The following is a 52,911-nucleotide window of genomic DNA, read 5'->3' as shown; positions in this document are numbered from 1 at the left end:
TGCACTTCGAGCGGGCATACGTCTGGGAGTTGTCGAGGTCGGACTGGTCGCGGCAGCTGCCGTTGACCGCTCCGGTCGTGTTCAGTCCGGGGTTGAGGGTGCCGTCCGCGCCGATGGCGGGGGTGGCGTAGCACCCGTCGCCGTCGTAGTCGTAGGCCGGCGAGAAGGACTGCTCCAGGCCGCCGGCGTTCTGCGGGAGGCTTGGCGGCGGGGCGGCGAACGCGGCCGCGGCCGAGGTCACCATCAGTGCGGCGGTACCGAGTGCGACACCGATGAGACGGCGCCGGCGCTTGGCGGGTCGGGCGGATTGAGGGGGCGACAGCTGTTCCATGCTTCGCTCTTTTCGACGGTCGCCACCCTTGGGGCGACGTCGCGAGGACGCGCGTCCGCAAGAGTGGGGGGCGGGTGCGAACGAAGTCGAGGATGGCACCTCAAGGGCACATCAGTACATACTTCACGTGACTAAGAATCGACGGAAAGTGAACGGCGCTAGTCGAGCAGGCCGTCCCGGCGGGCCACGGCGGCGGCTTCGGTACGGCTGCGAACGCCCAGTTTGGCCAGGATGTTCGAGACGTGAACGCTGACCGTCTTCTCCGAGATGTACAGCTCCCGGGCCAGCTGACGGTTCGTCCGCCCCTCGGCCAGCAGCGCCAGTACTTCGGTCTCGCGCGCCGTCAGCGCTGTCGGGCCGACTCCTCCGTCTGCTCCACCGAGCTCGTCGAGCAGCGGCTTGGCGCCGAGCTCGCGGGCGGTGTCGCCGGCCAGGGTCGCCTGCTCGTTGGCATCGGCCACTCGGCCGGCCGCCCGCAACGCCGCCGAGAAGTGCAGTCGCGACCAGGCCTGCTGATGGACGTCGCCGTACCCGAAGGCGTCGACCGTGCGTTGCCAGGTGGCGACGTGCTCGGCCGGGGTCGGTGGGTCGATGTCGGCCAGCCAGCGGAGGCGCTCCCATTCCGCCTCCAGCCGGGCCAGCCACGCGATCCCCTCGACACCCAGCACCCGGCCGGGCGGCAGGCCCTTCTCGGCTGTCGCCTGACCGTCCGCCACCAGCTCGGCCCCGCGAGCCACCAGCTCGGCCGCCGCGGTCGGCTCGTGCACGACGCGATGACACAGCACCTGCAGACCCATCGTCGAGAACCGGATCCGGGCCATGAACCACTCGCTCTGGAAGATCTCTGCGCACAGCGTCGACACGTCGGCGATCAGCTTCTCCGCCTCGGTGGGCCGGTTGAGCCGGAGGTAGGCATCGACGGCCGGCTGCAGGCCGAGGATCGGCACCATCACATCGAGCGTCCACCACTTGCGCAGCCGCTCCAGCTCCTCGGCGACCGACGTATCGCCACGGGCGCCGCGCACGGTCAGCCCCACCCCACGCAGCGCGGCCTCCGCAGCGGCCGGAGTCATCGAGTCGGGCTGCGCCGTCGCCGCCGCCTGATCCCACTCGCCCAGTACGAACTGGGTCAGCGCAAGCGTCCGCCGGGCGTCGAACCCGTACGCAGCCCACTGACGCCCCAACTCGCCTGCGCGCTCGGTGGCCAGCAGGAGAGCAGTCCTGGCGCTGGCGAGGTCGCCCATCTCGTAATGGTTGGATCCCAGCAAGAACCGACTGCGGACCTCGGCCGCCGAATCACCAGCCAGCTGGGCCCGTACGGCCGCCTCCTCCAACTGCTTGGCCGCGGCAACTGGATCGCCGGCCCGCCGCCGCAGCTGGGCCAGCGTGATCCCGGCGTCGCTCGCCGCGGACTCCTGGCCCACCTCACGGGCGATCTGCAAGGCCTCGTGCGCCCAGCGCTCGGCCTCCATCGGCCGCCCGAGCGCGTCCGAGACGCGTGCGTACATCGAGGCCACCTGGGCCTTGAACACAGTCGCCGGCTCGTCCGAGGTCAACCGCAGCGCCTGCGAGATCGCCTCGTGCGCCTCTTGATCCTGGTCGATGGACAGGGCGATCTCGGCCAGCGGCATCAGTAGCTCCGCCCGCTGCAGCCGCGGCGCGTCGGCCGGCAGCTCGGCGAGCGCCTTGCGCAGTAGCTTCAAAGCCCGCACCTGCTGCGCCGACAGGGCCGCAGCGGTCGCCGTCTCGACGATCAGCCAGGTCTTGTCGATGCTCGCGTCGGCCGCGGCGTTCGGGTAGAGCTCCAGCGCCATCTCGTAGTGCTTCAACGCCTCCTGCGGCGCCGCCACCGAGATGGCCTCCTGCCCGGCCCGCACGCGCGCCTCGAAAGCAGTGGCCAGGTCGTGGGACCTGGTCGCGTGCCCAGCCAGCTCCGCCGCAGTACCGGCGACGGTCTGGTCCTTCAGAGCTTTCGCGTACGAAGCGTGCTGCCGCACTCGCTCGCCTGGCAGCAGGTCGTCGTACACCGCCTCGGCCAGCAGCGCGTGGCGGAAGTAGTAGCTCGCGTTGCCCGGGTGCTCGATGATGTGCGCGTCGATCAGCTCGCGCAGCGCCGCATCCAGCTCGCGGTCGGGCAGACCCGCCACTGCCGTCAGCAGCGTGTGGGGAACGCGCCGGCCGGCCACGGCGATCACGCGAGCGACCTGCCGGGCGTCGTCGGACAGTGGGTCGATCCGGACGAGCAGCAGATCGGCCAGTTCGGGCGGTACTGCATCTGCGTCGCCCATCGACGCGGCAGCGACCAGCTCCTCGGTGAAGAAGGCGTTGCCGCCCGCGCGCTCGAGGATCCGGAGCTCCTCCAGCTCGGGCAGCGGCTCAGTGAGCAGCGCGGTCAGCAGCGTGCGGGAGTCGGTGGCGTCGAGCGGCAGCAGGCCGACCCGGCGTACGCGCGGGTTGCGGGACCACTCGGCGATCGGCCGGCGCAGTGGGTGCCGCCGGTGCAGGTCGTCGCTGCGGTAGGACACGACTAGCGCGAGCCGCTGCGACGTGAGCCGGGTGATCAGGAACCCGATCAGGTCGCGGCTGGAGTCGTCGGCCCAGTGCGCGTCCTCGATGATCACCACGAGCGGCTCGCTGGTCGACAGCGCGGTGAAGGCACCCAGTACGGCGTCGAACAGCGCAGCACGGTCGAGCTGGCCGTCCTGCGGGGCGGACTGCGCACCGATGAGGCGGTGGGTCGGCAGCAGCCGGCCGATCGCCGGGAAGTTGGTCAGGACGCTCTCGACCACCGCCGGGCGCTCCTCGGCCAGCCGGCCGAAGATCTCGGTGAAGGGCAGGTACGGCAGGCCGGCGTCACCGAAGTCGGTGCAGTGCCCGACCAGGACGCCGAACCCGCGCTCGTGCGCGCCGGTGGCCACCTCGTCGAGCATCCGGGTCTTGCCGACGCCCGCGTCGCCGGACAGCAGGATCGCCCCGGCGCGGCGGGTCTTCGCCTCGTCCACGGCGCTGAGCAGTGCGGCCAGCTCGGTCGAGCGGCCGACGAGAGGTGTCGAGGTCCAGGGCACGTCGTCCATCTTCGCCCCTGGCGCCGACACAAATCGACGGCATCCCGTCCGGTTGGTCTCCGGAGAGAAAAAAACGCCGTCCCCGACCGGGACTATCCGGTCGGGGACGGCGGCCACCGCGGTCACGCGGCGGTAGTGGGTCGGAGGGCGCGGCGGGCGTGCCGGGGCTCAGCCTTGGTGGCCTGCTCCTGGCGCTGCCGGCGGCTGCCCCGGCCGAAGTCGCGCTTGGCGCGCTCCTGCCGGTAGGCCGTCTCTGCCTGGACTGACTCGAGAGTGGTGAACATGATGTCCCTCCCTTCAGACGTTCTTGGTGAACAGGTGGACGATGCTGCGGCGGGTGCCCGGCTTGCGGGCGGTCCGGCGGTAGTCGCGGGTGAGGCGCTCCCTGCGGTAGCTGACCTCTGCCTTGACCGAGTCGTTCGTGAACATCTGGATGCCTCCTGGCTGGTGTTTCTTCGACTCCTTGTCGATGTCCCTAATCTGCTCTTCTGAGGAGGACCGGCACATCGGAACTAGTCCCTATCCAGGGCCTCCAGGCGCCTACTAGGTACTCCGGCAGGCCCTAGGTAGTCCCGGGAAAAGCAGCGCGGCCGAGACCCGGGAGGGGGACTCGGCCGCGCTGGTCAGAGGGGACAGGTGGTGGTCGGGCGCTCACATCGCGTGCCTGGCCCGAACCGGCTGGATGCAGGGCGTAGGCGTCACCGGCTTCCTAGGCGTGCGCTTGAACCACAGCGGACGCTGGTAGTCCCGCTTGAGCCGCTCCTGGCGGTAGGAGATCTCCGCTTGGAGTGCTGGCATGGAGAGATAGAACATGGTGTCCTCCGGGAGCTTTAGTCGATGCCACGACTCTCCTCGCCTGAGGAGGAGACCCACATCAGTACTACTCCCTATGCGCTGCCTACAGACCCCTTAGATAGGCCTCTAGCTCGTCCCTAGTGGGTGCAGTGGCCGGTCCCCGCCGCGTGACCGCAAGGGCCGCCGCCGCGTTCGCCCGACGGGCTGCTTCGGCCGGTTCCTTGCCCTGGGCAATGCCGGCGAGGAATGCCCCGGCATGAGCATCTCCAGCCCCATTGAGGTCCACAGCCTGTACTGCGAACCCGTAGACCTGCGTGACGTCCTGACCCCGTACTGCGAGCACGCACCCACCCGGGCCCGTCCGGACGAGCACATCGGCCCGGCACGTTCTCCGCCGTACTGCGCGAGCCGCGTCGGCCGGGTCGGCCAGGCCGGTCAGCATGGTGGCCTCGGCGGCGTTGGAGCTCCACCAGTCGACCCGGTCGAGCACTGCCTCCAGGGCGTGCCCGGGGATCTCGGAGACGAGTGGTCCCGGGTCGAAGAAGACCTCGACGTCTTCGGGCAGCTTGGTGAGCCAGGGGATGAGCGCGGCCCGGTTGGAGTCGTGCAGCAGGCTGTACCCGGACAGGTACACGAGGTCGTCGTCTCTGGGCGCCGGTAGCTCGTCGCCGGTGAGAGTTGCCTCGGCGCCCCGACTGGTGACGAAGGTGCGTTCGCCGGTCGGGTCGACGAGGGTGACGACGAAGCCGGTGTCCAGATCCTCCCTTGCCGGGTGCAACCACTTGATGCCCGCCGCGGCGAGGGCTTCGCGGGCCTGGGTTCCGAAGGGGCCGGTGCCATGCGCACCGGCGTACAGGGTGGGGAGGCCTTGGCGGACGGCTGCGGCCATCACGTTGAAGCCGCCGCCGGGGGTGGTCGTCGTGCTGGAGGCGATGACGTCGCCGCCGCGAGCCGGGAGGTCGCCGACCGTCAGGACGAGGTCGATGACGACGTTGCCCAGGTGGAGGAGTCTCATCCGGTCCGGACCCTCAGGAGCTGGGCCGCGAGCTGGTCGAGCTCCAGGTTGTTGACTTCGGCAACGGTGGTACGGGCGGCGGCGGGGAAGGCGTCGAGGCCGTGGCAGGCGCCCGCGACGGCGCCGGCGATCGCGGCGATGGTGTCGGTGTCGCCACCGGTCGAGGCGGCCAGGCGGACGGCGAGCCAGGGGTCGTCGGGGTAGGCGGCGAGGACGGCGAACGCGGCCGGTACCGATTCCTGGCTGGCCAGGCTGGTACCGACCAGGTCGTAGAGAAGTGCAGACACGGCGCCCGGCCGAGGAGGGGTGTTGCCAGGCGCCGTGTCGATCAGGGAGGTGGCCCACTTGATGCGGGTGGCAACATCCGCACCGGCCACCCAATGGCCACTCGTCGAAGCTTTGGTCGCGGCCGCGATGGCGAGCGAGGTCGCTTCGGGGATGGTCGCGCCGTCGATGCCCGCACTCACCGCGGCCGCGACGGCGGCGGCGGCGGAGAGCGCGAGCCCGGTGTTGTGGGTTGCCGCGCTCGCGGCGATCACGCGCTCGAGCAGGAGGTCGAGGTCATCGGAGGGAGTCGCGATGCCGACCGGGGTGATCCGCATCGCGGCGCCGTTGGTGGTCCCGTAGCGCCCGGTCTCGTCGATGTCCTTGCCCTGCAGCAATTCCTCGATCGCCTGCTTGGTCGACGGCCCGAGCAGATCGAGCGACCCGCGCGCCCGCATCCCGTCCTCCCACTCCACCAACCTGTGCGCAAGCTCCCGCCCGTCGACCTTCCCGCCACCTGCCACCACCAAATGTCCGAGCAACACGGCCTGCTCGGTGTCATCGGTGATCGCCCCAGCCGGCATCCCGGCGGCCAGCGGCTGGTCGTCAGGCGCTGGGTGGAATCCGTCGATCACCTCGCCGTATCTGGCGACGATGAGGGCCCTAGGCAAGGACTGTGTGGGCATCCCGAGCGCGTCGCCGATAGCCAACCCGTACAACGCGCCCGCGGCGCGCGAGGCGGTCATGTCGCCGATCCGCTGTAGTTGAGGTTCAGCTCGAAATGGGTGGGATCGAGGAGGCTGTCGACCTGCTCGGCGAAGCGGTTGTCGGTGGTGAAGCTGACTCGGCGGGTGTGCAGGAACCAGGTGCCTTCGGGGCGGTCCAGGAGGATGGCTTCCTCGGGGTCGAGCGGGCGGCCGCGGAGGCGTTGCTCGCCGTGGTCCAGGTGCAGGCCGGCCCGGCTGAGGGTGGCGGTGATGGAGTTGTCGTCCAGGCCGCGTTCGGGCAGGTCGCGGAGCACGTCCAGGGCCGGGATGCAGCTGCGCTCGATCGAGATCGCCTCGCCGCCGACGATCACCCGCAGACGCTGGATCACGATCACGTCGGGGGAGTCCAGGCCGAGTCGCTCGGCGAGTTCGTGGTCCTGCTCGTGGGCCAGGCGCAGCATCTGGACCCGCGTCTCGACGCCCTGCTGGGCCAGCGCGTGCGTCCAGCCGAGCCGGTCGTCCAGCGGCCGTCCGTCGAACAACACGAACGACCCCTTGCCCGTCCGGGTGGTGATCAGCCCGTCCTCGCTCAGTACGGCGAGCGCCGAGCGGACCGTGTTCCGGCTGACCGCGAACCTCTTCGCGAGCTCCACCTCACCGGGCAGTTGATCGCCGTGCCCGACCCGGCCCGAGCGGATCTCCCGGGCCAGGATGGACGCGATCCGCTCGTGTTTGAGATTCACCCCACGGATCACTGGTTCTGCTTCCGCACTTCTTCGGCCGTCACGACCTCGAGCATCGGCGCGTAGAGCCGCATGAGGTCCAGCGCCTTCTGATGACTCGCCTCATCCACACCGGCACAGGCATCGGCGACGACCTGGACCTGTACGCCGGCATCGACCGCCGCTAAGGCAGTCGTCAGAACGCAGCAGTCAGTCGTGACGCCGGACAACACCAGCTGCCCACCCGGCCCGACGGCCTCGGCCAGCTCAGGCCCCCACTTGCCGAATGTCGTCTTGTCGAGCGTCGGCGCGCCCTGGAACTCCTCCACCAGTTGATAGGCGTAGGAGTCCGGCGGCTGCAACGCGAACGGCCACTGTTCGTAGTACGGGATCCAGGACCCGGTCGGCTGCGCAGGGGCGACGAAGCGGGTGAAGACGACGGTCGGTATGAGCTTGATGAGCTCCTGCGTCGGCTCGATCACGCGCCGGAAGTCCGGCGTGGCCCAGCCGCTCTCGGGCTCCGCGAAGATCCGTTGCAGGTCGATCAGGACGAGGACGGGCGCCATCAGGCCGTCGCCTCCTGGGCCCGCACTTGCGGCCGGGCGACGAAGTACTGGACCAGGAACCCGAGGACGAGCGCGAACAGGACGCCGAGGTTCGCGAACGCCCACGCGCCTTCCTTGCCCCCGAGACCCAGCGGGCCGAGCAGGTAGCCCTGCCAGGTCAGCCAGCTGGCGAGCGCGTTGGTTACCAGTCCCCAGCCGATCGCGGTGGCGATCACCAATGTTGCTATCGGCAACAACTTCACATCCCCGTACCGGCCGCGCGGGTCGAACAGCTCGGCCTCGGCGTAGTCGCGCCGGCGCGACGCGATGTCGGCCAGCATGATGCCGCACCAGGCCGCCACCGGGACGCCGAGAGTGATCAGGAAGCCCTGGAACTGGGCGAGGAAGTTGTCGCTGGAGAAGAACACCACGTAGACGGTGCCGGCGATCATCACGATGCCGTCGATGAAGGCCGCGACGTAGCGCGGTGCAGGCAGGCCGACCGACAGCAGCGCGAGGCCGGACGAGTAGATGTCCAGGACCGCGCCGCCCACCAGGCCGAGCACCGCCACGATCACGAACGGCACCAGGAACCAGGTCGGCAACGCCTCGGCCAGCGCGCCGATAGGGTCGCCGGCGATCGCAGTATTGAGGTCTTTGGAGGACCCGGCGAGCAGCAGCCCGAAGGCCAGGAGCACAACCGGGGCGATCGAGGAGCCGAAGGTCGTCCAGCCGACCACGCCCCGGCTGGACGAAGTACGGGGGAGGTAGCGGGAGTAGTCGGCGGCCGCGTTCACCCAGCCGAGGCCGAAACCGGTCATCAGGAAGACCAGCGCGCCGAGCACCGCCTGGCTCGAACCGCTCGGCAGCGCGGTGACGGCGCTCCAGTGGACCTGGTCGGCGACGAGCGCGATGTAGACGACGGTCAGTACGCCGGTGATGATCGTGATGACCGTCTGGGCCCGCATGATCAGGTCGAAGCCGAGGACGCCGCACGCGACCGTCAGGGTGCCGACGACGACCAGCGCGATCACCTTGGTGATGTCGCCGCCGCCCCAGCCGAGCCGCTCGAACACGGTCGCCGTCGCGAGCGTCGCGAGGATGGTCAGCACGGTCTCCCAGCCGACCGTCAGCAGCCAGCTCACCAGCGAGGGGAGTTTGTTGCCGCGGACACCGAACGCCGCCCGGCTCAGCACCAGCGTCGGCGCCGATCCGCGCTTGCCGGCCAGCGCGATCAGCCCGCAGAGCAGGAAGGAGAAGACGATCCCGAGCACGCCCGCGATTACCGCCTGCCAGAACGAGATCCCGAAACCGAGAGCGAAGGCGCCGTAGCTGAGCCCGAGGACCGAGACGTTCGCCCCGAACCACGGCCAGAACAGCTGCCGCGGCGTGCCCTTGCGGTCGACGTCGTCGATCACGTTCAGGCCGTTGCTCTCGACCGAGAACGCCCGCCCTTCGACACCAGCTGGAGACTGGCCCGTCATCCGCAATTGATCGGTCATCCGCGCTCCCACCCGAAATGAACCTGTCCAGTCCTGTCCAGTTCACGGTAGGTCGGCGGTGCGGCCCGGTCAAGGCGCGGTTTGACCTAGAGCGCCGTCTAGGCCCTAGCGTCGGGATCCCTAGCGGAGGAGACAGCTGTGCAGAGGTTCGAGAACAAGGTCGCTTTCGTGACCGGGGCTGCCCACGGCATCGGGCGAGCGACCGTACTGCGGCTCGCAGCGGAGGGCGCCTCAGTCGGAGCAGCCGACATCGATGCCGAGGGGACCGCCTCGGTCGTCGACGAGGTCACCGGCGCCGGCGGGTCGGCCCTGGCGGTGGCTTGCGACATCACCGACACGGCCTCGGTCGACGCGGCGGTGGCGGCGACCGTCGAGCGGTTCGGGCGGCTCGACGTACTGGCGAACGTCGCCGGTCACAACCTCGCGCTCGAGGGGACCGAGCCGGCTGAGGCGCAGTGGGGCCGGCAGTACGACTTCACCTTCACCGGAGCGACTCGCTGCATCCAGGCCTCGCTACCGCATCTGATCGAGTCCCGTGGGTCCGTAGTCCTGGTCGGCTCGATCAGTGGACAGGTAGCGCTCGGTACTGCGCCCTACGCCGCCGCGAAGGCCGCGCTGGCCAACCTGGTGCGCAACCTCGCCTCCGATCACAGGCCGCGAGGTGTGCGCTTCAACGTGGTGGCTCCTGCGACGGTGGCGACGGACCGGTTCATCGGCAAAGAGGCGCTGCTGGAGGAACTGAAGGCGATCTACCCGCTCGGCCGGGTCGGCAAGGCCGAGGATGTGGCGGCAGCGATCGCTTTCCTCGCCTCCGACGATGCTTCGTGGATCACCGGCATCACGCTTCCAGTGGAGGGTGGGCTGACGGCAGGACCGGGTCACTTGCTCAATCTGCTGTGATGGACCTATGTCGAACAGTGCACCTGTAGACGGATTCTCACTGGCCTACGACCGTTCGGGAGAGGGGCCGGCGGTTGTACTGCTGCACGGCTGGCCCGGCGACCGGACCGACTACCGGCGACTGGTGCCGTTGCTGGTGGAGCAGGGGCACGAGGTCGTAGTACCGGATCTGCGCGGCTTCGGGGAGTCGGATAAGCACATGGCCGACCCCGCTGCGCAGTACGGGGTCGCTGGGCAGGCGCGGAGCGTGCTGGGGCTGATCGAGGAGTTGGGGCTCGAGCGGCCGGTACTGGCCGGGTACGACGTCGGCAGCCGGATCGCCCAGGGGATCGCGCGTAGCCATCCGGAGTTGGTGGATGGGCTGGTGGTCGCGCCGCCGCTGCCGGGGATCGGGAAGCGGGTGTTCTCGGAGCGGGCGCAGGCGGAGTTCTGGTACCAGGCCTTCCACAAGCTGCCGGTGATCGAGCAACTGGTCGACGGGCAGCCTGACGCAGTACGGGCGTATCTGCAGCACTTCTGGACGCACTGGTCGGGGCCGGGCTTCGTACCCGAGCTGGATCACCTGGTGGAGGCGTACTCGGCGCCGGGTGCGTTCACTGCCTCCCTCAACTGGTACCGGGCGGGTGCGGGGTCGGTGGCGACCTCGGCCGCGGAGACGGCCCCGGCGTCGTACGACCGGATCGGCGTACCGACGGTGGTGCTGTGGCCGGAGTTCGACCCGCTGTTCCCGCGGGCCTGGTCGGACCGGCTCGACGACTTCTTCAGCGACGTCCGGCTGCGGCTGGTCGACGGAGTCGGGCACTACGCGCCGCTGGAATACCCGGAGACCTTCGCGGAAGAGATTGTCGGACTAGGCTGACGCCCATGCCTGACAGTCCTGTCCATCTGCCGACGCCGACGGTGCGACCGGTCGTGGGCGCGCTGGCGAAGCTTGCGCCCGAGCCGGTGCGGTATCTGCTGAACTGGGGCCGCAAGTACTCGCTCTGGGTCTTCAACTTCGGGCTCGCCTGCTGCGCGATCGAGTTCATCGCGGCGTCGATGGGCCGGCACGACTTCATCCGGCTCGGCGTGATCCCGTTCGCGCCCGGCCCGCGGCAGGCCGACCTGATGGTCGTCTCGGGCACGGTGACGGACAAGATGGCGCCCGCGATCAAGCGGCTCTACGACCAGATGCCCGAGCCGAAGTACGTGATCTCGTTCGGCTCCTGCTCCAACTCGGGCGGGCCGTACTGGGACTCGTACTGCGTCACGAAGGGTGTCGACCAGATCATCCCGGTCGACGTCTACGTGCCCGGCTGCCCGCCACGGCCGGAGGCGTTGCTGCAGGGCATCCTCAAACTGCAGGAGAAGATCGCCGGCGAGAACGTCACCAGCCGGTACGAGCCGTCGCCGCAGTCCTTGACTCGCGGACTGGTCACTCCTCCGTCGGCTCCGTCGGCTTCTCGGGCTTCCGGGGTGGAGTCGTGAGTGATGACGTGATCAGCGCGCTGACCGAGGCGGGGATCGCGGCGACCAAGGCGGACAGCTTCGGCCCGGAGACGATCGACGTCCCGGCCGAGTCGTGGATCGCGGCGCACGAGGTGCTGCGCGATGAGGTCGGGCTGACCTTCTTCGACTTCCTGACCGCGAGCGACGAGCTCACCGACGGGTTCCGGGTGGTGACGCACCTGGCCGATTTCTGGGGTGGGGCACACGTCGACCACCTGATCGTGCGGACGCTGATCCCGCGGGCGCAACCTTCGCTGGCGACGCTGTCGGGTCTGTACGCCGGCGCGAACTGGCATGAGCGCGAGACCTTCGAGATGTTCGGCATCACCTTCGACGACCACCCCAACCTGATTCCGCTGCTGCTCCCCGACGGCTTCGAAGGCAACCCGCTGCGCAAGGAGTTCGTCCTCGCCTCCCGGGTCGCCAAGCCCTGGCCGGGCGCCAAGGAGCCAGGCGAATCCGACCACGCCCCAAAGGCCGGCCCCCCCAAAGCCGGCGCCCCGAGCCGCCGCCGCACGCTCCCCCCGGGCGTCCCCGATCCCGAGTCATGGGGCCCGCGCCAGCCGGGTTCCCCCGACCCGGACCCCTTGGCCCCCGCCCTCTCAGCCGCAACCCCAGCCCGCCCCCGCCGAGCCGCAGGCGAGCGACGTACGGCCAAACAACCCGAACCACCCACCCCAGAGCCCCCCGCCACGACCTAGACGGCTGGCCCCAACCCCGCTGACCTTCAGGCGAGTTCGAGCCGCTCCAGCCGCTGCCCGGTGATGGCTGCGATCAGGTCGAAGTCCTTGTCGAGGTGCAGGACGATCAAGCCGGCGAGTTCGGCGGTTGCGGCGATCAGCAGGTCCGGCACCGATGGCGCACGATGTTGCCCGCTGGCAGCGAGCATCGCCTGGATGGCAACCGCCCGCCGTTCAATCGCCGGTGTTGCATTCTCGACGGGCATCGACGACACCGGAGGGTGTTGCAGCGCCAGTCGGTGCTCCTCGACCGTCCGGGCGGAGAAGCCGACCTCAAGCAGGGTGACGGTCGCGATGTGTACCAGCCCGCGATCGATCCGGCTCGCCCACTCATCAACCGCCGGGCTGTTTCCCAGCCGTACCAGCGCCGACTTGTCGACCAGCCAGCGTCGGGTCTCGCCTTTCGGCGTCACGACCAGGCCTGGTCCATGACGTCGGGATCGGCCAGATCCCGGGCTGTCTGCGAGAAGCGCTTAAGGTCGGCCGCGGTCACCGGGTCGTCGCTTCGGCCGGCATCCTGGCTGAGTTGACGGCGGAGGTACTCGCTCCGCGACAGACCGAGATGACTGGCCCGGTGGTCGATCACCGCGAGAACCTCATCGGGTACATCGCGAATCAGTACGTCGCTCATGACCAGTCTCCCTTTCGCCTGATATCCCATGATATCAGGCGGGTTCGGGCGTGGCTGGAAGCTGCGCGACCGCGGTGGTCGGTCAGGCGCGGAACTCGTCGGCGTGTTCTTCGGCCCAGTCGCGGTAGGTCAGGGCGGGGCGGTCCAGGAGGGTTTTGAGGGTGGGGAGCACTGGTTCGGGGTTGGTGATGAGGGAGCTCCAGTAGGTTGTCGAGCTTTTGGCGAGGATCGGGTCGGCGCCTTGGGCGAGCATTGCCTGCTCGGCCTCGGCTGGGGAGATCTCCTCGATGCGGAGTGGCTTGTCGAGGACGTCGGCCAGGATCGCTATCTGCTCGGCCAGCGTGACGACCTCCGGACCGGTCAGTGCGTATTTCTGGCCGATGTGCTTGTCGTTCAGGAGAGCCTGTACTGCGATCTCGGCGATGTCGCGTTCATGGATCACGGACCGCCCGGCCTGCGGGGACGGTGTCCGTACTACGTCGCCGGTGCGGATGTCCTCCGCCCACTCCTGGCTGTTCACCATGAACCCGCCCGCCCGGAGGAAGGTCCAGTCGGTGTCGGCCAGCAGTACCTCGATCTCACCCCAGACTCCACTGGCGGCGGGGTTCTCGTCGCTGACGTTCAGCGCCGAGAGGTAGACGATCCGGGACACCTGCTTGGTCAGCGCGGCCACCACCTCCGCAGCGCCGTCCGCACTGAAGGCCGGCCACAACAGGAACGCCGCGTCCACCTCACTCGCAGCCCGCTCCACCGCGGCCGGGTCGTAGATGTCGCCCTGTGCCACCTCGACCTTCGCCGGCAATCCAGCCGCCGCCGGGTTGCGGACCAGCGCCCGCACTCCCACCCCTGCCTCCAGCAGGCCCTGTACTACGTGACGCCCAACGCGCCCGGTCGCGCCCGTGACGAGGATCGTCGTCATCAACAACTCCTTGGTTCGGTTATTTCTCCCCACCCTGCGACCTCAACAATGGTTCAGGTCAAACCGCACCGTGGGAAGGGCCGCTGGGGGTCGACAGTAGATAGGCTGCCGCCATGCTCGAGTTCGTGGTGCGCGTTGTGGGGGTGCTGGTCGCGTTCCTCGTCGCGCCCTTGCTGGTCGGTCAGGCCGAGCACAAGGTGATGGCGCACATGCAGTCGCGCCTCGGGCCGATGTACGCCGGTGCGTTCCACGGGTGGGCGCAGTTGGTCGCCGACGGGGTGAAGTTCCTCCAGAAGGAGAGCGTCACTCCGGCCGCCGCGGACAAGCGCGTCTTCGAGTGGGCGCCGATCGTCGCGATCCTGCCGTACATGGCCGCGCTCGCCGCCATCCCACTCGCCCCGGGCATCGTCGGCGCCGACCTCGACTCCGGGCTGTTCTACGTGCTCGCGGTGATGAGCGTCGGCGTCCTCGGCTCGCTGATGGCCGGCTGGGCGAGCGGCAACAAGTACAGCCTGCTCGGCGGGCTCCGGGTCGCGGCGCAGTTGATGAGCTACGAGCTGCCCTTCGTACTGTCCGCGGCAAGCGTCGCGGTCGCGGCCGGCACGCTGAGCCTGACTGGGATCGTCGGCGTCTGGAACCCGTGGTGGCTGCTCTGGCAGCTGCCCGGCATGGTGGTGTTCTTCATCGCCGGGCTGGCCGAGCTGCAACGCCCGCCGTTCGACATGCCGGTCGCCGATTCCGAGGTGATCTTCGGGCCGTACACGGAGTACACCGGGCTCCGGTTCGCGCTGTTCCTGCTCGCGGAGTACGCCGGGATCGTCGTACTGGCCGGGCTCACCACGGTCCTGTACCTCGGGGGCTGGAGCGGGCCGGGGCCGGACAGCATCGGCTGGATCTGGACGGTGCTGAAGGTGGCCGCCGTGTCGGTGCTCGTCATCTGGATACGGGTGGCGTTCCCGCGGTTGCGTGCCGACCAACTGCAGAAGCTCGCCTGGCAAGGCCTCGTGCCGGTGGCGCTGATCCAGCTCGCGCTCACCGGCATCGGCGTCGTCATCTTCTACTAGGTCGTCATCTTCTCCTAAGGAGTCGCCAGCGCTTCGGTGGGCGACAGCCTGGACGCGCGGATCGCCGGGTAGAGCCCGGCCAGGCCGCCGATCACCAGCGTCGCCGCGATGCCGCCGGTCAGAGCCCAAACGGGGAGGACCGTCAGCCAGCCCTGGTACGACGCGTAGGCGGCGGTGACTCCGCTGCCCAGGATCGCCCCGCCGGCCCCGCCCAAAGCCGACAGCAGCAGGGACTCGGTCAGGAACTGCGTCCGCACCTGACCCCGAGTCGCTCCGAGAGACCTCCGCAGGCCGATCTCGGCGCGGCGCTCCAGGACCGAGATCACCATGATGTTGGCGACGCCGACGCCACCGACCAGCAGGGCGACCGCGCCGAGGCCGAGCAGCAGCCCGGTGAACGCCTCACCGGCCGCTTGCTTCGCCGCGAGTGCGTCGGAGGGGCGGGAGACGTCGACCTCGTTCGGCGCTTCGGGGTTGGCGGTGGCGCCGAGTACCTCGCGGACCGACTCGACCTGGGTGTCGGGCGAGCGGGTGTAGATCTTGGTCGGATGGCCGTCGAAGCTCAGGGTGGAAGCCGCCGCGGGCCAGCCGACCAGGGCGGCACTGTCCAGTTCCGGCGCGAGGGCGGCGGGCTCGAGGATGCCGAGCACGGTGAACCACTCGTCGCCGATGAGCACCTTGGTGTCCGCGCCGGACCGGCTGATCCCGAGGCGTTCCGCCGCCGCCGAGCCCAGCACGGTCGCGGGGTACGACCCGGTCGCCGCGTCGAGCCACCTGCCGCTACGGACCGTCGCTCCGATCGTGGCGAGCAGGTCGGCGCGTGCGGCGTAGGCGGCGATCCCGTTGGTCTGGATCGCCGGGATCTTGTCGCTGCGGTAGACCGATGCTCCGTCGACCCGCCCGATCGCCGACAGCGCCTCGACCGGCCCGATCCGCCGGACCATCGCCTCGGCGGTGAGCGGCAACTCCGCCTGCTCTCCGGTCAGCCGGGTCCCGGGCGCCACCGTCAGCAGGTTGGTGCCCAGAGCATCGAGCGTCTCGTCCAGCTCGGCCCGCGAAGACGCCGAGATCCCCACCACGGCCACCATCGCCGCAATCCCGATCGCGATCCCCAACGCCGAGAGAAACGCCCGCATCGGCCGGGTCCGCAGCCCGACCCCACCAACCCGAACCACATCCCCCACCCCCATCCGAGCGGGCCGCAGGCTGCGTCGGTCCCCACGCCCGCTCGAAGCTGCTGCCTGCGGCGCAGCCACGTCGTGATCCGTCATCTGTGCACCTCCTGAGTGATCCGGCCGTCGCGCATCTGGATCTGGCGGGGGAGTGACGCTGCGATATCGCGGTCGTGGGTGATGATGACGACCGTCGTGCCGCTCGCGTTCAGGTCGCGCAGAAGTTGCATCACCCCAGCTCCGGAGGCCGAGTCGAGAGCACCGGTCGGCTCGTCGGCCAGCAGCAGCGCCGGCTCGCCGGCCACGGCCCGAGCGACGGCGACCCGCTGGCGTTCACCGCCCGACAACTCGTGCGGCTCGTGATCCAGCCGGTGGCCCAGCCCGACCCGCTCGAGCGCGGCCGCGGCACGTTTGCGCCGCTCGGCCCGGCGCAGCCCGGAGTACAGGAGCCCGTCCGCGACGTTGTCGACCGCCCGTACGCCGGACGCCAGGTGGAACTGCTGGAAGACGAAACCGATCAGCCCGGCCCGCAATGCCGACAACCCGGCGTCGGAAAGTCGCGCCACGTCGTACCGGTCGATCCGGACCTGCCCCGACGTCGGCCGGTCGAGGGTGCCGAGCACGTTCAGCATGGTCGACTTGCCGGAGCCCGACGGGCCGACGATCGCGACCAGTTCACCCGCCGCGATCCGCAGCGACACTCCGGCCAGCGCGGCGACCCCTCCGGCGTACACCTTCGTCACCTCGGTCAGCTCGATCACTTCGGCACCCCCACGATGAGCCCTTCGACGATCCCGGCGCCGCTGACCTCGACCCGGCCGGCGGCGAACAGACCGGTCTTCACCGGCAGGTACCGCGTCGTCGTGCCGCCGGCCACCTCGACTCCGAAGCCGCCTTCCTGCAAAGCCAGCAATGCCGCCACCGGAACGGTCAGCACCCCCTTGCGCTCGGCCGCCGTGAACGTCACGTCGACGGAGGCCAGCGCGTACTTCGCCACCGCCTTCTGGTTGCTCAAGGCAATGATTGCCTCGACCTTCGTCTCCGGATCCTGGTCCGGCGAGGCGGCCGGGACGATGATCGTCGACACCTCGGAAACCTTGCCCGCGACCGTCGTGTCGTCCGGCAGCGTCACCGACACGGGTGCGCCCTTCTTCGCCAGCCGTTGATCCGTCGCCTCCAGTTCGACCGTCACAGCCTTCGTCGTACCGGTGTAGCTGAGCAGCTTCTGCCCAGGTGCGACCGGATCGGAGGCAGCGGCCTGCAGGCTGTCTACACGTACCGCCCCCGGTGCGAATACGACCTGACCCAGCTCGACCACACCGGTCTCGTCCAGCGCGCGATCCTCCTGCCACTCCTCGACAGCCTCGGCAGTGGCCGACGTATACGAGTCGTCGACGGTGAAACCCTTGTACCCCAGGGCTTTGAGGTTCTGCTCCAGTTGTAGGACGTCCGGCCCCTCACTGTCTTCCGCAAGCCGCCGGTACGCCGGCAGCGCGCCGTACAGCAAGGTGGTCGGCTCGTTGTTCACCTGGTAGAGCGTCTGGCCCCGGCTGACCTGCTGCCCGCTATCGGGGATCCAGGTGAGCGTCCCGGCGCTCCTGTTGGTTGCGGTCGTCGAGGTGCCGTAGGCGAGCTCGCCGTCAGCCGTCTCGGTGTCCTTGAGCGTCTGCTTCGTGACCTTGGCGGTGCTGGTCAGGGCGGCCGGCGTTTCGTCCGCAGCCTGGCTGCTGTCACTTCGGGTCAGTAGTGCGGCCGTAAGGCCGCCGCCCGCGGCCAGCACCGCGACCGCTGTCAGCAGAGTTCGTCGCGCCATTACTTGCTCGCCAAGATGCTTTGGCAGGCTGCTTGCGCCTTCGGGAAGTCCGGGTCCTCCCCGGCCGCCTTGTCGATCATGATGCCGCGCTGACCGGGCTTCGGGTCCGGGAACTTCTCCACCCCGTTCTCCCGCATGCACGCGGCGAACTTCCGGCCGTTCTCCTCCTGCTGGGGGTCGGCGCCCGCCTCACCTTGCGGGTTGAACTCCTTGCAGGCCTCCATCGCCTTGTCCATGTCCTCCCGGGTGACTCCGCTGCTCGGGTCGAGCTTGATCATCGGGCCCTTGCCTGGCTCGGGATCGGGTACGTTGATGCCGTTCTCCCGCAGGCACTGGGCGAACTTCACGCCCTTCTCGTCCTGGCTGAGCCCGCCGGCTCCACCGCCCGTGCTGGTGCTCGCGGTCGGCTGGGCGCCGCCGCCTGAGGCGACCTGGTCGTCCTGTCCGTCGTCGCCGGAGCCGCAGCCGGTGAGGGTGATGGCCAGCGCGAGGGTCGCCAGCGCGCCGAGGGTGTGCTTTCGCATCACGGTCTTCTCCTTGAGATCGGGGTGGTGGGGTCAAGGGAAGTCGTGCGGCCGTTTCCCCGCTGTTTCCTGCCGCGGTAACGCGAGGGAAACGCGGCGTCGGGGATCATGGACAGCCACGACCGGAAGGTGGCTGTGATGCGGGTGTTGGTGGCCGAGGACGAACCGTTGCTGGCGGCAGCGATCGCGGAGTGGTTGCGCGAGGAGCCGCACGCCGTCGACGTGGCGGCCGATGGTGCGGCCGCGCTCGAGCGGCTCGCGGTCAACCAGTACGACGTACTGGTACTGGATCGCGATCTCCCTCTCGTCCACGGGGACGAGGTGTGCCGGCAGTTGGTGGCGTCCGAGTCGGCCACCCGGGTGCTGATGCTGACCGCCGCAGCCTCCGTCACCGACCGGGTGGACGGGCTCGGTCTCGGCGCCGACGACTACCTGACTAAGCCGTTCGCCTTCCCCGAGCTGGCGGCGCGGGTGCTGGCCCTCGGCCGGCGCAGCCGCCCGGCCGACCCACCGGTACTACGGCGCGCGGGGCTGACCCTGGATCCGTCCCGGCACGAGGTCTTCCGCGATGGGCGCTATGTGCCGTTGGCGAAGAAGGAGTTCGCCGTCCTGGCCGAGCTGTTGCGGGCCGACGGTGCGACGGTGTCGGCGGAACAACTGCTGGAGAAGGCGTGGGACGAACACGTCGACCCGTTCACCGGCGCGGTCCGCCTGACCATCCTCAAACTCCGCCGCAAGCTGGGCGACCCCACTGTGGTCGAAACGGTCACCGGAGTCGGGTACCGGATCCCATGAAACCAACCCTCCGAGCCCGCCTGACCCTCATCTACGCCGGCCTCTTCCTGCTCGCCGGTATCCTCCTGCTGGCGGTCACCTACGCCCTCTTCAGCAATCAGCTCTCGAGGGACCGCCGCGTGATCATCCAGGGCACCTACCTCTCCCCACCGGCGACCGGTACGCCGACGCCGATACCGGGCGGGGGACAGACGCCTCGCAAAGACCTGTACGTGATGAACAGTGATGGGGACGTGCTGACCGGGGTGGATGCCGAGCGGGTGATGCGGGAGCAGAATGCCCGCGTCAAGGCGGCTGCCACGAAGACGTTGCTGGCCCAGGGAAGTATCGCGCTGGTTCTGGTGGGTGGGCTGGCGACCGGGTTCGGCTGGCTGGTGGCCGGGCGGGTGCTGGCACCCCTGCACCGCGTCACCGACACAGCCAGACGGATCGCGGCGGCGCCTGCGGCCGGGCGCGGGTTGCACGAGCGGATCGCGTTGAAGGGTCCGGACGACGAGGTGAAGAGCCTGGCCGACGCGTTCGACACCATGGTCGAGCGGCTCGACCACTCGTTCGACGGGCAGCGGAGGTTCGTCGCCAACGCCTCGCACGAGCTCCGGACGCCGCTCACCCTCGGCCGCGCCCTGGTCGAGGTCGCCATGCATCGCAAGACTGCGTCGGAGGATCTGTTGCAGCTCGGCGGGACCCTGCTGGAGATCAACGCCCGGCACGAACAGCTCATCGGCGGACTCCTGCTGCTCGCCGACTCCGAGAAGCAGGTCACCGCGACCTACCCGGTGAATCTCGCCGATGTGATCACCCACGTCGCCGCCCAGCTCACACCGGAGGCAGACACCGCCGGCGTCACCTTGACCACCGACTCCGGCGACGCCCCGACGACCGGTGACGCGCTCCTGCTCGAACGTCTCGTCCACAACCTGGTGGAGAACGGCATCCGCCACAATCTCGCTGATCACGGCTGGGTCCGGGTGACGAGTCGCAGGACTGACGACGTCGCAGAGGTCGAGGTGGTCAACAGTGGGCCGAGCGTGCCGCCGTACGAGGTGGAGGCGTTGTTCAAACCCTTCCACCGGCTGGGCGCCGACCGGTTGGTCGGGGCGAAGGGCGCCGGTCTCGGATTGTCGATCGTGCAGTCGGTCGCGCAGGCGCACGGCGGGTCGGTGCGTGCCGTACCGCGCCCTGACGGCGGCCTGGCGATTACCGTGAGGCTGCCTGTCGATCCGGGCTGAGGCCGTTCGTACAGAGGTAAAGGAGGCAGCATGAAACAGTATTTGCTCAGCATCTACCAGCCCGACGGTCCGGCTCCCGGGCCCGAGATCCTCGACCCGGTCATGAAGAACCTCGCCACCTGGACCGACGAGCTCCGGGCGGCCGGGGCGTGGGTGTTCAGTGCCGGATTGCATCCGCCGGAGTCGGCGACGGTACTGCGCGCCGGCGGCGGCGAACTGCTGATGACCGATGGCCCGTTCACCGAGGGCAAGGAGCATCTCGGCGGCTTCACCATCGTGCAGGTCGGCGACCTCGACGAGGCGCTCGGCTGGGCCCGCAAACTCGCCGTCATCCTCGAGCCGCTCTCGGTCGAAGTCAGACCCTTTCAGAACTGACAGGGCCAGGGATGGCTGATCTGGTTTCAGCGGCTGAGGTTGCGGCGGTGTTCCGGGCTGAGCACGGGCGGGCGGTCGCTGTCCTGACCCGGGTCTTCGGTGATCTCGACATCGCCGAGGAGTCGGTCCAGGAGGCCTTCGCGACCGCCGTCGAGAAGTGGCCCGCGAGCGGTCTGCCGCCCAGCCCGGCCGGCTGGATCATCACGACCGCGCGCAACCGCGCGATCGACCGCCTGCGGCGCGAATCCTCCCGCGAGGACAAACACGCCCAGGCCGCGCTGCTGCATGCCCAGGACGAGCCGGCGGAGGAGGGCGTTGTGCGCGACGACCGGCTCCGGCTGATCTTCACCTGCTGCCACCCAGCGCTCGCCCTCAACGTCCGGGTCGCGCTCACCCTGCGCCTGCTCGGCGGCCTCACCACGACCGAGATCGCGCACGCGTTCCTGGTCCCCGAGGCGACGATGGCGCAGCGGATCGTCCGCGCGAAGGCGAAGATCCGGACCGCGGGCATCCCGTATCGGGTGCCCTACGAAGCCGATCTCCCCGAGCGCGTCCGCGGCGTACTGGCCGTCGTCTACCTGATCTTCAACGAGGGGTACGCCGCGTCGTCGGGCGACGAGCTGATCCGCGCCGAGCTGTGCGTGGAGGCCGTTCGCCTCGGCCGGTTGCTGGTCGAACTGATGCCCGACGAGCCCGAGGCAGTCGGCCTGCTCGCGCTGATGCTCCTGCAGGAATCCCGCCGCCCGGCGCGCGTCGCCGCTGACGGTTCGCTGATCTTGCTGGCCGATCAGGATCGCGACCTCTGGGATCGAGTCCTGGTCACCGAAGGCCAAGACCTGGTACGCCGATGCCTGCGCCGCGGCCGGCCCGGTCCGTACCAGTTGCAGGCGGCGATGAACGCGGTCCACAGCGATGCCCGCACTGCGGCGGACACCGACTGGTCGCAGATCGTCCAGCTCTACGACCACCTGCTGACGCTCGACCCGAGCCCCGTCGTCGCCCTCAACCGAGCCGTCGCCGTCGGCGAAGTGGATGGCCCGGCCGCCGCCCTCGCGCTCGTCGATGAACTGGAGCTCGGTGGCTACTACCTCTTCCATGCCATCCGCGCCGAGCTCCTCAAGCGTCTCGAGCGAAGGGAGGACGCGGCATCGGCGTACAGATCGGCGCTGGAGCTGACTGAGAATGCCGCCGAGCGCGCCTTCCTCGAACGCAGCCTCAAGGCCCTCTGAGATTCACCTGCCCGCCACCAGTGAGCCGTTGACCCTGGTGGCGCTCCTTGATGGTATTGGTCCGGACCAATCACCGATCCCTGGAGGAGCCCGTGAACCGCCCCCTCGCTCTCACAGCATTAGCCGCAGTCGCTCTGACCGGTGTTTTCGCCACTACGAGCAGTTCGGCCGTCGGTACTTCGGAAGCCGCGCGGACGCAGAAGGTGCTCGTGATCGGCATCGACGGCGCCCTGCTGAGCAAGATCCAAGCTTTCAACACCCCCGCGTTGAAGGGGCTGATCAGTTCCGGCTCCGCGAGCCGGACCACCTTGTATGCCTCGCCTTTCGCCCCCACGCTGTCGGGACCCGGCTGGGCCACCAACGCGACCGGCGTCTGGCCGGACAAGCACAAGGTGAAGAGCAACAGCTGGGGTACCGGGACCAATCTGACCCAGTACCCGGACTTCCTGACCCGGCTGGAACGCGCCCGTCCCGAGCTGTCGACGTACGCGATCGCCGACTGGACGCCGCTGACCACCAACAGTGCCGGCCAGGCGATCTTCACCGACGAGGTGCAGCGCAAGGTCACGTTCGACGGTGACGCGCTCGGCTACCCGGCCGCCGACGCGAAGATCGCCACCGACGCGGCGGCGTACCTGAAGGACACCGGGCCGGACGCGTCCTTCGTGTACTTCGGCGACGTCGACATCGCCGGCCACAGCTGCGGCGCGCTAGGTGCCTGCTACCGGACCGCGGTCGAGACCACCGATCGCCACGTCGCAAACCTGCTGTCGGCGATCAAGGCTCGTCCGACGTACGCGAACGAGGACTGGACCTACCTCGTCACCGCTGACCACGGTCACACCGACGGAGGCGGCCACGGCGGCAGTTCGGTGCCCGAGCGCTCGTCGTTCATCATCCGCAACGGCCCCGGTACTACGCCCGGAACGCCCGCGATCGCTCCCAGGAACGTGGACATCGCCGCGATCGTGCTGAGCCGTTTCGGCCTCACCGCGGATATCGACGGTCAGGTGGCGCCTTCCGCCGACCCGTTCGACTCGCTGGTGGGTTCGCTGCAGACGCGCGCGGACGAGACCGGCGTACCGGCTGATATGAAGGGCTGGACGCACACGACACCCGCGGGCTGGACGATCGACAACGCGGGCCTGGGCACCGGGGGAGTGCGTGAGTGGCAGGGCTGGTCGTTCACCACGGATGACTTCTGGACCCGCGCCGCGCCCAACCAGCAGCGCGAGAGCAACGTGCGGGCGCGCGGCGTCTTCGCCGTCGCCGACTCCGACGAGTGGTCCGACAAGACCCGCTCCGGCCTCTTCAACAGCAAGCTCGCCTCACCGCCCTACGACGTCACCGGCGCAACCACCGCGACCCTCACCTTCTCCTCCCACTACCTGAAAAGCGGCAACGAAACCGCCACCGTCCAGGCAACCTTCGACGGCGCAGCCCCCAAGCCCGTCCTCACCTACACCGCAGACACCATCGCCAAGCTCGAACGCCTGACCATCCCCGTCCCAGCCGGCGCCCACACAGTCAAGATCACCTGGTCCCTGACAAAGGGCGACAACGACTGGTACTGGTCCATCGACAACCCCCACCTCACCACGAACTAGCCCCGTCCCGACCGACAGGACATAGTGACCTCAGTCCCGGATCTCCACGCTCACGGCCGCTCTGTCGCGCCCGAGTATGGGCACTATGTCCTGTCGTTCGGCACACCACGGGTCGCTCGCCGGGGGTCGCGGCGCGCCTGAAATGAGAAGTCTGACGCCATCTGGCGTCGCCGTCGGCCGAAACCGACTAATGTCAGCGTGCAGGTCCGACTGACGGAGGAGGGGGCGTGGCTGTACCAGGGAAGGGTCTGATCGATGGCCTGAAAGTCACCGCTAAGACGCTGGGCCGCCGTGCCGTCACCGAGCAGTACCCGGACGTCCAGCCCGAGCTAGCGCCGCGTACGCGTGGCGTGATCGCGCTGATGGAGGAGAACTGCACCTCCTGCATGCTCTGTGCGCGGGAGTGCCCGAGCTGGTGTATCTACATCGACTCGCACACCGAGACCGCGCCGTCGGTCGGTGAGCAGGCGCGCGAGCGCAGCCGCAACGTCCTCGACCGGTTCGCGATCGACTTCAGCCTCTGCATGTACTGCGGGATCTGCATCGAGGCCTGCCCGTTCGACGCGCTGTTCTGGTCGCCGGAGTTCGAGTACGCCGAGACCGACCTGCGCAACCTCACGCACGAGAAGGACCGGCTGCGCGACTGGATGTGGACGGTGCCCGCGCCCCAGCCGATCGACCCGGGTCCCTCGGTGATCGAGCCGGTTGCGAGTGACCCGGCCGAGGTCGAGGCGGCGCCGGAGGCCGAGGCGTGACCACTGCGCTCTTCTCCATCGCGGGGGCGATGGCGCTGCTGGCAGCGGTCATGGTCGTCACGTCCCGGCGGATCGTGCATGCCGCACTCTGGCTGGTCGTCACGCTCGGCGCGGTGGCCGGCTGCTTCGGCGCCCTGCACGCCGAGTTCGTCGCCCTGGTCCAGATCCTCGTGTACGTCGGCGCCATCGTCGTCCTCGTCCTCTTCGCGCTGATGCTCACCAAGGCCCCGACCAACCCGCTGCCCGCGCTGACCACCCGCCGCAGCCCGTTCGCCGCCGCCGTCGCGCTGGTCCTCGCGCTGATCCTCGGCACCGGCGTGGTATTTGCCTTCGGCAACGAAAAGGTCAGACCGGTGCCAGCGGGGTCGGCCGAGGCCGTCGGCACCTCGGTCTTCCGTACCTGGGTGCTGCCCTTCGAGGTCCTCTCGGTCCTCCTCCTCGCCGCCCTGATCGGCGCGATCGTGCTGTCCCAGCGCCCCGGCAAGAAGGGTGACGACTGAGATGCCGCTCATCCTCCCGCTGCTGCTCGCCGTCGCGCTGTTCTGCATCGGCGTGTACGGCGTGCTGGCGCGCCGCAACGCCATCACGATGCTGATGTCCTTCGAGCTGATGCTGAACGCGGTCAACCTCAACCTGATCGCCTTCGACGCCTGGCACGTCGACGGCCTCGCCACCGGCCAGACCCTCGCCGTCTTCGTCATCACGCTGGCGGCGGCTGAGATCGGCCTCGGCCTGGCGATCGTGCTCCTCCTCTTCCGCGGCCACGGCCACGTCGACGCCGATGCGGCCCGCGACCTGCTGGAGCAAAACGAGGTGGAGCAGTGATCGCCACCGCCTGGCGCGTGGTCGGCGTCGGCTTCTCCCTGCTCGTCGTGCTGACCGCCGCCCTCCTGTACGGCGTCGACCCGCAGACGACCAACGCCGGTGGCGTGATGATCGGCGAGGACTTCTGGTTCTCCTACGAGTTCCGCACCGACGACCTGACCGTCCTGATGCTCGCCGTCGTCGGCGTCGTCTCGACCTGCGTGCAGGTCTACTCGATCGGCTACGTCCGCGAGCGTGTCTCGTCGTACACGGCCATCGTCACGCTCTTCACCGCGGCGATGGTCACCGTGGTCATCTCGGACAACCTCTTCGTGCTGCTGATCGGCTGGGAGGTGATGGGCGCCTGCTCGTACCTGCTGATCGGGCACTACTGGGAGCGCCGCGACGCCCGGGCCGGCGCGATGAAGGCGTTCCTGGTCACCCGGCTGGCCGATGTCGGCTTCCTGTTCGGCATCTTCGTGCTCGGCGTCGGCTACCACACCTTCCGGATCTCCGAGCTCGGCAGCGGCCCGATCGAGCCGCACACCCTGACCATCGGCACGATCCTGTTGCTGGTCGGTGTCGTCGGCAAGTCGGCGCAGGTCCCGCTGCAGACCTGGCTGCCGGACGCGATGCCCGGCCCGAGCCCGGTCAGCGCGCTGATCCACGCGGCGACGATGGTGGCCGCCGGCGTCTTCCTGATCGCCCGCCTGTACGACCTGTTCGTCGAGGCCGAGACCACGCTTACCGTCCTGGCCGTCGTCGCCTGCGTGACGATGCTGTTCGCCGCCCTCTGCGCGATGGCAGCCGTCGAAGTGAAACGTGTACTCGCCTGGTCGACCGTGAGCCAGCTGGCGATCATGTTCGCCGGCCTCTCGCTCGGCACCCACGACGGTCGGCACGCGGCGCTCTTCCACCTGGTCACTCATGCTGCGTTCAAGGGTCTGCTGTTCCTGGCAGCGGGTGTCCTCCTGCACCAGGTCGGCAGCGCCGCCTTCGTCGTACTCCGCCGCTACACGCGCAAGGGCGCACTCCGCAAGCGGATGCCTGTCACCTTCGTGACGATGACAATTGGGCTCGCCGCGCTGGCCGGAGTACCGGGGTTCGCCGGCTTCTTCTCCAAAGACTCCGTGGTCGAAGCGGCCTGGGACCACGCCCGCGACGGCTCGACGGTCGGCTGGGTCGTGCTCGTCTCGGTCTGCCTGACGGCCGCGCTGACCGCCTTCTACTGTGTCCGCCTGTGGCTGTGGGTCTTCTTCCGTACGCCGGCACTGGCCGGCGCACTGGGAGCGTTCGAGGACGACGACCCGATGTCCGATCTGGAGGAGCCCGACAGCTCCAAGCTGCGCGAGGGATCGTGGCTGATGCTCGCGCCGATGATCCTGCTGGCCCTGGGTGCCGCCGGGCTGGGCTACACCGACGGCGTGCACATCAGCTGGCCGATCGCGCTGGTGACGACGGTGCTCGCGCTGTTCGGCGCGCTCCCGGCCTACTCGCTGTGGCAACGGGGTGCTGACCCGCGACCGGTCTTCCTGGAACGCGAGTTCGGCGCGGATTCGGCGTACCAGCGGGTGTTCGTCGTACCGGTGCAATGGCTGGCCAAGTTGGCCGTCGGTGGCGACCGGGACGTGGTCGGTGCGTATGTCCGGGGGACCGGGCGGGCCGGCGTACTGGCGTCCGCCGGGTTCCGGAAGCTGCAGACCGGCAACGTGCAGACCTATCTGACCCTCGCGGTCGTCGGCGTGGTCGCGTTCGCGATCCTGGCGGGGGTGATCGGCTCATGAGCGAATGGCTCCTGATCGCCTTGCTTGCGGTGCCGGCGCTGACGGCCGCTATTTTGTGGGCACTACCGGCGACGACCGGCGAGCGGGTGGCGGCGATCGTCGGCTCGGTCGTGTCGGGCCTCGTCCTGGTCGGCTCGATAGTGCTCTGGTGGGAGCTGCGGAGACCGCATTGTCCTTGTGTGGACCGGCTCACTACCACGAGTGCGCCAGCTCCACGGACCTTGGCGGGCAAGCTGCTCCCGTACGCCGAGACCGACGTGTCCTGGATCCCATCGCTCGGCGTCCGTTTCCATCTCGCGATCGACACGATCTCGATGCCGCTGATCGCGCTGACGGCGCTGCTGGTCTTCCTCTGCTGCCTGTACTCGCTGAAGATCACCCCGCGGATCGGCCGGATGCGATCGCTGATCGCCCTCCTGCTGGTGATCGAGACCGGCGTGATCGGCACCTTCTCGGCCGCCGACCTGGTGCTGTTCTTCGTCTTCTTCGAGATCGTGCTGATCCCGATGTGGCTCGTGATCGACATCTGGGGTGACGACCACGACCCGGCCGGGCGGCGGCGCGCGGCGACCACCTTCGTGCTGATGACGGTGTTCGGATCGGCGCTGATGCTGCTCGGCTTCCTGCTGATCTATCGCCAGGCGGGAACCTTCGATCTGGTGTTCCTCGGCCAGAATCCGGTGCGCGGTGGCCATGGCATTCCGCTGGCTGCCGCTGTCCTGATCGCCGTCGGGTTCGCGGTGAAGATGCCGCTGTGGCCGTTGCACATCTGGTTGCCCGATGCGCACGCGAAGGCGCCGACGGTCGGCTCGGTGTTGCTGGCCGGAGTACTGCTGAAGCTCGGCAGCTACGGCATGATCCGGGTCCTGCTGCCCGTGCTGCCCGATGCGACGGCCACCATCGCGCCATACCTGGCCGGCTTCTCGACCGTCGCGATCATCGCCGGCTCGCTGGCCTGTCTCGCGCAGACCGACGTCAAGCGGCTGATCGCGTACTCCAGCGTCGGGCACATGGGTTTCATCGGGCTCGGTATCGCGACCATGTCACCGGAAGGCGTCACCGGCGCGCTGTACGCGAACCTTGCCCACGGCATCATCACCGGCCTGCTGTTCTTCCTGGCCGGCGCGATCAAGGACCGGCACGACACCAGCGACCTGCGCACGATCGGCCGGGCCCTGTACGCCCGGCTGCCGCGGATCGGCGGGCTGCTCACCTTCGCCTGCCTCGCCTCGCTCGGGCTGCCCGGGCTGGCCGGGTTCTGGGGCGAGATGCTGATCCTGCTCGGCGCCTACCACCCGGCCGACTCGTTGCCTCGGACAACATTCATCGTCCTGATGGTGATCGCCGGGCTGGGCGCGGTACTGACGGCCGCGTACTTCCTCAAGCTGATCCGCGAGCTCAACCAGGGTGACCCGGCCGAGTACCCGGCCGCGGCCTTCGCGGTCGACCTGAGCCGGATCGAGTTGATCACCTGGGCGCCGCTGGTGGTGCTCACCGTGCTGCTCGGGTTGTGGCCGTTCACGCTGATCAACCAATGGATGTTCCTATGACGATCACCTGGACCGACTGGCAGGCGACCGCCGTACCGCTGCTACTGGCGCTCGGCGCCGTCGCAGTGCTGTTGATCGACGGGTTCTGGAGCACCGGCACCAAGCAGGCCAAGCACACCGTGATCACGTTGATCACCGGTGGCGTGCTGCTGTTCGGGCTGGGTTTCGTGGCGGTCCAGCGGGACGCGTACAAGCCCGCCTTCTGCCGGTCAGCGGTCGAGGGGCCGACCCAGTGCAGCCTGGTGCTCGAGCCGCTGACGATCGGGCTCTGGGCGGTGCTGCTGATCGGTGGCCTCGGGGTGGCCGGGCTTTCGGCGTACCGGTTGTTGTCGGCGGACATCCCGGTGGGGGAGTACCACTTCCTGCTGCTCAGCGCCCTGGTCGGCGCGACCGTGCTGGCCGGCGCACGCGATCTCGCGACGGTGGTCATCGCGTTGGAGGTGGTCTCGCTGCCGAGCTTCGCGATGGTCGCGCTGCGGCGTGATCGGCGCGGCTCCGAGGCGGCGCTGAAGGCCTTCCTGGTGTCGGTGCTGTCGACGGCCGTGATGCTCTTCGGGATCTCCTACCTGTACGGCGTTACCGGCTCGCTCTACCTGCAGACGATCGCGAACCGGCTGCCGGGGCTGGACCCGGATCTGCGCCGGGTCGCCTTCGCCGCTGGGCTCTTCGTGATCGTGGGCTTCGGCTTCAAGATCGCGGCCGTGCCGTTCCACGGCTGGCTGCCGGACACGTACGCCGGTGCGCCGGTCGAGGTCACCGCCTTCCTCGCCGTCGTCTCGAAGACAGCGGGTGTGGGCGGGCTGCTCGTGCTGGTGACCTACGGGATCGCGCCCTCGGGGTCGGACCTGCGTCTGGTGGTGGCTTTGCTGGCTGCTTTGACCATGACCGTGGGCAACCTCGCTGCGCTGCGCCAGCGCGAGGCCGTGCGACTGCTCGCGTGGTCCTCGATCGGCCAGGCCGGGTTCCTGCTGGCCCCGCTCGCGGTCGGCGACGCACAGGCGGTCGTGGGCTACCTGGCGGCGTACGTGGTGGTCACTCTGGGCGCCTTCGGTGCGGTTGCGGTGGTCCAGCGCCACCGCCCCGGCGGGCTGTTCCTGTCGGACTACCGAGGCATGGTTCGCTCTGAGCCGGGTCTGGGCACGGCTCTCGTCTTCTTCTTGGTCGTCCTGGCCGGCCTGCCTCCGGGTCTGGCGGGCCTCTTCACCAAGTTTGCTGCCTTCCAGTCTGTGATCGACGCCCACTACGGCTGGCTCGCGGTCGTCATGGCGGTGAACGTGATGATCGGCCTCGCGGTCTACCTCCGCTGGATCGCCGAACTGGTCCGCCTCCCCGCCGACGATCCTTTCTCCGTCGACATCGAGACCCCGGCGGTCACAGTCATCTCGCTGTGCGCCGGAGCGGCGGTCGTCCTCTCCATCCTGCCGGGCACGTTGTTTGCCTTGGTCAACTAGCTGACCGGTTGAGGACAGCTCGCTCCAGGGCCCGCCCGGCCGCCATACGGTCGTTGGGTGATGGCTCATCGGATGGCTGTACTGGGGTTGCTGCTCGTAATCACCGCGTGCTCGGGTGGTGAGGACAAGAGTGCTGCGCAGCCGTCCGCTACGCCGACCCCCAGCGCGACACCGACTTCCACTGCTGCACCGACGCCCAGCCCGCAGCTGGTCGCGTGGACGGGGGCGATGTGCGATGGCATCAGCAAGCTGGCGTCCGAACGCAGCCAGGCGTCCCAGACGGCTCAGATGATGAAGGAGCCGAGGGTCGCCTCGCTGGTGGCCCAGACGTACCTGATGGGCCAGCCGGCGGCGATCCGGCTGATCGCTTACGACTTCGCCGGGCTTCAACCGGCGGGCAATGCGGCGGGGGACCGGTTGGCCTCGCAGTACAACACCGCGCTGGGCAAAGTTGTGCCGAAGGTCGTCGCGCTGGTCGGCGATTCCAGCCAGCAGTCCCAGCTCGGCGAGTCAGAGCTGGTGCGGCTGGCCCGGCAGGTCGCCGCCCTGATCCTCTCGGTCAAACCGGCCGGGCCCGACCTGCCGACGCTGGCCAAGACCGACCCGATGGTCGGCCTCGCCTATCGCCAGTCGGCGAAGTGCAAAGCCATGACACCGCTCGAGCCGCCCACCACCCGGTTGCCGGCTGCCGCCGACGGCCAGAACTACAAGGCCTGCGCCGACGGCAACTGCGAAGTACTGGTGAAGAAGTCCGCCAAGTTCACCGTGAAGGGCAAGATCCTGGCCCTCACGGTCGCCAACGGCCAGGTGACCGTCGACAACCGCGAGGCGGACGGCGGCGGCTTCTCCGCCACTCTCAGCACGGAAGGCGGCAACAGCTGGGGCACCAAGGACTCGATGACCTCGGGCAAGGTCATCGGCATCAACGCCACAGCCGCCGTCGTTCAGTTCACCTCGAAGTAGCCGTTACTTTCCGGCGAGGGCGAGGCGCAGGATCGTGTCGTAGTCGACCAGTTCGTTCGTGCCGTCCGGGGTCGCGATCAGCTCCTGGTTGCTGGTGACCAGCACGCTGCGCGGGTTGCTGACCTCCACGCCGTACTTCGTCTTCGCGAACTCACGGTTCTCGGCGCCGGCGAAGTACTCCCCGTACTGCGCCAGGCGCGCGGCACCGTCCGTGGCGGAGGTCGACCGGCGGCGCTTCTTGCCGTCCTTCGCGATCTCCAGCACCGGCAACGCCAGCTGACCCACGATGTGGCTGCCGTCGGCCCGCTCGAGGATGAAGTCCGGCGAGCTGTCCAGCCCGTCCAGCTGCGGTTCGCGGATCAGCTGGGTCGCGTCGAACGCGGCCAGCAGGATCTCTTCGTGCTGCTGCAGGAACTCGCCGACCGTCGCCTTGCCCAGGCCGTGCTGGTACGTGCTCGAGAACGGCTCGGCCTTGAGTAGCTGGTCCACCTCGCCACGCGGCACCGCCACGGTGCCGACCGGGTCCAGGTGGGCCGCCGCGTTGACCAGGTTCTGCAGGAAGTCGCGGTACTTGTCGGCCGGCTCGGAGCGGTGGATGGCGATCGCGAGGAAGCTCCAGTGCACGCGGCTGGAAGTACCGGTGCTGGAGGCGAGCAACACCCGCTGGAAAACCGAGTAGTTCCCCGGCGCGAACTCCAGCAACTGCCCGTCACCGATCCCCGCGGGACCGATCAACTCCGACTCCGTCAACCGCTGCGCGCCCGGGAATCCCGCGGTCAGCACGCCGTTGCCGTACGCGGTCGCGATCGTCGCGTCCCGGTAGAAGTTCTCGTTCGGAAGCTTCGCCACCGGCTTCCCGGCGCCCGACGCCCCGAAGTACTCGTCGATGCTTGCGGCCTTCTGCCGCCGCACCTCGAGCGACCTGTACTCACGGCTCACCCCGACGAGCTCCAGGATGTTCCAGTCAGGCGTCTCGGTCAGCACCAGCTGCCGCGGATACAGCAACGGCCCGACCAGCTCACGCCCGTGACTCCCCGGCAGGTGCTCACTCACGCTCTTGAGGTGATCCCCCCAGAACTGACTGTTCACCTTCACGAACTCGGTGGGTTTCATTGCCCGCTGTCTCCTAGCTCTAGCCATCCCGACCTAATCAGCAACCCCCGCCTGCCCACCCAGTATTCCCTGTCCCGCCCACGAAACAGCCCCCCGGGCGCATCGCTGCGATCGGGGGCTGTTCGAGCTGCTGTGGCGCGTGCCTGGCCGATCGCTAGAAGACTGCCGCTGCGAGGACGACGAAGACCACCACGGTGAGGATCAGGACGCCGATCATCAGCAGAGATTTGACGGCGGTCGACTGCTGGCCGCGGGCGATCCCGAGGTTGGCGCCGACGCCGATCGCACCGATGAGACCGCCGATCAGCCCTCCTACCAGCAGCACCAGCGGAAGCACGACCAGCACCCGCACCGCGACCGGGAGCGACGGCCCGGTGCGATACCTGACACCAGCGATCTCGATGCTCGGGTGCGGATCCAGCAGACTGCTGTGCAACTTGGCGGCCACTGTTCGACCGTCCGCAGTCGGCAGCGTGTAGTTCCCGCGCCTGGTACCCGACACTTGGTACCCGCCAACCGTGACCGAGTGCTTGCCTGTGAAAGCGTTGACGGCAAGCACGACGGGACCGGCAAGCCCTTCGACCACCATGGGTTCAGTACGCATGAGCGGACTGTATCGGCGGGTGAGGTCCAGCAGCCGGCTCCAGTACAACGACTGGATAACACGAGAACAGCCCCTGACCTGTCTCCAGGTCAGGGGCTGTTTCTGCTCCTGTGGCGGGTGCAGGGTTCGAACCTGCGTAGGCAGAAGCCGGCAGATTTACAGTCTGCTCCCTTTGGCCGCTCGGGCAACCCGCCAGGGTGCTGCCGGTTCGTGAACCAGCGTGAGAGACGATACAACAGACAGTGCCCCTGACAGCAAATCGAAAGGAACTGCCCATGGCTTCGGAGTCCTCCTTCGACATCGTGAACAAGGTCGACCAGCAGGAGGTGGACAACGCCGTGAACCAGGCGGCGAAGGAGATCAGCCAGCGGTTCGACTTCAAGAACGTCGGCGCGGAGATCAAGCTGTCCGGCGAGGCGATCGACATGCAGGCCAACACCGAGGAGCGCTGCAACGCCGTCCTCGACGTGCTCAAGGACAAGCTGGTGAAGCGGCAGATCTCGCTCAAGGGCCTGGAGGCCGAGGATCCCAAGCTGTCCGGCAAGATCTACAAGATCAACGCCACGATCAGCGCCGGCATCACCCAGGAGAACGCCAAGAAGCTCTCCAAACTGATCCGCGACGAGGGCCCCAAGGGCGCCAAGGCGCAGATCCAGGGCGACGAGCTCCGCATCTCCAGCAAGAGCCGAGACGACCTCCAGGCAGTCCAGTCCCTGATCAAGGGCCAGGACCTCGACTTCGCCGTCCAGTTCGTCAACTATCGCTGACCTGTACTTCGTACGGCAGCTGCGTGGGTGGATCAGGGCGGACTTCGGTCTCGACGTGACCGAACTCACCCAGATCCACCACGGCGGGCTCCCCTAGAGGTGGTAGTCCGGCCTCCTGCGACTCGACCGAGCGGGCCAACGACTCGGTGAAGCCTCCGGGGAGGTCTGCCGGCGTGCCGTCCCAGGCGAGCGGTACACCCCAGCAGCCGCCGATCAGACGGCGGTCATACATGCGGTGAATGCTAGGTCGTGCGCCCGCTACCAGTTACCGCATTTCCGGCTCGTACTTCGCGGGGTGCGCCGCCTAGTTCTCGGTGGCAGGTTTTGTTGAAGGCCTGGAGGTCGGGGATGCCTACTGAGGCGGCTACGGCGGGGATGGAGAGGGTGGTGGAGACCAGGAGGTGGCGGGCTCGGGCCATCCGGCGCTGGCGGATGTAGGCGACTACTGTCGTGCCCGTCTCCGAGCGGAAGAGTCTGGTCAGGTGGTTGTGGGAGACGCCTGCTGCGGCGGCCAGTGCGGGGACGGTGAGCGGCCGGGCCAGGTTGGCCTCGATGTAGCTGATGGCGGTCGAGACTGCCGAGTGGCCGGCTGCGGCGCCGCCTTCAGTCAAGGGCGCGGACAGTTGGGCTACCCGCCAGAGTGCGGCCCATACCTCGGCCACCACCCGGGCAGAGCCGCTCGGTGACGCGCCGATGGCTGAGCGGAGCATGTCGGAGAGCACCGGGGCCGCAGTACCGGCGTCTTGTACGACCGGCACGTACGACGGCTCGCCCACGACTCGTGGGCGGAAGTGCACGAAGAGGTGCTCCGAACGCCCCCGGTAGTCGAACTGCACCGGCGCTCCGGCCGGCGTGAGGCTGACCGATCCGGGCGCGACCGGGTACGTCGTACCGCCCACGGTCAGGTCGGCGAAGTACCCGTAGAGGTGCAGCTGCCACAGATCCGGCAGCTGGAACACGTCCCGCAACCCGCGCACCCCATGCACCCCCACGCCGACGTTCACCAGCTCCGGCGGCTCAGCCAGGTGCAACGGGATCATGGTGAGAAATTACCACCAGTGGTGAACACAACCCACGCAAATTCGAACAACAGGTACCTAGCCTAGAGGAGTACCAACCACCACGCACCCGTCGCCCCGAGAGGGAGAGACATGCCCCACCCGCATCGCAAGAACCTCCTCACTTCCGTCCAGCTCGCGAGTTTCGTCGCCACCGGCGCGTTCCGGATGGACGCCGTCGTCCCTGATGAGATGAACCAGCAGGCGCTCGACGTCCTGAAGGCCGGTATCCCCGGCGTCCCCTACGGCACCCCGCTGTCGGAGGCGTTCGTGGACAGCGAGTTCGTCCAGCGGCTGGTGCAACTGCCCGAGATCGCCGGCGCTATCCACAGCTTGGTCGGCCCGGAGCCGACGGTCGACCACCACGCGGTCCACATCCGCAAGGCGAACGAGGGTGAGGCGCAGAACCTGCACGGCGACGCGATCATCGACGTCCGCGAGGACGCCTTCGACGTCCAGCTCATGTACTACCCGCAGGAGGTGACGCTCGAGATGGGCGGCACGCTCAGCGTCCCCGGCAGCCACCTGCGCCGTACCAACGAGTCCGACACCGGCCGGTACCAGAACCTGCTCGGCCAGACCCGGCTCACCTGCCCGCCCGGCACGATCGTCCTGCTGCACCACGGCATCTGGCACGGCGGCCGCAAGAACGACAGCGCCATCGACCGGTACATGTTCAAGATCCGCTTCAACCCGACCGTCCGCCAGGTCCGGCTGTGGAACACCGACGACCTGTACGACGACGCGGTGGCCCAGGAGCTCGGCCAGACGTTCCCCTGGTACGAGAACGCCACCGGCCGGCTGGAGATCTACAACCGGGTCAAGCTTTGGCAAGCCCTGACCGGTGATGACACCTACGACCCCGACTATTGGGTGACCAGGGTGTCCAACCGGCCGCGCCGCGTGGTCGCGCAGCGCAGTGTCAACCCGCACGCAGGGAAGGGTAAGGAGATCGCATGACCGTCACATCTGCCCAGCAGACAGTCCGCCAGCAGGTACTGGTGCTCTACCTGGCCTCGTCGGCGCTCGACTCGCGCACGGTCGGCTGGTCGACGTACGACGGGACCGGTGCGACGTCACCCACCACGGGTGACTCCGACGTCCCGCCGTACGCCAGCGGACTCGACGCGCTGAAGGACGGCTGGCGGCTCTTCCAGGCCGCGCAACTGCTCCCGCCGCAGCCGGGTCACGAGTACGACGTGTCGTTCCTCAAGCACGAGTTCTTCTTCGAGAAGCTCGTCAGCAGCTAGTCAGGCTGCGTCGGACTAGTAGGCAAGGACACAGACCGGTTTCGGCCAGTCCAGCGGCGTCCCCGTTGCGGTGAGGGCGCCGCTGCTCTGGTCGACGGTGAAGACCGCGATCGAGTCAGAGCGCTCGTTCGCGGCGTACAGCTCGGTGCCATCCTTGCTGAAGGCGAGGTGCCGCGGCCAGGTCCCACCGGATCCGATCGTCTGGATCAGCTCGGCCTCGAGGCCCTCCGCGCCGGTCTCGAAGACCGCGATCGTGTCGTCGCCGCGGTTGGACCCGTAGACGAACCGCCCGTCGTTCGACACCAGCACTTCGGCAGGGAAGCTCTCGCCCGACGCGTCGTCCGGCCGCGTCGACACCGTCTCGACGGCGGCGAGCTTGCCGTCGGCGAAGCTGCACACGGTCAGTGTCGAGTCGAGCTCGTTGATCAGGTACGCCGCGTGGCCGCCCGGGTGGAAGGCGAGATGCCGCGGCCCGGCGCCGGGGTGGATCTGCAACCGGCTCACCTCTTCGAGCCGGCCATTGGCCGAAAGTGTCGACACGTAGACGGTGTCCGAGCCGAGATCGATGTCGAAGGCAAACGATCCCGACGGGTCGAAGGTGACCTGGTGGGCGTGCGGGCCTTCCTGGCGCTCCGCGTTCGGGCCGGTGCCCTCGCGCTGCAGGATCTGGGTCGGGTCGCCGAGCGAACCGTTTTCCTTGATCGGGTGGATCGCGACCGACCCGGAGCCGTAGTTGGCCGACAGCAGGAACTTGCCGGACGGGTCGACCTCCAGGTGGCACGGGCCCGCGCCACCGGTCGGCTGGTGGTTGAGGAACTCCAGCGCGCCGCTGTCCGCGATCGCGAAGGCGCTGACGCGGCCGGCCTCCAGCTCGTTGGTCGAGTAGAGGTACCGGCCGTCCGCCGAGATGGTCAGGAACGACGGATCGGCGGTCGCCGCGACGACCTGCAGCTCCTCCGTCGTGCCGAACCCGATGCCGTCACCTCCACCGTCCTGAGAGGTGTAACTGCCGACATAGATCTGCTCCGAGGTCATGCCCCCACCCTGCCAGCTAACTCAACCCGCACGCATCCATGGACCTCTTAAGCTCAGCTCATGGACACCGCCGCCTTCCTCCACCGCATCGGCGTCGCCGCGCATCCCCGGCCGAGCCTCGAAGCGCTCTTCGAGCTGCACGCAGCCTTCGTCGGCACCGTGCCCTACGAGACCGTGCAGTACCAGTTCGGCCAGGGTGGCCCGATGGATCCCGAGGCGGTCGCGGCGCGCATCATCGCTCGCGAGACCGGCGGCTACTGCTTCCAGCTCAACGGCGTCTTCGCCCACCTGCTGACCACCCTCGGGTACGACGTCACGCTGCACCGCGGCGGCGTACAGACCGCCACCCGCCCAGCGGTCGTGGACGCGAGCCACATGGTCCTGACCGTCCCGCTGAACGACCAGGTGTGGCTGGTCGACGCAGGCCTGGGCGACGGACTCCTCACCCCGATGCCGCTGGAGGTTGGCGCGAAGGTCCACCAAACCCCCTTCGACCTGTCCCTGCGGAAGTCGGACATCGTCGACGGCTGGCGCCTCGACCACGACCCCCGCAGCAGCCTGACCGGAATGGACTTCGAGGCAGCCCCAGCCGCCTTCAGCGATTTCGAGGACCAGCACAAACACCTGTCGCTGTCCCCGGACTCACCTTTCGTCCGAACCTGCTCGGCCTTCCTCCGCCGCGCAGACAGCACCGCCGTCATCCGCTCGGCCGGCTTCACCCAGATCTACGCCGACCGAACCGACAACCAGATCATCGAGGAACAATCCGAGTATTACGAAGTCCTCGCCGACGTCTTCCAGCTACCGCTGCCGCATTTGTCCGACCCCGACCGCGACGCGCTGTGGCGACGCGTCTGGACGCAGTACGAGACCTTCCTGGCCTCCCAGCAGACCGGTTAGCGATCACTGGCCAGGTTCAGTGATGTTGGTGATCGCTGAGACGAGGGTCTTGCGGGCGGTGGGGGACAGACTGACGGTCAGCGCCTCGACTCGGTCAGTGAAGGCGGTGTGGGCCTGGTCGGCGAGGGTGTGGCCGTCGGTGGTCAGGGTGATCTGGCAGGCGCGGCGGTCGGTGGGGTGGGGGTTGCGGGCGAGTAGTGACCGGCGCTCCAGGCGGTCGACCATGCTCGTCAGGCTGGAGCGTTCGATGCTCATGATGCGGCTCAGGTCGGTCATGCCCTGAGGGCCGCCGAGGAGCACGCAGAGCAGGTGGGCCTGCTGGGGCGTGAGGCCCAGCGGGCGACTCGTTTCGGCGTACAGGTCCTGCAGAACGTGCATCAGGCCGACCAGGGAACCGACCAGTTCCGTGTGCCTGGCTTTCGTCGTCGCCATAGGCCCACTGTAGTCCGGCCTGCGGACTGTTCGTGGTTCTGATAGTTAGTAGACCTAGTATTTAGGTGTACGAACTATCTAGGAGGCAGACGATGAACGTGCGTTTCGGCTACGGATCTCCCCACGACATCCGGGCGACGGCAGACATCCTGCGGCTGGCCGAGCAGGCCGACCGGGACGGACTCGACCTGTTCTCGCTCTCGGACCACCCCTATCTCCCCGATCTCCTCGACCCCTACGCCACGCTCGCCTTCGTGCTCGGCCGGACGTCCCGGATCTCCGCGCTGGCCAACGTCACCAACCTCCCGCTGCGCCCCGCGCCGGTCCTCGCCCGGACGGCGTCCTCGCTGACCGCCCTCTCCGGCGGCAGATTCGTGCTCGGCCTGGGCGCGGGCGGCGCCTGGGACAAGATCGAGAGCATGGGCGTACCGCGAGTCCGCCCGGCTGAGGCCGTCGAGGCGTTCGAGCAGGCGATGATCCTGGTTCGCCGACTCTCCGGCGGCGGCCCAGCGGTCACCGACCCGTACCACGGCGTGACCGCGCTCGCGCCGTCCCAGCTCCCGGCGCCGCCGATCTGGACGGGATCGAACGGACCCAGATCGCTGGCCGCGACCGGTCGCCAGGCAGATGGCTGGATCCCGGGCCATGCCGCCGACTGGCTCAGCGAGCGCTATCGCGAGTCCCGCCCGATCATCGACGAAGCGGCGCTGTCCGTCGGCCGCAAACCCGCCGACGTCGCCACCATCTACAACTTCCCCGGCCGTATCACGGCGCAGCCGCTCGACCGGGTCCGCGACGAGGCCGGCCGCTGGATCGGAGGCTCGCCGGCCCAATGGGTCGAAGAGCTGACCGGAGCCGTCCTCGACCACGGCGCCGCCGGTTTCATCCTCTTCCCCCAGGGCTCCGACTCCTTCGAAACCACCCTCAGCCGCTGGTCCCAGGAGGTCGCCCCCGCAGTCCGCGCGGCCGTCAGCTGATCACTGGCCCAGCGGTTCGGTGACCTCGAAGGTGATCAAGCGTTCAGGCTGGTGAGTTCTTCAGAAGACAGCACGAGGGAGCCGGCGGCGATGTTCTGCTCCAGGTGCGCCGGGTTTCCGGTGCCGGGGATGGCCAGGACGTTGGGGCCCTGGTGGAGGGTCCACGCGAGCCGGATCTGCTGCGCCGACACCCCATGCGCTTCGGCGACAGCCTGTACTACGGTCGCGTGCGCCGCGCCGCCCTCGGGCGTAGTACCGGCGATGGCGGAGAACGGGACGAACGCGACCCCACGCTCAGCGCAGACCCGGAGGAACGCGTCGCCGCCGCGGGAGGTGTCGATCGCGTAGCTGTTCTGGACGCAGACGACCGGTGCGATCGGCTCGGCCTCGTCGAGGTGGTGGGGGCTCACGTTCGAGATGCCGAGGTGCCGGATGAGCCCGGCGTCGCGCAGTTCGGCGAGCCAGCCGAAGCGTTCGGCCAGGGACTCGCCGGGCCGGTTCATGATCCGCAGGTTGACCACGTCGAGGTGCTCGCGGCCGAGCCGGCGGAGGTTCTCCTCGACCTGGCCGCGCAACTCGGCCGCGGTCGTCGCGTTGTAGAAACCGCGCTCGGGGTCGTCACCCGGCCCGACCTTGGTGGTGATGACGAGATCCTCCGGGTACGGCGCCAGCGCCTCGCGGATCAGGTCGAGGGCCGGTCCGTAGAACGCGGCCGTGTCGACGTGGTTGACGCCGAGCTCGACCGCGCGCCGCAGTACCCGGATGGCGACCTCGCGATCCGGATCGGCCGTCAGCCGCATCGAGCCGAAGCCCATCCGGTTGACGGTGAGATCGCCGAGCTTCCAGGTCCCCGCGGCAGCGGCGGGCAAATCTGAGTCGGTAGAGGACACCCGCGAAACTTACTCCTCGATCGCGCCGCCGACGCCACGAAGGTGATCGCGGAAGGTCAGCGACGGCTGCTCCTTGCGCGCCGCGAGATAGGCGCCGAACCGCACCTGCTCGCGTAACGAAGTACCGGAGCGGATGAGTTCTGCCTGCTTGCGTTCGGTCGCGTGGATCGTCGCCGCCAGGTCGAGCAGTTCGTCGGCGCGGTCGGCGGGGATGAAGATGACGCCGTCCTCGTCACCCAGTACCGCGTCCGCCGTCGTCACCGTCCATTCCCCGACCGTCGCGTACTCCAGCGCGTCGGCCGCCTGCGGATCGAGCCGCAGTGGACCGGTCGGCATCGCGCCCAGGCTGAAGACGGGCAGGCCGATCGCCTGGATGTCGACGGTGTCGCGATGCAACCCCCAGACGACGATCCCGGTGACACCGGCCGCTTGCGCCTCCAGCGCGACCAGGTCGCCGACGCAGGCCTCGTCGCGACGGGCGCCGTTGTCGACGACGAGCACGTCACCGGCCTCGGCGGACTCGAATGCCTCCAGGAAGACGTCGACACTCCCGACATGCCGCGCAGGCAGCACCCGTCCGGCGACGCGCCCCGCGGTGACGGGCAGCAGCGACACCGTCCGCACCGGCACACCCACGCGCAGACAGGCGTCGGCGACATGAGCAGTGGTCAGATTCTCGAACCGCTTCAGCAGATCAGCCATTCTCTGACCTTAGTCAGACAACCGATACCAGACCAGAACCTCCCAGTACTACGTCCGCCGGTGGACTTAGCGGTGGAGGAACTGGAGGATCCCGGGGAGGTCCGGGTGGTAGCCGTCGGCGGTGTCCACGGTCAGGGTGGGGACCGGGAGCGCGATCGGCTCGAAGGCGTCGTGGCCGCGGCGCCAGGTGTCCGCCGACCGGTGACCGTCTTCGTGGGCTCCGCGGAGGGTGTTCTCGGCGGCGCGGGTGGTGATGCGATCGTGGGCGACCTCGGCGGAGACCACGCAGTGCACGATCCGCAGCTCGGCCAGGCCGAGGAACGGGCTCAGGCCCGGCCGCCAGACCCGGTCCTGGAACGCGGCCTCGGCGACCACCGTCGAGCCGCGGCCGATCAGCAACCCGATGACGTCGAAGAACGTCGCCAGTGTCCGCATCGTGAGGGGATCGGCAGGACCCGGTACGAAGCCAGGCGTCGCGTGCGCCATCCCCTCCTTGATCTCGTCCCGGCAGATCGCTGGGCACCCGACCGCCGCAGCGAGCCGATGGGCAAGCGTGGTCTTACCGCTGCCGGGCGGACCACTGACCACAATGAGCATGGGCTTCGACGACACCCGCGCACCCTAGCCTCCGCGTGAGGCGCTCGGCCGGATTCGATCAGCATTCGTCCGGATCTGGCTGGACTCCGCTCGCCCGGGTCCGCACGATGGCTGGGTGACCACATACTCGGCCGTCCGGACCACCGGCATCTACTGCCGCCCAGGGTGCGGCGCCAAACCGCTGGCGGAGAACGTCCAGACCTTCGAGCTGGCAGCCGCCGCCGAGGCCGCCGGGTACCGCGCCTGCCTGCGCTGCCGTCCGTACCGCGTCGCCGGCACCGTCGCGGACGAAGCTCCCGAACTCGTCTGCCGCGCGGTCCAGCTGATCATCACCGGCGTACTCGACGACGCCGACGAGACAGCGCTGGCAGCCCGTCTCGGGTTGTCGGCGCGGCACCTGCGCCGAATGTTCAACGACCACCTCGGCGTCACCCCGGACCAATTCGCCCGCTCCCGCCGCGCGCACTTCGCCCGCCGGCTGCTGGACGACTCGGACCTGACCATCGCCGACATCGCCTTCGCGTCCGGTTTCGGCAGCCTGCGGCAGTTCAACCGGGCGATGCGCGAGGTGTTCCGGTCCACCCCACGCGAACTGCGCGACCGCCGCCGCCGTACCGACCGCCTGGCGGCCGACGGCGGTCTCGTACTTCGGATGCCGTACACCCCGCCGTACGACTGGGAAGCGATGGTCGATTTCCTGGCCGGCCACGCGATCCCCGGCGTCGAGTCCGTCATCGACGGTGTCTACCGCCGCACGATCGCGCTGGACGGTGACCCGGGCCTGCTGGAGCTCACGGCCGGCGGCGCCGATCACCTGCTGCTCCGAGCCCATCTCCCTTACTGGGAAGGCGTGATCCACGTCGTCGAGCGCGCCGCCCAGCTCGTCGGCCTCGAATCCGAACCCGTCCTGGCCGCTGCCCAACTCGGGGGCGACCCCATCGTCGGCCCGCTGATCAAAGCGCATCCTGGCCTCAGGATCCCTGGCGCGTGGGGCCCGTTCGAGGTTGCCGTCCAGGCCATCGTCCGCGACCAGGCGCCCTCCGAGGCCGACGAAATCCTCGCCCAGCTGGTCGCGGCTGCCGGTACGCCGGTAGCCGGGCTCGGCCATGGACTCACCCATGCCTTCCCTTCAGCGGAAGCCCTGGCAGCCCGGTACGACGGACCGGGCCGGGTCGGCAAGACTCTCCGGCTGCTCGGCGAAGAAGTTGCGGCAGGCAACCTAAAGCTGGATGGCGCCGAGCCGCTCGAAACCCTCGTCCCGGCACTCACCAGCATTGACGGCATCAGCGAAGTCGCCGCCCAGCAAATCGCCCTCCGGCTGGGAGCGCGCGATGCGTTCCCAGCCGAGCCCACCGCGGAATCCGAAGCCTGGCGACCATGGCGGGCGCTGGCCTACCGTCACCTATCGCAATAGGTCGCTGTGCTTGCTGAAGTTGCCTGCGGCCACCAAGGCGTCGTAGGTGCCGGTGGTAAGCAGCTCTTGCGCCGCAGCGGCTGCCAAACCGTACGCGCCCGCGCTGATCGCCGGCCCCACGCTGATTCGCGCGACCCCTAGCGAAGCCAGTTCACCGATGGTCGGCGCCCCCGGCCCGGTCATCACATTCAACGGAAGCGGTGAGCCGGCTACTAGCTCACGGATGGTCTCGACGTCGACCACACCTGGTACGAAAAGCACGTCCGCGCCGGCGTCGGCGTACAGGCGAGCCCTTTCGAGCGTCCCGCTGCCGTCACTGAACAGGTAGGTGTCGGTCCGTGCGTTGATCACGATGTCGATGCCTGAGGCAACTGCTGCCGAACGGGCTGCGGCGATCCGCTCGGCCAGTACTGACGGTTCGACCAGCACGTGGGCAATGCTGTCTTCGAGGTTGATGCCAACGGCACCGATCTCGATGACCTCGGCAACCGTCTCGCCGACCTCGGCGGGCGTCGCGCCGTACCCGGACTCGAGGTCCGCGGTGAGCGGAACCGAGATCACCCGCGCGATGCGCCGCAGTACAGCGAGTGCCGCGGCGCGAGTGAGACCACCTGCGTCCGCAACTCCCTCGGCCCACGAGACCCCGGCACTCGTCGTCGCGACGGCCTTGGCGCCGGCCGCCTCGATCGCTCGCGCCGAACCGGGGTCCCAAGCGTTCGGCAACACCAGTGGCCCGTCAGTGTGAAGCGCCCGGAAGGCCCGGGCCTGTGCCAACCGGTCGATACTCATACGCCGACCAGCAGCTCGTGGTCGATCTCGACGAACTCGACGATCAGGTCGGCGAACTGGCCGGCGATCAGTTCCTTGTACGCCGACGAGCCGGTGTGCGCGTCATACGCTGCCTGGTCGGCGAAGTGCTCGACGAAGAGCAGATAGTCGGGCTTGGCCGGGTCGCGATAGACCCGGAACGACAGGGTGCCCTCCTCCTGCCCGGGCCCTTGTGGCGCGAACGCCAGTACGAGCTCCTCGGCCTTGGCCTGGTTGCCGTTCTTGAGGTGGATGGGGAATACCTTTGCGAGCACTTTCTGCCTCCTGGTCGATGCGTTCTCAGGAGTCAAGATTCGCCCACGGACCGGGCCCGGGTCTGGCCATATTCGGCCATCTCAGTCGTACCGTTATCTGAGACGATGTGTCTCATTGTGCAAGACTTAGGGTTAGCCTGAGTCTGTTGACGAGGACAAGGGAGTCCGAGATGAATAACGTGTACACGCACGGCCACCATGAATCCGTACTGCGCTCGCACAGTTGGCGTACCGCTGAGAACTCGGCGGCGTACCTGTTGCCGCACCTGCGCCCAGGGCAGTCGGTGCTCGACATCGGCGCCGGCCCCGGCACCATCACGGCGGACCTTGCGCGCCTCGTCCAGCCGGGCCGGACCACGGCCCTCGAAGCGAATGACGGCGCGCTCGACATCACCCGCGCGACCTTCGCCAAGCTCGACGTCTCCGTTGACTTCCTCGTCGGCGACGTCCACCACCTCGACCTGCCGGACGACTCGTACGACGTGGTCCACGCGCATCAGGTCCTGCAGCATGTCGCCGACCCGGTGCAAGCACTCCGCGAGATGCGCCGCGTCTGCAAGCCGGGCGGGATCGTCGCGGCAAGAGACTCCGACTACCAAGCCTTCGCCTGGTTCCCCGAGTCACCGGAGCTGGGGGAGTGGATGACCTTGTACCAGCGGATGGCCCGCGCCAACGGCGGCGAACCGGATGCCGGCCGACGGCTGCTCTCCTGGGCCCGGGATGCAGGATTCGAGAAAGTTGCGGCCACCGCCAGCAACTGGACCTTCACCACCGACGAGGACAAGGCGTGGTGGGGCGGCATGTGGGCCGACCGCGTCCTCCACTCCGCCATGGCCGACCAGGCCCGCGCTGCAGGCGTACCGCAGGAAGACCTCGACCGGATCTCCACCGCCTGGAAGACCTGGGCAGCCGACCCCGCCGCCTTCATCTCCCTGCTCCACGGCGAGATCCTCGCCACCGCCTGATTGATCAGTCGGCCAGGACGACGAGGTAGTCGTCGGGGTCGCGCAGCCAGAGTTCCCGGTGGTCGGCGTTGGGGTTGTGATGGAGATCGGTCTGGATGCGGCAACCGGCTGCCTTCGCGCGGTCGGCAGCCGCCTCCAGGTCCACCAGCCGGAACCACAGTGCCACCCCGTTCCCGACCGGCAACGCGGGGTCGCCGATCGTGCCGTGGTGATGGCCGAGCTCCAGCTTGTGAAGCTGGAGGATCAGCTCGCCGTCGACGAGCACCTGCTCGTACTCCAGGCCGCCGTGGCCACTCGTCGCGCCCAGCACAGCGCAGTACCAGGCGCTGCTCTTCTCGATGTCGGTCACGGCGATCATCGGTTGCGGTCGTACGGACGCGGTCATGACACCCACGCTAGGTGCCTTGAAGATCGCCGGTCTTGAAGGAATGGGAACGCTGGCGGGAGACCTCGTACAGCACGGCGGTCGCCGCGTTGGCCGCGTTCAGCGAGCTGGCGGAGCCGGTCATCGGGATGCGGAGCAGATGGTCGGCGAGCTCCTTCCACGCGGTGCTCAGGCCGGAGGTCTCGTTGCCGATCAGCAGCAGCGTCGGCCGGGTCAGGTCGAAGTCGAAGATGTCGGCCTCGCCCTTCTCATCGGTCCCGACCACGACGACCGGCGTACCGGCGGCACGCTGCGCCTCGACCCACTCCATCACCTCGCGCTGCGACGGCACCCGCACGGCCGGTACTGCGAACAGCGAGCCCGTGCTCGCCCGGACCGCCTTCGAGTCGTAGACGTCGGCCGCGTGCCCGGTGACGATCACCCCGTCGGCCCCGAAGGCGTCCGCCGAGCGAATGATCGACCCGATGTTGCCCGGCCCGGTCGGCCGGTCGAACACGACGCCGAGAAAGTCCGGCCCGACCTTGATCCGGCTGAGGTCATCCGCCGGCATCTCCACCACGGCGATCAACTCGGGCGCCGTCTCGCCCTTCTCGCCCAGCTCGGTCAGCAGCTCCGGCGCCATGCTCACCCGCTCGACCGCACGCTGCCCCTGCAGAACGTCCTGCGCCCAGCGCGACAACCCGCGTTCCGAGTCGTAGATGAACGCCCGGATGGTCCACCCGTGCTCGATCGCCAGACTGATCGGCCGAACGCCCTGGACGAGGAACTCGCCGGCTCGCAGCCGCTTGTTCCGGTTGCCCAGCAATGCCTGCCACACCTGGAACCGTGCGTTCCGACTACTGATCCGCTGCGCCGCGGCCATCGATCCTCCGTCTGGTCAGCCGAACGAACCCCCACAGTACGAGGCTCGGCAGCCACACCAGCAACAGCCACGGAAGCCACCACCAACCGAACCCTTCGGAGAGCTCCGGTTGTTGCCCGGCGGCAAACGGCCGGGCGGTCGCAGACCAGACGACAAACGCATCGCCGATCGGCACCAGCCCCAGCGCATACCGCTTGGTGTGCAGCCCACTGACCGGTACTCCGAGCAGGTCGCCCTCCCGAGCCAGTACGCCGGCCAAAGGATCGTGCTGGACCCTCGCCGCCCCGAGCCCGACCGTCGTCGCCGACAAGCTGACCCCGAACACCAGCGGCCCGGAGTCGACATCCCCACTCCCGTCGGTCCCTTTCGGGAACTCCCGGACGGCCGGCCCGAGCCCGGTGACGAACTTCTCCCGGAACACCTCGTACTGCGATCGTGCGAAACCCGGATCGATCTCCAGCAGGAACCGGTGGATGACGGTCTGCGATGTGCCCCGAGCACCCGTGCTCACCGGCGTCACCTGGTGCGGCATCAGCCCGGTCGCCGGATCGAGCCGCGTCTTCACCCCGGCCACCCAACGCGCCACGGTCGGCTGGAATCGCGGCGTCATCAGGTGGTCGTACAGGGCCAGCGACGCCATCGCCACCGTCGAGTCCACCGGCCAGGCCTGGCCCGGATACGCGTCCAGATAAGGCGTTTCCGATGCGTCGAAGGCCTTCGCCAGCTCGCTCGAAGCCTTCGTGTACTCCGCGGTGTCGCGCGACTCGGCCGGCTGCAGCGAGAGAATCCCGCCGCGGAGCCAATTGGTCCAGCCCGCGTGAAACACGCCGTACCGGGGTGACAATCCTGCGAGGTCGAAGGGTCGCGTGCCATCGGCCGTGTTCAGCCGGGCGAGCGCCCACTGCGCCTCGCGCACCGCGTCCGCCGTGCGCTCCGGCGACTCGAGCCCGACCTGCACCCAGGACAACCCGTAGAGCACGTTCAGAAAGAAGTACCCCTCAGGCTTCAGCCCCTGAGCGTCCTGATCCGCCCCACCGTCGATCGCCCCCCGAAGAAACCGCAACTGCTTCACCGCGCCGTCGACCGGCTCCCCGCGCGGCAACACCAACCGAGCCGTCCCCACGGCCGACAACAAACTGGCCACTACAGCCACACCAACCAACACCCTGCGCAGCACCCGACATCCCCCTACGACCTGGACCCTGAATCGTAGAGGGAGCCGTCCCGACGGACAGGACATAGTCCCCCAACGGCCGCCGGCTGCCGCTTCCGTGAGCGTGGCGCCCGGCCGAACGGACGACTATGTCCTGTCGGTCGGGACAGGACATCAGCCGATGATCTGGATCAGGCCGAGGTTGTTGCCGTCTACGTCGGTGGTGGTGGCCAGGAGTTGGCGGCCGCTGGAGACCAGTTGGATGTCGGTGGTGGTGATTCCGGCTGCGGCCAGGCCGGCCAGGGCTGCGTCCAGGTCGTCGACGGTGAAGTTGACCGAGGTGCGTCCGGCCCGGTCGGGGTCCTGGAAGACCTGGACTGCGCCAAGATCGCTCACGTGCCACTCGGCCAGTGTGCCCATCGGCCGCTGGTCCGCGGGACGCCCGAAGAACGACTCGTACCACTGGGTTGCCGCTCCGAGTTCGTGGACCGGAATCACCGCGAGCACTGCCTTGACCTTCACTGGACCCTCACCTCTCGGGGATGACCGCCCCGGCCGGGCGGTTCTCTGCCTGCTAGGTCGGTGCCCAGAAAGCGCCCTCGACATGCCCCCGCCTTCGGTCAGGCCAGTTTGCGGCCCAGGAAGTCCCTGATCAGGGCGGCGATCTCCGGGGCGTTGGATTCCAGGGCGAAGTGGCCGGCTTCGAGGAGGTGGATCTCGGCGTCGGGGAGGTCGCGCTGGAAGGCTTTCGCGCCGGCGGCCGGGAAGATCTCGTCGTTGGCGCCCCAGGCGGCGAGCAGCGGGACCTGGCTGGTGCGGAAGTACTCCTGGAACTTCGGGTAGAGCGTGAAGTTGTCCAGGTAGGTCCGGACGATGTCCAGTTGCACGCGCTCGGCGCCGGGCCGGGCGAGCAGCGACAGGTCGTGCTGCCACGCGTCGGGGCTGAGGAGGGTCTGGTCCTTCACGCCGTGCTGGTACGCCCACTTCACCAGCGACTCGGACTGCATCTCGGCGGCCGCCTTCGCGTTCTCCGGCGTCGGGTCGGCGTCATAGGCCTCGACGGCGGCCCACATGGCCTCGACGTACCCATCCAGGTACGCGTTTCCGTTCTGGGTGATCACTGCGGTGATCCGCTCCGGGTGCTCCAGAGCCATCCGCCACCCGATCGGCGCCCCGAAGTCCTGCACGTACAGCGCGTACTTCGTCAGCCCGAGCTTCTCGGTGAAAGCGGTCGTCAAGCTGGCCAGTGCGGCGAAGCTGTACTCGAAGTCGTCGGCCGAGGGCATCGCCGAGTAGCCGAAGCCGAGGTGATCGGGCGCGATCAGGTGGTACCGGTCCTCGAGCAACGGAATCAGCTCGCGGAACATGTGCGAGCTCGCCGGGAACCCGTGCAGGAGCAGCAGCACCGGCGCGTCGGTCGGGCCCGCCTCGCGGTAGAAGAGCTCGTGCCCGTCGACCTCGACGGTCCGGTGGTGAACGGTCATCGTTTAACCCCTTTGGAAGTTTTATCCGGTTACAGGGGCTAGCGAACACCCAATGGGTGTAACCTGTCAACATGGTTAATGCGGTTATGCCCGATCGGGCGGTAGCTGACGAGGTGGGACTTCTCGAGCTGCTCAACTCGGCGCCGATCGTCGACGGCGTGCCGACGGACGAGCTGCGGGGCGCGGGCGCGACGGGCTGGCTGCGAGAACACGGCATCCCCGGTACGCCGGGAGCGGCGCGCGACGTGCGGGACGCGATCTCCGGCGTAGTACGGGGTCAGCAGTCGGAGGCCGGTCTGCAGGGGTTCCTCGCGGACGTGCGGCAGGTGCCGGTGGTGGGGGAGTCGGGCGTGGAGTGGAAGTTGGAAGGTGCTCGCTTCGCGGCCCGGATGGTGCTCGCGTGGGCTCAGGTGCAGGGCCGGTTGCGGCCGTGCGAGAACGATGCCGAGTGCACCTTGTTCCTCATCGACCGGAGCAAGGCCAATGCCCGCCGCTGGTGCTCGATGTCAACCTGCGGCAACCGGTTGAAGGCCCGGCGGCACCAGGTCCGCGTGCGTAGTACCTAGGCGCCTAGGACTTGATGCGGGTCTGGCGGATCTCGAACACCCGGGCGCAGAGCTCCATCAGCTCGGTCTCGTTCGTCACGATCTGCTTGGCCTTGGGGCCGAGGGCAACGATGTGCTCCTTGGACTCCTGCAGCCGGCCGAACAGGCGCTCGCGCTCGCCTGCGTCGTCGGTGTACTCCGCGTCGAGATAGGCGAGCGCGTCGCGGCGGATGTTGGCCATCGCGGTCTGGGTCCGGCCGCGGGTGCTGAACAGGGACGCGAGGATCGTGACCACCAGCACCACCAGGATGACGACCAGTGACAGCCCGGTGCTGATCTCCGTCACCTCGATCGGCTCGCCGTCGTTGATGAACGGCAGGTTGTTCTCGTGCAGCGCGTGCAGGATCAGCTTCGCGCCGATGAAGGCGAGGATCGCGGCCAGCCCGAAGGACAGGTAGATCAGCCGGTCCAGCAGACCGTCGAGCAAGAAGTACAACTGGCGCAGCCCGAGCAGGCTGAACGCGGTCGCGGTGAAGACGACGAAGACGTTCTGGGTCAGCCCGAAGATGGCCGGGATCGAGTCCAGCGCGAACATCAGGTCGGTACCACCGATGGCCACCATCACGAGCAACATCGGCGTCATCATCCGGCGGCCGTTCTGGATGGTGAGCAGCTTGTCGCCGTCGTAGTTCTCGGTCGTCGGGAAGAGCCGGCGGGCCAGCCGGACGATCACGTTCTGCGCCGAGTGCGACTCCTCGGTCTGCGGTTTGAGCATGTTGCCGGCCGTGATCAGCAGCGCGAGGCCGAACAGGTAGAAGACCCAGGCGAACGTGTTCAGCAGCGCCGAGCCGAGGAAGATGAAGCCGGCCCGGGCGATCAGCGAGATGACGATGCCGACCAGCAGCACCTTCTGCTGGTTCTCCCGGGGGACCCGGAAGCTGGTCATGATGATCAGGAAGACGAACAGGTTGTCGACCGACAGCGCCTTCTCGGTGATGTAGCCCGCGAAGTACTCCGAGCCCATCGCCCCGCCGCCGAACACGAGCGTGCCGAGGCCGAAGAGGATCGCGATCCCGACGTACACGCTGGACCAGAGCGCGGCCTCGCGCAGCGCCGGTACGTGCGCGCTGCGGACGTGGAAGAAGTAGTCGAACGCGAGCAGGGCGAGGATCCCGACAATGGTCAGAATCCAGACCAACGGGGAAACGGTCATCGTCAGGGGTTCCGATCACGAGGGGCCCGGCCGGTACCAGCCAATCACGCCCAGCCGACCGCTGTCCCCGAACGACCCGAATTGTCGGCTGACTGTGGTCCCCCACGCCACGGCCGGCTTGGCCGGCGGATGGGTTAGCGGCCTTTGACCAGGGCGACCAAGTACCGGCAGGCGGTTGTTGTGGGGTTGGTGAAGGTGCAGGGGGCGGGGGCGCCTAGTTGGAGGCAGTCGCCGGTGGTCAGTTTGTGGAGGGTGTCGCCTTCCTGGAAGTGGAGGGTGCCTTCCAGGAGCCAGATTTGCTGGTATTTGAAGATGTAGGCGTCGGCGGGGTAGGCGATCGAGGCGCCGGGTGGGAGCTCTACCTCGACCAGTTCGAGCGGGGAGTCGGACGTGGGGGAGATCGCGCGGCGGCGGTAGCCGGTCGCTGGGTCGGTCCAGGTGGGTTGGTCTTCGGCGCGGCGGAGGAGGTCGCCGGTGCCTTCCTCGGCGCGGGCGACCAGCTCGGACAGCGTCAGGCCCAGGGCTCCTGAGAGGCGGCCGAGTAGTACGGCGGTCGGCTGCGCCTCGCCTCGCTCGATCTTGCCGATCATCGCCCGGGAGACGCCGGAGCGGTCGGCGAGGGCGTTGACCGAGAGGTCGCGGCTGAGGCGGGCCGACTGGAGGGTCGCGGCGAGCGAGGCGGAGAGCGGATCGTCCATGGTTGCCACTATAGAGGCTGTTGCGGCTACTATCGTGGCATGGGAAAGATTCGGGAGGCATCAGAAGCGGATGCCGAGGCTTGCGCAGCGATCTACGCGCCGTACGTGCGCGACACCGCGATCACCTTCGAACTCGACCCGCCGACGGTCGCGGAGGTGGCCGTGCGAATCAACCAGGCTGTGCGAACCCACGCCTGGCTGGTGCTCGAGGACGACGGCGGGCGGGTCGTCGGCTACGCGTACGGCGGCCCCATGAAGCCCCGGGCGGCGTACCGGTGGTCGTGCGAGGTCAGCATCTACCTGGAGCTGGGCCGGCGACGTACAGGTGGTGGACGCGCTCTCTATGAAGCCCTCCTCGACCGCCTGACAGCCCGCGGCTACCGCATCGCCGTCGCCGGTATGACCCTGCCCAACCCAGCCAGCGAAGGCCTCCACGCCGCACTCGGTTTCGAACCCATCGGCACCTACCGAAACATCGGCTGGAAACTCAACACCTGGCACGACGTCGCCTGGTCCCAACGCCCATTGGCAGTCACCGACGACCCACCAACCGAACCCACCTAAGAACCCCACGCGGGCCCCGACGTTGCACCTCCGTCGCACCGCGCCCGCGCGGCCCCGACGTTGCTCCTCTGTTGCACCGGGCCCGCCCGGCTCCCACCGACCGAGCCGCGTACCTCGGCGATACCTGCCAGCCTTACCTGGCTCGCCGGCGATCCGACTCGATTCCGGACAACTCGCCTACGCCCTACAAGACCGGACCCGCTTCGGCCTGGAGCGGTTGACGCTGTCGCCGATACCGCTCTGCAAGAGCACGACGCAGTTCCGGATCTATGAGCACAATGCGATCCCCGGCATCTCCAGACGCCGGATTGCGCGCGGGCGATGCTGCCGTTCTGGTTTCTCTTCTAGATCCAGAACGACATCGATGAGTCGGTCGCAGCTACTCACGAATGTTCGAAACCCGGCGGCGCCCAGCCGCATACGGATGCGAAGCATGGAGCTTGATCGTCACGGTTATGGACGAGCTCCAGAAACCTCTCGTCACCGCATAGAGCGCCCGTCCCATCGTGAAATCTACGGTCGACGCATGACGACAACCGACGCGACTCGTTGACCCGCCGCCCGCCGCCCGCCGCCCGCCGCCCGCCGCCCGCCGCCCGCCGCTCGCCCTCTGCGCGAAAGCATCTCCTCATGGTCGAATCCGAGGTGAACCGCACGAAGGAACGGCTCGCCTACTTCGCGCAGGTCGCAGACCTTCGACTCGGCGAGACCTACGTCGATTGGGCACCGCGAATCGACCGGTGCCGGTGGGTCGGCAGGCGCCTGCGGGTGGTGCCCGGGAGTCGGCGGATGCCCGTGCATCGGCAGAGCACCGCGAATTGGTGGGTGCTCTTGGGGTGGCGGGGCCGTGGTGCGGTGGTAGTTAGGGGCCGGTGGAGGGGGTGCCGGTTTCACCCCAGGGGTTGAGGTCGGCGACGGCCTCGGCGGTGAGCCAGGACAGACCTGCGGCCGGAGAGGTGCTGGCGGGGGTGAGAGCTGTGGGGCGTAGCCGGTCGGGCTGTGGGTCATTGGGGTTGACGCTCGCAGGCCAGGCTGCGGCTGCTGTGGTGGGCGCGAGCCAGCCCGGCGCGGTGCCGTCCAGTGTCAAGGCGCCCGGTGCCCGCGCGGCACCCGGAGTCGGCGGAGTGTCCGGCCACGGTGAGGTGTCCGGCGTCGGTGAGTTGTTCGGTGTGGGTGGGGCTTTCAGGGGTGGCATGGTGAGGCGGCCGGGGGTGGGCACGGTCCAGTCGGGGCGGGTCACGTGGACTACGCCGTTGGTGATCTTCACGGCCCAGTGGTCGGCGTGGACTGCGCGGTGATGAGCACCGCACAGCAACACCAGATTCGTGATCGAGGTCGGGCCGCCGTCGGCCCAGTGGATGATGTGGTGGGCGTGACAATGCGACGGTGGGGCTTTGCAGATCACGCAGCCTTTGTCGCGGCGGATCAGCGCACGCCGGATCGGACGCGTCACGAACCGGTAGTCCATCCCGACATCCAACG

At 68.5% G+C, this 52,911-nt stretch carries 62 protein-coding genes and 1 tRNA gene (1 of these 63 only partly in view); 26 read left to right on the top strand and 37 right to left on the bottom strand.

Annotated features, from left to right (window positions below; all coding sequences use genetic code 11):
• The 10 genes from G3I17_RS32050 to G3I17_RS32010 all read right to left on the bottom strand — a co-directional run.
• On the bottom strand, nt 1–244 hold the 5' end (the start) of the coding sequence (locus G3I17_RS32050; protein WP_239063133.1) for an NPP1 family protein. It extends 479 nt beyond the left edge of the window; 244 of the gene's 723 nt are visible here — the first part of the coding sequence; it begins with the start codon at nt 242–244; its stop codon lies off the left edge, out of view.
• Nucleotides 245–489: 245 nt separating this feature from the next.
• Nucleotides 490–3,405, bottom strand: a complete 2,916-nt coding sequence (locus tag G3I17_RS41825; RefSeq protein ID WP_164601622.1) for a helix-turn-helix transcriptional regulator — start codon at nt 3,403–3,405, stop codon at nt 490–492.
• A gap of 113 nt (nt 3,406–3,518) precedes the next feature.
• Nucleotides 3,519–3,680: a hypothetical protein gene (locus G3I17_RS32040; RefSeq protein WP_164601620.1), complete on the bottom strand. Its 162-nt coding sequence runs from the start codon at nt 3,678–3,680 to the stop codon at nt 3,519–3,521.
• 13 nt (nt 3,681–3,693) lie between these two features.
• Complete coding sequence (locus tag G3I17_RS41820; RefSeq protein WP_275402599.1) at nt 3,694–3,825, bottom strand: hypothetical protein; 132 nt, start codon at nt 3,823–3,825, stop codon at nt 3,694–3,696.
• Nucleotides 3,826–4,047: 222 nt separating this feature from the next.
• Nucleotides 4,048–4,194: a hypothetical protein gene (locus G3I17_RS32035; RefSeq protein WP_164601617.1), complete on the bottom strand. Its 147-nt coding sequence runs from the start codon at nt 4,192–4,194 to the stop codon at nt 4,048–4,050.
• Between the two features lie 100 nt (nt 4,195–4,294).
• Nucleotides 4,295–5,206, bottom strand: a complete 912-nt coding sequence (locus G3I17_RS32030) for a PfkB family carbohydrate kinase (protein WP_164601615.1) — start codon at nt 5,204–5,206, stop codon at nt 4,295–4,297.
• Complete coding sequence (locus G3I17_RS32025) at nt 5,203–6,216, bottom strand: ADP-ribosylglycohydrolase family protein (protein WP_164601613.1); 1,014 nt, start codon at nt 6,214–6,216, stop codon at nt 5,203–5,205. The genes G3I17_RS32030 and G3I17_RS32025 overlap by 4 nt, the downstream gene beginning before the upstream one ends.
• Complete coding sequence (locus G3I17_RS32020; protein WP_164601610.1) at nt 6,213–6,920, bottom strand: GntR family transcriptional regulator; 708 nt, start codon at nt 6,918–6,920, stop codon at nt 6,213–6,215. Before G3I17_RS32020 ends, G3I17_RS32025 begins: the two co-directional genes overlap by 4 nt.
• An 8-nt stretch (nt 6,921–6,928) precedes the next feature.
• Complete coding sequence (locus tag G3I17_RS32015) at nt 6,929–7,465, bottom strand: cysteine hydrolase (protein WP_164601608.1); 537 nt, start codon at nt 7,463–7,465, stop codon at nt 6,929–6,931.
• Entirely contained in the window at nt 7,465–8,928 is a 1,464-nt protein-coding gene (locus G3I17_RS32010) for a cytosine permease (protein WP_164601791.1), read from the bottom strand. Before G3I17_RS32010 ends, G3I17_RS32015 begins: the two co-directional genes overlap by 1 nt.
• A gap of 156 nt (nt 8,929–9,084) precedes the next feature.
• Between G3I17_RS32010 and G3I17_RS32005 the strand changes: the two genes are divergently transcribed.
• Genes G3I17_RS32005 through G3I17_RS31990 form a run of 4 tightly spaced genes read left to right on the top strand, consistent with a single transcriptional unit; the run spans nt 9,085 to nt 12,035 of the window.
• Nucleotides 9,085–9,846: an SDR family oxidoreductase gene (locus tag G3I17_RS32005; protein WP_164601606.1), complete on the top strand. Its 762-nt coding sequence runs from the start codon at nt 9,085–9,087 to the stop codon at nt 9,844–9,846.
• Nucleotides 9,847–9,853: 7 nt separating this feature from the next.
• Entirely contained in the window at nt 9,854–10,705 is an 852-nt protein-coding gene (locus G3I17_RS32000; protein ID WP_164601604.1) for an alpha/beta hydrolase, read from the top strand.
• Nucleotides 10,706–10,710: 5 nt separating this feature from the next.
• Nucleotides 10,711–11,313: an NADH-quinone oxidoreductase subunit B gene (locus G3I17_RS31995; RefSeq protein ID WP_164601602.1), complete on the top strand. Its 603-nt coding sequence runs from the start codon at nt 10,711–10,713 to the stop codon at nt 11,311–11,313.
• Nucleotides 11,310–12,035, top strand: coding sequence for an NADH-quinone oxidoreductase subunit C (locus G3I17_RS31990; protein WP_164601600.1), 726 nt, complete (start codon nt 11,310–11,312; stop codon nt 12,033–12,035). Before G3I17_RS31995 ends, G3I17_RS31990 begins: the two co-directional genes overlap by 4 nt.
• A gap of 26 nt (nt 12,036–12,061) precedes the next feature.
• Here the strand turns inward: G3I17_RS31990 and G3I17_RS31985 are convergent, their stop codons facing one another.
• From G3I17_RS31985 to G3I17_RS31975, 3 genes are all read right to left on the bottom strand, one after another.
• Entirely contained in the window at nt 12,062–12,487 is a 426-nt protein-coding gene (locus G3I17_RS31985) for a PIN domain nuclease (protein WP_164601598.1), read from the bottom strand.
• A complete protein-coding gene (locus G3I17_RS31980) occupies nt 12,484–12,705 on the bottom strand; it encodes an antitoxin (RefSeq protein WP_164601596.1) in 222 nt (73 codons plus the stop codon). The genes G3I17_RS31985 and G3I17_RS31980 overlap by 4 nt, the downstream gene beginning before the upstream one ends.
• An 82-nt stretch (nt 12,706–12,787) precedes the next feature.
• A complete protein-coding gene (locus tag G3I17_RS31975) occupies nt 12,788–13,624 on the bottom strand; it encodes an NAD(P)H-binding protein (protein WP_164601594.1) in 837 nt (278 codons plus the stop codon).
• A gap of 113 nt (nt 13,625–13,737) precedes the next feature.
• Here G3I17_RS31975 and G3I17_RS31970 point away from each other — a divergent pair, with 113 nt between their 5' ends.
• Nucleotides 13,738–14,688, top strand: a complete 951-nt coding sequence (locus tag G3I17_RS31970) for a complex I subunit 1 family protein (RefSeq protein ID WP_164601592.1) — start codon at nt 13,738–13,740, stop codon at nt 14,686–14,688.
• Nucleotides 14,689–14,702: 14 nt separating this feature from the next.
• Here G3I17_RS31970 and G3I17_RS31965 read toward each other — a convergent pair whose 3' ends face one another.
• The 4 genes from G3I17_RS31965 to G3I17_RS31950 form a co-directional block, all read right to left on the bottom strand.
• A complete protein-coding gene (locus G3I17_RS31965) occupies nt 14,703–15,878 on the bottom strand; it encodes an ABC transporter permease (RefSeq protein ID WP_164601789.1) in 1,176 nt (391 codons plus the stop codon).
• Between the two features lie 77 nt (nt 15,879–15,955).
• The gene (locus G3I17_RS31960; protein ID WP_164601590.1) at nt 15,956–16,621 is read right to left on the bottom strand and encodes an ABC transporter ATP-binding protein; all 666 of its coding nucleotides are present in this window, start codon (nt 16,619–16,621) and stop codon (nt 15,956–15,958) included.
• Complete coding sequence (locus G3I17_RS31955) at nt 16,618–17,673, bottom strand: peptidoglycan-binding protein (RefSeq protein WP_164601587.1); 1,056 nt, start codon at nt 17,671–17,673, stop codon at nt 16,618–16,620. The genes G3I17_RS31960 and G3I17_RS31955 overlap by 4 nt, the downstream gene beginning before the upstream one ends.
• On the bottom strand, nt 17,673–18,197 hold the full coding sequence (locus G3I17_RS31950) for a hypothetical protein (protein WP_164601585.1): 525 nt from the start codon (nt 18,195–18,197) through the stop codon (nt 17,673–17,675). The genes G3I17_RS31955 and G3I17_RS31950 overlap by 1 nt, the downstream gene beginning before the upstream one ends.
• A gap of 138 nt (nt 18,198–18,335) precedes the next feature.
• On the opposite strand from G3I17_RS31950, the gene G3I17_RS31945 reads away from it, so the two are divergent.
• The 12 genes from G3I17_RS31945 to G3I17_RS31890 all read left to right on the top strand — a co-directional run bounded on the left by G3I17_RS31945 (nt 18,336) and on the right by G3I17_RS31890 (nt 30,739).
• Nucleotides 18,336–18,992 (top strand): response regulator transcription factor, encoded by a 657-nt coding sequence (locus tag G3I17_RS31945; protein WP_164601583.1) that lies wholly within the window; start codon nt 18,336–18,338, stop codon nt 18,990–18,992.
• Nucleotides 18,989–20,221, top strand: a complete 1,233-nt coding sequence (locus G3I17_RS31940) for a HAMP domain-containing sensor histidine kinase (protein ID WP_164601581.1) — start codon at nt 18,989–18,991, stop codon at nt 20,219–20,221. The genes G3I17_RS31945 and G3I17_RS31940 overlap by 4 nt, the downstream gene beginning before the upstream one ends.
• A 30-nt stretch (nt 20,222–20,251) precedes the next feature.
• Complete coding sequence (locus tag G3I17_RS31935; protein WP_164601579.1) at nt 20,252–20,596, top strand: YciI family protein; 345 nt, start codon at nt 20,252–20,254, stop codon at nt 20,594–20,596.
• Between the two features lie 11 nt (nt 20,597–20,607).
• Nucleotides 20,608–21,825 carry an RNA polymerase sigma factor gene (locus G3I17_RS31930; protein ID WP_164601577.1) on the top strand — a complete coding sequence of 406 codons (1,218 nt, stop codon included), beginning with the start codon at nt 20,608–20,610 and terminating at the stop codon, nt 21,823–21,825.
• A gap of 92 nt (nt 21,826–21,917) precedes the next feature.
• The gene (locus G3I17_RS31925) at nt 21,918–23,432 is read left to right on the top strand and encodes an alkaline phosphatase family protein (protein ID WP_164601575.1); all 1,515 of its coding nucleotides are present in this window, start codon (nt 21,918–21,920) and stop codon (nt 23,430–23,432) included.
• A 227-nt stretch (nt 23,433–23,659) separates the two neighbouring features.
• Nucleotides 23,660–24,187, top strand: coding sequence for an NADH-quinone oxidoreductase subunit I (locus G3I17_RS31920; RefSeq protein ID WP_164601573.1), 528 nt, complete (start codon nt 23,660–23,662; stop codon nt 24,185–24,187).
• On the top strand, nt 24,184–24,687 hold the full coding sequence (locus G3I17_RS31915; protein WP_164601571.1) for an NADH-quinone oxidoreductase subunit J: 504 nt from the start codon (nt 24,184–24,186) through the stop codon (nt 24,685–24,687). Before G3I17_RS31920 ends, G3I17_RS31915 begins: the two co-directional genes overlap by 4 nt.
• A gap of 1 nt (nt 24,688) precedes the next feature.
• Complete coding sequence (gene nuoK / locus G3I17_RS31910) at nt 24,689–25,012, top strand: NADH-quinone oxidoreductase subunit NuoK (RefSeq protein WP_164601569.1); 324 nt, start codon at nt 24,689–24,691, stop codon at nt 25,010–25,012.
• Entirely contained in the window at nt 25,009–26,775 is a 1,767-nt protein-coding gene (locus G3I17_RS31905; protein ID WP_164601567.1) for an NADH-quinone oxidoreductase subunit L, read from the top strand. The genes nuoK and G3I17_RS31905 overlap by 4 nt, the downstream gene beginning before the upstream one ends.
• Complete coding sequence (locus G3I17_RS31900; protein ID WP_164601565.1) at nt 26,772–28,325, top strand: NADH-quinone oxidoreductase subunit M; 1,554 nt, start codon at nt 26,772–26,774, stop codon at nt 28,323–28,325. Before G3I17_RS31905 ends, G3I17_RS31900 begins: the two co-directional genes overlap by 4 nt.
• Nucleotides 28,322–29,776: an NADH-quinone oxidoreductase subunit N gene (locus tag G3I17_RS31895; protein WP_164601562.1), complete on the top strand. Its 1,455-nt coding sequence runs from the start codon at nt 28,322–28,324 to the stop codon at nt 29,774–29,776. The genes G3I17_RS31900 and G3I17_RS31895 overlap by 4 nt, the downstream gene beginning before the upstream one ends.
• 57 nt (nt 29,777–29,833) lie before the next feature.
• Entirely contained in the window at nt 29,834–30,739 is a 906-nt protein-coding gene (locus G3I17_RS31890) for a hypothetical protein (protein WP_164601560.1), read from the top strand.
• A 3-nt stretch (nt 30,740–30,742) separates the two neighbouring features.
• Here the strand turns inward: G3I17_RS31890 and G3I17_RS31885 are convergent, their stop codons facing one another.
• The 3 genes from G3I17_RS31885 to G3I17_RS31875 form a co-directional block, all read right to left on the bottom strand.
• A complete protein-coding gene (locus tag G3I17_RS31885; protein WP_164601558.1) occupies nt 30,743–31,852 on the bottom strand; it encodes a hypothetical protein in 1,110 nt (369 codons plus the stop codon).
• Between the two features lie 154 nt (nt 31,853–32,006).
• The gene (locus G3I17_RS31880) at nt 32,007–32,456 is read right to left on the bottom strand and encodes a hypothetical protein (protein WP_164601554.1); all 450 of its coding nucleotides are present in this window, start codon (nt 32,454–32,456) and stop codon (nt 32,007–32,009) included.
• Nucleotides 32,457–32,567: 111 nt separating this feature from the next.
• Nucleotides 32,568–32,650: transfer RNA gene (locus tag G3I17_RS31875), tRNA-Tyr, on the bottom strand.
• 81 nt (nt 32,651–32,731) lie between these two features.
• Between G3I17_RS31875 and G3I17_RS31870 the strand changes: the two genes are divergently transcribed.
• The gene (locus G3I17_RS31870) at nt 32,732–33,223 is read left to right on the top strand and encodes a YajQ family cyclic di-GMP-binding protein (protein WP_164601552.1); all 492 of its coding nucleotides are present in this window, start codon (nt 32,732–32,734) and stop codon (nt 33,221–33,223) included.
• Here the strand turns inward: G3I17_RS31870 and G3I17_RS31865 are convergent.
• Nucleotides 33,210–33,455 carry a hypothetical protein gene (locus G3I17_RS31865; RefSeq protein ID WP_164601508.1) on the bottom strand — a complete coding sequence of 82 codons (246 nt, stop codon included), beginning with the start codon at nt 33,453–33,455 and terminating at the stop codon, nt 33,210–33,212. The two genes, G3I17_RS31870 and G3I17_RS31865, sit on opposite strands and share 14 nt — an antisense overlap.
• 10 nt (nt 33,456–33,465) lie before the next feature.
• Nucleotides 33,466–34,263 (bottom strand): AraC family transcriptional regulator, encoded by a 798-nt coding sequence (locus G3I17_RS31860; RefSeq protein WP_164601550.1) that lies wholly within the window; start codon nt 34,261–34,263, stop codon nt 33,466–33,468.
• A 111-nt stretch (nt 34,264–34,374) separates the two neighbouring features.
• On the opposite strand from G3I17_RS31860, the gene G3I17_RS31855 reads away from it, so the two are divergent.
• Both G3I17_RS31855 and G3I17_RS31850 read left to right on the top strand, forming a co-directional pair.
• Nucleotides 34,375–35,241 (top strand): phytanoyl-CoA dioxygenase family protein, encoded by an 867-nt coding sequence (locus G3I17_RS31855; protein WP_164601548.1) that lies wholly within the window; start codon nt 34,375–34,377, stop codon nt 35,239–35,241.
• Nucleotides 35,238–35,531 carry a hypothetical protein gene (locus G3I17_RS31850; protein ID WP_164601546.1) on the top strand — a complete coding sequence of 98 codons (294 nt, stop codon included), beginning with the start codon at nt 35,238–35,240 and terminating at the stop codon, nt 35,529–35,531. The genes G3I17_RS31855 and G3I17_RS31850 overlap by 4 nt, the downstream gene beginning before the upstream one ends.
• Nucleotides 35,532–35,546: 15 nt before the next feature.
• On the opposite strand, the gene G3I17_RS31845 is transcribed toward G3I17_RS31850, so the two are convergent.
• Nucleotides 35,547–36,566: a lactonase family protein gene (locus G3I17_RS31845; protein ID WP_164601544.1), complete on the bottom strand. Its 1,020-nt coding sequence runs from the start codon at nt 36,564–36,566 to the stop codon at nt 35,547–35,549.
• 60 nt (nt 36,567–36,626) lie between these two features.
• Between G3I17_RS31845 and G3I17_RS31840 the strand changes: the two genes are divergently transcribed.
• On the top strand, nt 36,627–37,466 hold the full coding sequence (locus G3I17_RS31840) for an arylamine N-acetyltransferase (RefSeq protein WP_164601541.1): 840 nt from the start codon (nt 36,627–36,629) through the stop codon (nt 37,464–37,466).
• 3 nt (nt 37,467–37,469) lie between these two features.
• Here the strand turns inward: G3I17_RS31840 and G3I17_RS31835 are convergent, their stop codons facing one another.
• Complete coding sequence (locus tag G3I17_RS31835) at nt 37,470–37,898, bottom strand: MarR family transcriptional regulator (RefSeq protein WP_164601539.1); 429 nt, start codon at nt 37,896–37,898, stop codon at nt 37,470–37,472.
• 92 nt (nt 37,899–37,990) lie between these two features.
• Between G3I17_RS31835 and G3I17_RS31830 the strand changes: the two genes are divergently transcribed.
• Nucleotides 37,991–38,875: an LLM class flavin-dependent oxidoreductase gene (locus G3I17_RS31830; RefSeq protein WP_164601537.1), complete on the top strand. Its 885-nt coding sequence runs from the start codon at nt 37,991–37,993 to the stop codon at nt 38,873–38,875.
• Between the two features lie 35 nt (nt 38,876–38,910).
• Here G3I17_RS31830 and G3I17_RS31825 read toward each other — a convergent pair whose 3' ends face one another.
• From G3I17_RS31825 to G3I17_RS31815, 3 genes are all read right to left on the bottom strand, one after another.
• Nucleotides 38,911–39,765, bottom strand: a complete 855-nt coding sequence (locus tag G3I17_RS31825) for an aldo/keto reductase (RefSeq protein WP_343238486.1) — start codon at nt 39,763–39,765, stop codon at nt 38,911–38,913.
• Nucleotides 39,766–39,774: 9 nt separating this feature from the next.
• The gene (locus G3I17_RS31820; RefSeq protein WP_164601535.1) at nt 39,775–40,467 is read right to left on the bottom strand and encodes an RraA family protein; all 693 of its coding nucleotides are present in this window, start codon (nt 40,465–40,467) and stop codon (nt 39,775–39,777) included.
• 66 nt (nt 40,468–40,533) lie between these two features.
• On the bottom strand, nt 40,534–41,079 hold the full coding sequence (locus G3I17_RS31815) for an ATP-binding protein (RefSeq protein ID WP_343238484.1): 546 nt from the start codon (nt 41,077–41,079) through the stop codon (nt 40,534–40,536).
• Nucleotides 41,080–41,179: 100 nt separating this feature from the next.
• Between G3I17_RS31815 and G3I17_RS31810 the strand changes: the two genes are divergently transcribed.
• Nucleotides 41,180–42,478 carry an AlkA N-terminal domain-containing protein gene (locus G3I17_RS31810; protein WP_164601533.1) on the top strand — a complete coding sequence of 433 codons (1,299 nt, stop codon included), beginning with the start codon at nt 41,180–41,182 and terminating at the stop codon, nt 42,476–42,478.
• Here the strand turns inward: G3I17_RS31810 and G3I17_RS31805 are convergent.
• The gene (locus G3I17_RS31805; RefSeq protein WP_164601531.1) at nt 42,467–43,267 is read right to left on the bottom strand and encodes an isocitrate lyase/phosphoenolpyruvate mutase family protein; all 801 of its coding nucleotides are present in this window, start codon (nt 43,265–43,267) and stop codon (nt 42,467–42,469) included. The two genes, G3I17_RS31810 and G3I17_RS31805, sit on opposite strands and share 12 nt — an antisense overlap.
• Complete coding sequence (locus tag G3I17_RS31800) at nt 43,264–43,560, bottom strand: antibiotic biosynthesis monooxygenase (protein ID WP_164601529.1); 297 nt, start codon at nt 43,558–43,560, stop codon at nt 43,264–43,266. Before G3I17_RS31800 ends, G3I17_RS31805 begins: the two co-directional genes overlap by 4 nt.
• A gap of 170 nt (nt 43,561–43,730) precedes the next feature.
• Between G3I17_RS31800 and G3I17_RS31795 the strand changes: the two genes are divergently transcribed.
• Nucleotides 43,731–44,525: a methyltransferase domain-containing protein gene (locus G3I17_RS31795; protein WP_164601527.1), complete on the top strand. Its 795-nt coding sequence runs from the start codon at nt 43,731–43,733 to the stop codon at nt 44,523–44,525.
• A 4-nt stretch (nt 44,526–44,529) separates the two neighbouring features.
• Here the strand turns inward: G3I17_RS31795 and G3I17_RS31790 are convergent, their stop codons facing one another.
• The 5 genes from G3I17_RS31790 to G3I17_RS31770 all read right to left on the bottom strand — a co-directional run bounded on the left by G3I17_RS31790 (nt 44,530) and on the right by G3I17_RS31770 (nt 48,409).
• Nucleotides 44,530–44,910, bottom strand: coding sequence for a VOC family protein (locus G3I17_RS31790; RefSeq protein WP_203591051.1), 381 nt, complete (start codon nt 44,908–44,910; stop codon nt 44,530–44,532).
• 10 nt (nt 44,911–44,920) lie between these two features.
• Nucleotides 44,921–45,772, bottom strand: coding sequence for a TrmH family RNA methyltransferase (locus tag G3I17_RS31785; RefSeq protein WP_164601525.1), 852 nt, complete (start codon nt 45,770–45,772; stop codon nt 44,921–44,923).
• The gene (locus G3I17_RS31780; RefSeq protein WP_164601523.1) at nt 45,747–46,925 is read right to left on the bottom strand and encodes a hypothetical protein; all 1,179 of its coding nucleotides are present in this window, start codon (nt 46,923–46,925) and stop codon (nt 45,747–45,749) included. The genes G3I17_RS31785 and G3I17_RS31780 overlap by 26 nt, the downstream gene beginning before the upstream one ends.
• Nucleotides 46,926–47,099: 174 nt before the next feature.
• Nucleotides 47,100–47,447, bottom strand: a complete 348-nt coding sequence (locus tag G3I17_RS31775; RefSeq protein WP_164601520.1) for a VOC family protein — start codon at nt 47,445–47,447, stop codon at nt 47,100–47,102.
• 98 nt (nt 47,448–47,545) lie between these two features.
• On the bottom strand, nt 47,546–48,409 hold the full coding sequence (locus tag G3I17_RS31770; RefSeq protein WP_164601518.1) for an alpha/beta hydrolase: 864 nt from the start codon (nt 48,407–48,409) through the stop codon (nt 47,546–47,548).
• A 71-nt stretch (nt 48,410–48,480) separates the two neighbouring features.
• On the opposite strand from G3I17_RS31770, the gene G3I17_RS31765 reads away from it, so the two are divergent.
• Nucleotides 48,481–48,975, top strand: coding sequence for a CGNR zinc finger domain-containing protein (locus tag G3I17_RS31765; protein ID WP_239063121.1), 495 nt, complete (start codon nt 48,481–48,483; stop codon nt 48,973–48,975).
• 4 nt (nt 48,976–48,979) lie between these two features.
• Here G3I17_RS31765 and G3I17_RS31760 read toward each other — a convergent pair whose 3' ends face one another.
• Together G3I17_RS31760 and G3I17_RS31755 are read right to left on the bottom strand one after the other, a co-directional pair.
• Entirely contained in the window at nt 48,980–50,167 is a 1,188-nt protein-coding gene (locus G3I17_RS31760; RefSeq protein WP_164601516.1) for a TerC family protein, read from the bottom strand.
• Between the two features lie 134 nt (nt 50,168–50,301).
• Entirely contained in the window at nt 50,302–50,865 is a 564-nt protein-coding gene (locus G3I17_RS31755; protein ID WP_164601514.1) for an XRE family transcriptional regulator, read from the bottom strand.
• A gap of 39 nt (nt 50,866–50,904) precedes the next feature.
• Here G3I17_RS31755 and G3I17_RS31750 point away from each other — a divergent pair, with 39 nt between their 5' ends.
• Nucleotides 50,905–51,429: a GNAT family N-acetyltransferase gene (locus tag G3I17_RS31750; protein WP_164601512.1), complete on the top strand. Its 525-nt coding sequence runs from the start codon at nt 50,905–50,907 to the stop codon at nt 51,427–51,429.
• Nucleotides 51,430–52,291: 862 nt separating this feature from the next.
• On the opposite strand, the gene G3I17_RS31745 is transcribed toward G3I17_RS31750, so the two are convergent.
• A partial coding sequence (locus tag G3I17_RS31745; protein ID WP_164601510.1) for an HNH endonuclease signature motif containing protein occupies nt 52,292–52,911 on the bottom strand: 620 nt, incomplete at its 5' end.

Origin of the sequence: Streptomyces sp. SID13031, assembly GCF_010548305.1 — a bacterium.
Taxonomy (GTDB): Bacteria; Actinomycetota; Actinomycetes; order Propionibacteriales; family Kribbellaceae; genus Kribbella.
This window is presented reverse-complemented; position numbering and strand designations above follow the sequence as displayed.

Coding starts and splice junctions, on each gene's coding strand:
- G3I17_RS31935 (WP_164601579.1), top strand. CDS start 20,252: ATGAAACAGTATTTGCTCAGCATCTACCAGCCCGACGGTCCGGCTCCC.
- G3I17_RS31795 (WP_164601527.1), top strand. CDS start 43,731: ATGAATAACGTGTACACGCACGGCCACCATGAATCCGTACTGCGCTCG.
- G3I17_RS31895 (WP_164601562.1), top strand. CDS start 28,322: ATGACGATCACCTGGACCGACTGGCAGGCGACCGCCGTACCGCTGCTA.
- G3I17_RS31840 (WP_164601541.1), top strand. CDS start 36,627: ATGGACACCGCCGCCTTCCTCCACCGCATCGGCGTCGCCGCGCATCCC.
- G3I17_RS41825 (WP_164601622.1), bottom strand. CDS start 3,405: ATGGACGACGTGCCCTGGACCTCGACACCTCTCGTCGGCCGCTCGACC.
- G3I17_RS31855 (WP_164601548.1), top strand. CDS start 34,375: ATGCCCCACCCGCATCGCAAGAACCTCCTCACTTCCGTCCAGCTCGCG.
- G3I17_RS31880 (WP_164601554.1), bottom strand. CDS start 32,456: ATGCGTACTGAACCCATGGTGGTCGAAGGGCTTGCCGGTCCCGTCGTG.
- G3I17_RS31945 (WP_164601583.1), top strand. CDS start 18,336: ATGCGGGTGTTGGTGGCCGAGGACGAACCGTTGCTGGCGGCAGCGATC.
- G3I17_RS32015 (WP_164601608.1), bottom strand. CDS start 7,465: ATGGCGCCCGTCCTCGTCCTGATCGACCTGCAACGGATCTTCGCGGAG.
- G3I17_RS31865 (WP_164601508.1), bottom strand. CDS start 33,455: ATGTATGACCGCCGTCTGATCGGCGGCTGCTGGGGTGTACCGCTCGCC.
- G3I17_RS31900 (WP_164601565.1), top strand. CDS start 26,772: ATGAGCGAATGGCTCCTGATCGCCTTGCTTGCGGTGCCGGCGCTGACG.
- G3I17_RS31950 (WP_164601585.1), bottom strand. CDS start 18,197: ATGCGAAAGCACACCCTCGGCGCGCTGGCGACCCTCGCGCTGGCCATC.
- G3I17_RS31930 (WP_164601577.1), top strand. CDS start 20,608: ATGGCTGATCTGGTTTCAGCGGCTGAGGTTGCGGCGGTGTTCCGGGCT.
- G3I17_RS31860 (WP_164601550.1), bottom strand. CDS start 34,263: ATGATCCCGTTGCACCTGGCTGAGCCGCCGGAGCTGGTGAACGTCGGC.
- G3I17_RS31790 (WP_203591051.1), bottom strand. CDS start 44,910: ATGACCGCGTCCGTACGACCGCAACCGATGATCGCCGTGACCGACATC.
- G3I17_RS31975 (WP_164601594.1), bottom strand. CDS start 13,624: ATGACGACGATCCTCGTCACGGGCGCGACCGGGCGCGTTGGGCGTCAC.
- G3I17_RS32030 (WP_164601615.1), bottom strand. CDS start 5,206: ATGAGACTCCTCCACCTGGGCAACGTCGTCATCGACCTCGTCCTGACG.
- G3I17_RS32010 (WP_164601791.1), bottom strand. CDS start 8,928: ATGACGGGCCAGTCTCCAGCTGGTGTCGAAGGGCGGGCGTTCTCGGTC.
- G3I17_RS31755 (WP_164601514.1), bottom strand. CDS start 50,865: ATGGACGATCCGCTCTCCGCCTCGCTCGCCGCGACCCTCCAGTCGGCC.
- G3I17_RS31870 (WP_164601552.1), top strand. CDS start 32,732: ATGGCTTCGGAGTCCTCCTTCGACATCGTGAACAAGGTCGACCAGCAG.
- G3I17_RS31765 (WP_239063121.1), top strand. CDS start 48,481: ATGGTTAATGCGGTTATGCCCGATCGGGCGGTAGCTGACGAGGTGGGA.
- G3I17_RS31750 (WP_164601512.1), top strand. CDS start 50,905: ATGGGAAAGATTCGGGAGGCATCAGAAGCGGATGCCGAGGCTTGCGCA.
- G3I17_RS31940 (WP_164601581.1), top strand. CDS start 18,989: ATGAAACCAACCCTCCGAGCCCGCCTGACCCTCATCTACGCCGGCCTC.
- G3I17_RS31760 (WP_164601516.1), bottom strand. CDS start 50,167: ATGACCGTTTCCCCGTTGGTCTGGATTCTGACCATTGTCGGGATCCTC.
- G3I17_RS31820 (WP_164601535.1), bottom strand. CDS start 40,467: ATGGCTGATCTGCTGAAGCGGTTCGAGAATCTGACCACTGCTCATGTC.
- G3I17_RS31970 (WP_164601592.1), top strand. CDS start 13,738: ATGCTCGAGTTCGTGGTGCGCGTTGTGGGGGTGCTGGTCGCGTTCCTC.
- G3I17_RS31835 (WP_164601539.1), bottom strand. CDS start 37,898: ATGGCGACGACGAAAGCCAGGCACACGGAACTGGTCGGTTCCCTGGTC.
- nuoK (WP_164601569.1), top strand. CDS start 24,689: ATGCCGCTCATCCTCCCGCTGCTGCTCGCCGTCGCGCTGTTCTGCATC.
- G3I17_RS32035 (WP_164601617.1), bottom strand. CDS start 4,194: ATGCCAGCACTCCAAGCGGAGATCTCCTACCGCCAGGAGCGGCTCAAG.
- G3I17_RS32040 (WP_164601620.1), bottom strand. CDS start 3,680: ATGTTCACCACTCTCGAGTCAGTCCAGGCAGAGACGGCCTACCGGCAG.
- G3I17_RS31845 (WP_164601544.1), bottom strand. CDS start 36,566: ATGACCTCGGAGCAGATCTATGTCGGCAGTTACACCTCTCAGGACGGT.
- G3I17_RS32025 (WP_164601613.1), bottom strand. CDS start 6,216: ATGACCGCCTCGCGCGCCGCGGGCGCGTTGTACGGGTTGGCTATCGGC.
- G3I17_RS31785 (WP_164601525.1), bottom strand. CDS start 45,772: ATGGCCGCGGCGCAGCGGATCAGTAGTCGGAACGCACGGTTCCAGGTG.
- G3I17_RS31770 (WP_164601518.1), bottom strand. CDS start 48,409: ATGACCGTTCACCACCGGACCGTCGAGGTCGACGGGCACGAGCTCTTC.
- G3I17_RS31965 (WP_164601789.1), bottom strand. CDS start 15,878: ATGGGGGTGGGGGATGTGGTTCGGGTTGGTGGGGTCGGGCTGCGGACC.
- G3I17_RS31830 (WP_164601537.1), top strand. CDS start 37,991: ATGAACGTGCGTTTCGGCTACGGATCTCCCCACGACATCCGGGCGACG.
- G3I17_RS31995 (WP_164601602.1), top strand. CDS start 10,711: ATGCCTGACAGTCCTGTCCATCTGCCGACGCCGACGGTGCGACCGGTC.
- G3I17_RS31805 (WP_164601531.1), bottom strand. CDS start 43,267: ATGAGTATCGACCGGTTGGCACAGGCCCGGGCCTTCCGGGCGCTTCAC.
- G3I17_RS31955 (WP_164601587.1), bottom strand. CDS start 17,673: ATGGCGCGACGAACTCTGCTGACAGCGGTCGCGGTGCTGGCCGCGGGC.
- G3I17_RS32000 (WP_164601604.1), top strand. CDS start 9,854: ATGTCGAACAGTGCACCTGTAGACGGATTCTCACTGGCCTACGACCGT.
- G3I17_RS41820 (WP_275402599.1), bottom strand. CDS start 3,825: ATGTTCACGAACGACTCGGTCAAGGCAGAGGTCAGCTACCGCAGGGAG.
- G3I17_RS31850 (WP_164601546.1), top strand. CDS start 35,238: ATGACCGTCACATCTGCCCAGCAGACAGTCCGCCAGCAGGTACTGGTG.
- G3I17_RS31885 (WP_164601558.1), bottom strand. CDS start 31,852: ATGAAACCCACCGAGTTCGTGAAGGTGAACAGTCAGTTCTGGGGGGAT.
- G3I17_RS31980 (WP_164601596.1), bottom strand. CDS start 12,705: ATGAGCGACGTACTGATTCGCGATGTACCCGATGAGGTTCTCGCGGTG.